This window comes from Nesterenkonia rhizosphaerae (assembly GCF_039544555.1).
GTDB lineage: Bacteria > Actinomycetota > Actinomycetes > Actinomycetales > Micrococcaceae > Nesterenkonia > Nesterenkonia rhizosphaerae.
Genome location: NZ_BAABLW010000007.1, coordinates 1,342,193 through 1,399,107, shown reverse-complemented (window position 1 = coordinate 1,399,107; position 56,915 = coordinate 1,342,193). Strand labels below are relative to the sequence as shown.

55 protein-coding genes (1 of these 55 cut by a window edge) are annotated in these 56,915 nt (G+C 63.4%); 16 read left to right on the top strand and 39 right to left on the bottom strand.

Annotated elements, in window-relative coordinates; all coding sequences use genetic code 11:
- A protein-coding gene (locus tag ABEA23_RS12295) for an NAD(P)-dependent alcohol dehydrogenase (protein WP_345478301.1) crosses the window boundary here: on the bottom strand, nt 1–379 show its 5' end (the start). 674 nt of this gene lie to the left of the window's left edge; the window shows 379 of its 1,053 coding nt (coding positions 1–379); its start codon is at nt 377–379; its stop codon lies off the left edge, out of view.
- A gap of 377 nt (nt 380–756) precedes the next feature.
- On the opposite strand from ABEA23_RS12295, the gene ABEA23_RS12290 reads away from it, so the two are divergent.
- The 4 genes from ABEA23_RS12290 to ABEA23_RS12275 all read left to right on the top strand — a co-directional run bounded on the left by ABEA23_RS12290 (nt 757) and on the right by ABEA23_RS12275 (nt 5,445).
- Complete coding sequence (locus tag ABEA23_RS12290) at nt 757–2,190, top strand: DEAD/DEAH box helicase (protein ID WP_345478299.1); 1,434 nt, start codon at nt 757–759, stop codon at nt 2,188–2,190.
- 99 nt (nt 2,191–2,289) lie between these two features.
- Nucleotides 2,290–2,955, top strand: a complete 666-nt coding sequence (locus tag ABEA23_RS12285; RefSeq protein WP_345478298.1) for a pentapeptide repeat-containing protein — start codon at nt 2,290–2,292, stop codon at nt 2,953–2,955.
- A 139-nt stretch (nt 2,956–3,094) separates the two neighbouring features.
- Entirely contained in the window at nt 3,095–4,462 is a 1,368-nt protein-coding gene (locus ABEA23_RS12280; protein WP_345478297.1) for a sodium/glutamate symporter, read from the top strand.
- Nucleotides 4,463–4,470: 8 nt separating this feature from the next.
- Complete coding sequence (locus tag ABEA23_RS12275; RefSeq protein WP_345478296.1) at nt 4,471–5,445, top strand: MsnO8 family LLM class oxidoreductase; 975 nt, start codon at nt 4,471–4,473, stop codon at nt 5,443–5,445.
- A gap of 38 nt (nt 5,446–5,483) precedes the next feature.
- On the opposite strand, the gene ulaA is transcribed toward ABEA23_RS12275, so the two are convergent.
- The 3 genes from ulaA to ABEA23_RS12260 form a co-directional block, all read right to left on the bottom strand.
- Nucleotides 5,484–7,043: a PTS ascorbate transporter subunit IIC gene (ulaA, locus tag ABEA23_RS12270; protein ID WP_044492678.1), complete on the bottom strand. Its 1,560-nt coding sequence runs from the start codon at nt 7,041–7,043 to the stop codon at nt 5,484–5,486.
- An 8-nt stretch (nt 7,044–7,051) separates the two neighbouring features.
- Nucleotides 7,052–7,849, bottom strand: coding sequence for a PTS sugar transporter subunit IIAB (locus ABEA23_RS12265; protein ID WP_345478295.1), 798 nt, complete (start codon nt 7,847–7,849; stop codon nt 7,052–7,054).
- A 150-nt stretch (nt 7,850–7,999) separates the two neighbouring features.
- Nucleotides 8,000–8,467, bottom strand: coding sequence for a GNAT family N-acetyltransferase (locus ABEA23_RS12260; protein ID WP_345478294.1), 468 nt, complete (start codon nt 8,465–8,467; stop codon nt 8,000–8,002).
- A 54-nt stretch (nt 8,468–8,521) separates the two neighbouring features.
- Between ABEA23_RS12260 and ABEA23_RS12255 the strand changes: the two genes are divergently transcribed.
- Genes ABEA23_RS12255 through ABEA23_RS12245 form a run of 3 tightly spaced genes read left to right on the top strand, consistent with a single transcriptional unit; the run spans nt 8,522 to nt 10,111 of the window.
- Nucleotides 8,522–8,893, top strand: a complete 372-nt coding sequence (locus ABEA23_RS12255) for a DUF2200 domain-containing protein (protein ID WP_345478292.1) — start codon at nt 8,522–8,524, stop codon at nt 8,891–8,893.
- A gap of 2 nt (nt 8,894–8,895) precedes the next feature.
- Entirely contained in the window at nt 8,896–9,471 is a 576-nt protein-coding gene (locus ABEA23_RS12250) for a YdeI/OmpD-associated family protein (RefSeq protein WP_425577217.1), read from the top strand.
- Nucleotides 9,446–10,111 carry a DsbA family oxidoreductase gene (locus ABEA23_RS12245; protein WP_345478289.1) on the top strand — a complete coding sequence of 222 codons (666 nt, stop codon included), beginning with the start codon at nt 9,446–9,448 and terminating at the stop codon, nt 10,109–10,111. Before ABEA23_RS12250 ends, ABEA23_RS12245 begins: the two co-directional genes overlap by 26 nt.
- A 10-nt stretch (nt 10,112–10,121) precedes the next feature.
- Here ABEA23_RS12245 and ABEA23_RS12240 read toward each other — a convergent pair whose 3' ends face one another.
- Nucleotides 10,122–11,105, bottom strand: a complete 984-nt coding sequence (locus ABEA23_RS12240; RefSeq protein WP_345478288.1) for a cation diffusion facilitator family transporter — start codon at nt 11,103–11,105, stop codon at nt 10,122–10,124.
- Nucleotides 11,102–11,602, bottom strand: a complete 501-nt coding sequence (locus tag ABEA23_RS12235; protein ID WP_345478287.1) for a transporter substrate-binding domain-containing protein — start codon at nt 11,600–11,602, stop codon at nt 11,102–11,104. The genes ABEA23_RS12240 and ABEA23_RS12235 overlap by 4 nt, the downstream gene beginning before the upstream one ends.
- Nucleotides 11,603–11,692: 90 nt before the next feature.
- On the opposite strand from ABEA23_RS12235, the gene ABEA23_RS12230 reads away from it, so the two are divergent.
- Complete coding sequence (locus ABEA23_RS12230; RefSeq protein ID WP_345478286.1) at nt 11,693–12,823, top strand: NAD(P)-binding domain-containing protein; 1,131 nt, start codon at nt 11,693–11,695, stop codon at nt 12,821–12,823.
- On the opposite strand, the gene ABEA23_RS12225 is transcribed toward ABEA23_RS12230, so the two are convergent.
- Genes ABEA23_RS12225 through ABEA23_RS12205 form a run of 5 tightly spaced genes read right to left on the bottom strand, consistent with a single transcriptional unit; the run spans nt 12,799 to nt 17,494 of the window.
- Nucleotides 12,799–13,605: a DNA-formamidopyrimidine glycosylase family protein gene (locus tag ABEA23_RS12225; protein ID WP_345478285.1), complete on the bottom strand. Its 807-nt coding sequence runs from the start codon at nt 13,603–13,605 to the stop codon at nt 12,799–12,801. The genes ABEA23_RS12230 and ABEA23_RS12225 overlap by 25 nt on opposite strands.
- 12 nt (nt 13,606–13,617) lie before the next feature.
- On the bottom strand, nt 13,618–14,058 hold the full coding sequence (locus ABEA23_RS12220) for an ATP-binding protein (RefSeq protein ID WP_345478284.1): 441 nt from the start codon (nt 14,056–14,058) through the stop codon (nt 13,618–13,620).
- A complete protein-coding gene (locus ABEA23_RS12215; protein ID WP_345478283.1) occupies nt 14,051–14,383 on the bottom strand; it encodes an STAS domain-containing protein in 333 nt (110 codons plus the stop codon). Before ABEA23_RS12215 ends, ABEA23_RS12220 begins: the two co-directional genes overlap by 8 nt.
- Nucleotides 14,361–16,349, bottom strand: a complete 1,989-nt coding sequence (locus ABEA23_RS12210; protein ID WP_345478282.1) for a glycosyltransferase family 2 protein — start codon at nt 16,347–16,349, stop codon at nt 14,361–14,363. The genes ABEA23_RS12215 and ABEA23_RS12210 overlap by 23 nt, the downstream gene beginning before the upstream one ends.
- Nucleotides 16,346–17,494, bottom strand: a complete 1,149-nt coding sequence (locus ABEA23_RS12205) for a PP2C family protein-serine/threonine phosphatase (RefSeq protein WP_345478281.1) — start codon at nt 17,492–17,494, stop codon at nt 16,346–16,348. The genes ABEA23_RS12210 and ABEA23_RS12205 overlap by 4 nt, the downstream gene beginning before the upstream one ends.
- 176 nt (nt 17,495–17,670) lie before the next feature.
- Here ABEA23_RS12205 and ABEA23_RS12200 point away from each other — a divergent pair, with 176 nt between their 5' ends.
- The gene (locus ABEA23_RS12200) at nt 17,671–18,411 is read left to right on the top strand and encodes an MBL fold metallo-hydrolase (RefSeq protein WP_345478280.1); all 741 of its coding nucleotides are present in this window, start codon (nt 17,671–17,673) and stop codon (nt 18,409–18,411) included.
- An 8-nt stretch (nt 18,412–18,419) separates the two neighbouring features.
- Here the strand turns inward: ABEA23_RS12200 and ABEA23_RS12195 are convergent, their stop codons facing one another.
- Both ABEA23_RS12195 and ABEA23_RS12190 read right to left on the bottom strand, forming a co-directional pair.
- Nucleotides 18,420–18,686 (bottom strand): hypothetical protein, encoded by a 267-nt coding sequence (locus tag ABEA23_RS12195; protein WP_345478279.1) that lies wholly within the window; start codon nt 18,684–18,686, stop codon nt 18,420–18,422.
- A complete protein-coding gene (locus tag ABEA23_RS12190; RefSeq protein ID WP_345478278.1) occupies nt 18,683–19,180 on the bottom strand; it encodes a DUF2269 family protein in 498 nt (165 codons plus the stop codon). Before ABEA23_RS12190 ends, ABEA23_RS12195 begins: the two co-directional genes overlap by 4 nt.
- 134 nt (nt 19,181–19,314) lie before the next feature.
- On the opposite strand from ABEA23_RS12190, the gene ABEA23_RS12185 reads away from it, so the two are divergent.
- Nucleotides 19,315–20,295, top strand: coding sequence for a GlxA family transcriptional regulator (locus ABEA23_RS12185; protein WP_345478277.1), 981 nt, complete (start codon nt 19,315–19,317; stop codon nt 20,293–20,295).
- 21 nt (nt 20,296–20,316) lie between these two features.
- Here ABEA23_RS12185 and ABEA23_RS12180 read toward each other — a convergent pair whose 3' ends face one another.
- Nucleotides 20,317–21,027, bottom strand: coding sequence for a type 1 glutamine amidotransferase (locus ABEA23_RS12180; protein ID WP_345478276.1), 711 nt, complete (start codon nt 21,025–21,027; stop codon nt 20,317–20,319).
- A 158-nt stretch (nt 21,028–21,185) separates the two neighbouring features.
- Here ABEA23_RS12180 and ABEA23_RS12175 point away from each other — a divergent pair, with 158 nt between their 5' ends.
- A complete protein-coding gene (locus ABEA23_RS12175) occupies nt 21,186–21,482 on the top strand; it encodes a DUF6504 family protein (RefSeq protein ID WP_044492695.1) in 297 nt (98 codons plus the stop codon).
- 15 nt (nt 21,483–21,497) lie between these two features.
- Nucleotides 21,498–24,986, top strand: a complete 3,489-nt coding sequence (locus ABEA23_RS12170) for a DNA polymerase III subunit alpha (protein WP_345478275.1) — start codon at nt 21,498–21,500, stop codon at nt 24,984–24,986.
- Here the strand turns inward: ABEA23_RS12170 and ABEA23_RS12165 are convergent.
- Entirely contained in the window at nt 24,966–26,495 is a 1,530-nt protein-coding gene (locus ABEA23_RS12165; protein WP_345478273.1) for a nitronate monooxygenase, read from the bottom strand. The two genes, ABEA23_RS12170 and ABEA23_RS12165, sit on opposite strands and share 21 nt — an antisense overlap.
- An 83-nt stretch (nt 26,496–26,578) precedes the next feature.
- Between ABEA23_RS12165 and ABEA23_RS12160 the strand changes: the two genes are divergently transcribed.
- A complete protein-coding gene (locus ABEA23_RS12160; protein ID WP_345478272.1) occupies nt 26,579–27,481 on the top strand; it encodes an ATP-grasp domain-containing protein in 903 nt (300 codons plus the stop codon).
- Here ABEA23_RS12160 and ABEA23_RS12155 read toward each other — a convergent pair.
- From ABEA23_RS12155 to ABEA23_RS12145, 3 genes are read right to left on the bottom strand one after another with little or no spacing between them, the layout of a single operon-like run.
- Nucleotides 27,466–27,840 (bottom strand): hypothetical protein, encoded by a 375-nt coding sequence (locus tag ABEA23_RS12155; protein WP_345478271.1) that lies wholly within the window; start codon nt 27,838–27,840, stop codon nt 27,466–27,468. The genes ABEA23_RS12160 and ABEA23_RS12155 overlap by 16 nt on opposite strands.
- A gap of 41 nt (nt 27,841–27,881) precedes the next feature.
- Nucleotides 27,882–28,493, bottom strand: coding sequence for a hypothetical protein (locus tag ABEA23_RS12150; protein ID WP_345478270.1), 612 nt, complete (start codon nt 28,491–28,493; stop codon nt 27,882–27,884).
- Between the two features lie 49 nt (nt 28,494–28,542).
- Nucleotides 28,543–29,412: an EamA family transporter gene (locus tag ABEA23_RS12145; RefSeq protein ID WP_345478269.1), complete on the bottom strand. Its 870-nt coding sequence runs from the start codon at nt 29,410–29,412 to the stop codon at nt 28,543–28,545.
- A gap of 87 nt (nt 29,413–29,499) precedes the next feature.
- On the opposite strand from ABEA23_RS12145, the gene ABEA23_RS12140 reads away from it, so the two are divergent.
- Nucleotides 29,500–30,804 carry an MFS transporter gene (locus ABEA23_RS12140; protein WP_345478268.1) on the top strand — a complete coding sequence of 435 codons (1,305 nt, stop codon included), beginning with the start codon at nt 29,500–29,502 and terminating at the stop codon, nt 30,802–30,804.
- A gap of 390 nt (nt 30,805–31,194) precedes the next feature.
- Complete coding sequence (gene rpf, locus ABEA23_RS12135; RefSeq protein ID WP_345478267.1) at nt 31,195–31,896, top strand: resuscitation-promoting factor Rpf; 702 nt, start codon at nt 31,195–31,197, stop codon at nt 31,894–31,896.
- Here rpf and ABEA23_RS12130 read toward each other — a convergent pair.
- The 4 genes from ABEA23_RS12130 to leuS all read right to left on the bottom strand — a co-directional run bounded on the left by ABEA23_RS12130 (nt 31,889) and on the right by leuS (nt 38,717).
- Entirely contained in the window at nt 31,889–34,261 is a 2,373-nt protein-coding gene (locus ABEA23_RS12130) for a ComEC/Rec2 family competence protein (RefSeq protein WP_345478266.1), read from the bottom strand. The two genes, rpf and ABEA23_RS12130, sit on opposite strands and share 8 nt — an antisense overlap.
- A gap of 83 nt (nt 34,262–34,344) precedes the next feature.
- Nucleotides 34,345–35,103, bottom strand: a complete 759-nt coding sequence (locus tag ABEA23_RS12125; protein ID WP_345478265.1) for a helix-hairpin-helix domain-containing protein — start codon at nt 35,101–35,103, stop codon at nt 34,345–34,347.
- Between the two features lie 117 nt (nt 35,104–35,220).
- Nucleotides 35,221–36,168, bottom strand: a complete 948-nt coding sequence (locus tag ABEA23_RS12120; RefSeq protein ID WP_345478264.1) for a DegV family protein — start codon at nt 36,166–36,168, stop codon at nt 35,221–35,223.
- A gap of 71 nt (nt 36,169–36,239) precedes the next feature.
- A complete protein-coding gene (gene leuS, locus ABEA23_RS12115) occupies nt 36,240–38,717 on the bottom strand; it encodes a leucine--tRNA ligase (RefSeq protein ID WP_345478263.1) in 2,478 nt (825 codons plus the stop codon).
- 106 nt (nt 38,718–38,823) lie between these two features.
- Here leuS and ABEA23_RS12110 point away from each other — a divergent pair, with 106 nt between their 5' ends.
- Entirely contained in the window at nt 38,824–39,789 is a 966-nt protein-coding gene (locus ABEA23_RS12110; protein ID WP_345478262.1) for an alpha/beta fold hydrolase, read from the top strand.
- 12 nt (nt 39,790–39,801) lie between these two features.
- On the opposite strand, the gene ABEA23_RS12105 is transcribed toward ABEA23_RS12110, so the two are convergent.
- The 17 genes from ABEA23_RS12105 to nusB form a co-directional block, all read right to left on the bottom strand.
- Nucleotides 39,802–41,838, bottom strand: a complete 2,037-nt coding sequence (locus tag ABEA23_RS12105) for a primosomal protein N' family DNA-binding protein (protein WP_345478261.1) — start codon at nt 41,836–41,838, stop codon at nt 39,802–39,804.
- A gap of 10 nt (nt 41,839–41,848) precedes the next feature.
- Nucleotides 41,849–42,349 carry an SgcJ/EcaC family oxidoreductase gene (locus tag ABEA23_RS12100; protein ID WP_345478260.1) on the bottom strand — a complete coding sequence of 167 codons (501 nt, stop codon included), beginning with the start codon at nt 42,347–42,349 and terminating at the stop codon, nt 41,849–41,851.
- Nucleotides 42,350–42,400: 51 nt separating this feature from the next.
- Entirely contained in the window at nt 42,401–42,658 is a 258-nt protein-coding gene (locus tag ABEA23_RS12095; RefSeq protein ID WP_345478259.1) for a hypothetical protein, read from the bottom strand.
- 135 nt (nt 42,659–42,793) lie between these two features.
- Nucleotides 42,794–43,153, bottom strand: coding sequence for a DoxX family protein (locus tag ABEA23_RS12090; RefSeq protein ID WP_345478258.1), 360 nt, complete (start codon nt 43,151–43,153; stop codon nt 42,794–42,796).
- 149 nt (nt 43,154–43,302) lie between these two features.
- Nucleotides 43,303–44,496, bottom strand: a complete 1,194-nt coding sequence (gene metK, locus ABEA23_RS12085) for a methionine adenosyltransferase (RefSeq protein WP_425577177.1) — start codon at nt 44,494–44,496, stop codon at nt 43,303–43,305.
- Nucleotides 44,497–44,576: 80 nt separating this feature from the next.
- Nucleotides 44,577–45,842: a bifunctional phosphopantothenoylcysteine decarboxylase/phosphopantothenate--cysteine ligase CoaBC gene (gene coaBC, locus ABEA23_RS12080; RefSeq protein ID WP_345478256.1), complete on the bottom strand. Its 1,266-nt coding sequence runs from the start codon at nt 45,840–45,842 to the stop codon at nt 44,577–44,579.
- 54 nt (nt 45,843–45,896) lie between these two features.
- Nucleotides 45,897–46,175 carry a DNA-directed RNA polymerase subunit omega gene (gene rpoZ, locus ABEA23_RS12075; RefSeq protein ID WP_345478255.1) on the bottom strand — a complete coding sequence of 93 codons (279 nt, stop codon included), beginning with the start codon at nt 46,173–46,175 and terminating at the stop codon, nt 45,897–45,899.
- Between the two features lie 90 nt (nt 46,176–46,265).
- Nucleotides 46,266–46,844 (bottom strand): guanylate kinase, encoded by a 579-nt coding sequence (gene gmk, locus ABEA23_RS12070; protein WP_345478254.1) that lies wholly within the window; start codon nt 46,842–46,844, stop codon nt 46,266–46,268.
- Nucleotides 46,844–47,164 carry an integration host factor, actinobacterial type gene (gene mihF, locus ABEA23_RS12065; RefSeq protein WP_345478253.1) on the bottom strand — a complete coding sequence of 107 codons (321 nt, stop codon included), beginning with the start codon at nt 47,162–47,164 and terminating at the stop codon, nt 46,844–46,846. The genes gmk and mihF overlap by 1 nt, the downstream gene beginning before the upstream one ends.
- Nucleotides 47,165–47,264: 100 nt before the next feature.
- Nucleotides 47,265–48,137, bottom strand: coding sequence for an orotidine-5'-phosphate decarboxylase (pyrF, locus tag ABEA23_RS12060; protein WP_345478252.1), 873 nt, complete (start codon nt 48,135–48,137; stop codon nt 47,265–47,267).
- Nucleotides 48,138–48,151: 14 nt separating this feature from the next.
- Complete coding sequence (gene carB, locus ABEA23_RS12055; protein WP_345478251.1) at nt 48,152–51,475, bottom strand: carbamoyl-phosphate synthase large subunit; 3,324 nt, start codon at nt 51,473–51,475, stop codon at nt 48,152–48,154.
- Nucleotides 51,468–52,742, bottom strand: coding sequence for a glutamine-hydrolyzing carbamoyl-phosphate synthase small subunit (carA, locus tag ABEA23_RS12050; protein WP_425577216.1), 1,275 nt, complete (start codon nt 52,740–52,742; stop codon nt 51,468–51,470). The genes carB and carA overlap by 8 nt, the downstream gene beginning before the upstream one ends.
- Complete coding sequence (locus ABEA23_RS12045; protein ID WP_345478249.1) at nt 52,742–53,329, bottom strand: PH-like domain-containing protein; 588 nt, start codon at nt 53,327–53,329, stop codon at nt 52,742–52,744. Before ABEA23_RS12045 ends, carA begins: the two co-directional genes overlap by 1 nt.
- The gene (locus ABEA23_RS12040; RefSeq protein ID WP_345478248.1) at nt 53,326–54,696 is read right to left on the bottom strand and encodes a dihydroorotase; all 1,371 of its coding nucleotides are present in this window, start codon (nt 54,694–54,696) and stop codon (nt 53,326–53,328) included. Before ABEA23_RS12040 ends, ABEA23_RS12045 begins: the two co-directional genes overlap by 4 nt.
- Nucleotides 54,693–55,670: an aspartate carbamoyltransferase catalytic subunit gene (locus tag ABEA23_RS12035; RefSeq protein ID WP_345478673.1), complete on the bottom strand. Its 978-nt coding sequence runs from the start codon at nt 55,668–55,670 to the stop codon at nt 54,693–54,695. Before ABEA23_RS12035 ends, ABEA23_RS12040 begins: the two co-directional genes overlap by 4 nt.
- A gap of 2 nt (nt 55,671–55,672) precedes the next feature.
- Entirely contained in the window at nt 55,673–56,260 is a 588-nt protein-coding gene (pyrR, locus tag ABEA23_RS12030) for a bifunctional pyr operon transcriptional regulator/uracil phosphoribosyltransferase PyrR (protein WP_345478247.1), read from the bottom strand.
- Nucleotides 56,261–56,479: 219 nt separating this feature from the next.
- Complete coding sequence (gene nusB / locus ABEA23_RS12025; protein ID WP_044492728.1) at nt 56,480–56,911, bottom strand: transcription antitermination factor NusB; 432 nt, start codon at nt 56,909–56,911, stop codon at nt 56,480–56,482.
- Nucleotides 56,912–56,915 lie beyond the last annotated feature (4 nt).

The window sequence follows — 56,915 nt, the reverse complement described above, 5'->3', positions numbered from 1 at the left end:
CACCGTCCTTGCCCAAACCGGGAGGGACGATACCGAGATCGGCAGCGTAGGGGCAGTAATTCTCGCTGCCCTGCGCGCAGGCCCGGCAACGCCCGCAGCCCTGAGGCCCGTACACTGCAACGGGCTCGCCCAGGGTTACGTTGTGGACCCCCTCGCCTACGGCATCGACAACGCCGACTCCCTCATGGCCTAGAGTCATCGGCAGCGGATATCCGAAGGCACTATATTCTTCCTCCGACAGGCTCATGACGAAACTATCCGAGTGGCAGGCACCGGCGGCAGTGATCTTCAGGCGCACTTCCCCTGGACCGGGCTCAGGCGTCGGAACTTCACGGATTTCAGGGGCCTTGCCGACCTCAACGTATTGAAGAGCTTTCATCTGATACCACCCTTAATTCTCTAGCGCTGGCCAGTGCGGCACTGCGTTTTGATAGATCCTCGGTGTCAGGAGTTAGTCGCATCCTTTCACTGCACAGGCCGGGTCGCAATGGTCGAACAGGCTTACTCCCCATCGGCACACTGCAAAAGCCGCTACAATGAGTGGATTGGATCTTGTAACCAGGAGATCCTGCGTCGTAAGAACGCTTTCTTCAGCCCGTCGGCAAGAACCGGCCCGGGCTTCTGCATTGAACTTCTCGCGGCGACCGAGTGCACCGTCCGGTGCTTTCGCCATTGCCAGACCCTCGTCGCAGCCCTCAGTAGGCCGCCTTGCGCTCTGGCGCAGCTCGAAAGGCAAGACCCATTTCTGAATCCCCTATGACCTTTGTGGATCTCAACGTGCCCGCACCCCTGGTGCGAGCCCTGGCCGAGGACGGCAAGCTGGTGGCCTTCGCCATTCAGCGCCAGACCTTGGCCGATACACTCGCCGGCCGGGACGTGCTTGGCCGGGGCAAAACCGGCTCCGGCAAGACCCTGGCCTTCTCCATCCCTGTGGTGGCCAAGCTGGGAGAGCATCCGACGGCGCGCCGCAGCAAACAGCCGCGCGCTTTGATTCTGGCCCCTACCCGCGAGCTGGCCACCCAGATCAATGCCGTGGTGGAACCACTGGCAGCCGCCTATGGTTTGAGCACCACCACCATTTTTGGCGGCGTCAGCGCATCACGTCAGATCAGCGCACTGCGCGAAGGCGCTGACATTGTGGTGGCCTGCCCGGGACGCCTGGAGGATCTGCTCAGCCAGGGAGCCCTGACGCTGGACAGCATTGAGATCACTGTTCTGGATGAAGCAGACCATATGGCCGATCTGGGCTTCCTGCCCGGGGTGACACGCATCCTGAACAAGACGCCTGAGCGCAGCCAGCGACTGTTCTTCTCTGCGACCTTGGACAATGGCGTGGACAAACTGGTCAAGCGGTTCCTGCACAACGAGATCCTGCATTCAGTGGACGAGGCCACCTCCCCGGTGGCCGCGATGACCCACCATGTCTATGAGGTCGACGCTGAAGAGAAGAAGGAACTGGTGAAGACGTTGGCCTCCGGAACCGGACGGCGCATCCTCTTCACCCGAACCAAGCATCAGGCCAAGAAGCTGGCCAAGCAGCTCACCAGCCAGGGAATTCCCGCGGTGGACCTGCACGGCAACCTCTCGCAGAATGCGCGCGACCGGAACCTGGCGGCCTTCGGCGAAGGTGATGTGCGCGTCCTAGTGGCCACCGATGTGGCAGCACGCGGTGTCCATGTGGACAACGTCGAGCTGGTGGTACATGTGGATCCCCCGGCGGAGCACAAGGCCTACCTGCACCGCTCTGGACGCACTGCACGCGCCGGTAGCTCCGGAGACGTGGTGACGGTGATGCTGCCCGAGCAGCGTCGTGACACCCAGGGGCTGCTGCGCAAAGCCGCCATTGCAGTGACTCCGATCAGCGTGACCAGTGATTCCCCTGAAGTCACCGGCCTGGTCGGCGAGCAGGCCGCCTATGTGAAACCAGCACCTCAGCCGGTCCAGCAGAACTCCGGTGCCCGTTCCGGCGGTCGCGGTGCTGGCCGATCTGGCGGTCGTAGTGGTCGCCCAGCAACCGGTTCGGCCCGTCGCAGCGGTGGCTCGGGCGCGGCTTCACGCGGATCGTCATCCGAAGGCGGCTCTCGCGGCGGCAGCCAGTCCCGCACCCAGGGCGCATCCCGCGGCGAGAGCGGCCACCAGGGCGGTGGGCGTCGTCGTTCTGCCTCCCGTAGGCCCAGCAGCCACCGCTGATCAGCCTGCACAGGATCCCAGCTGAGGTCATATGGTCAGCGCGGTGGAGGTGTCTGCACTGTTCAGTAGAGTGTCTAGTCCACCACTTGAAAGGTTGTTATGCCTTCACCGCGCGGCCCGCACGGCCCACAAAACCCACGGATCGACCAGCCGCGTCCCCGTCACCTGACGCCGGCGCAGCTGCATGACCTGACCGACCTGGGATACGCCGAAGGGCGCAGCTTCTCCGCTGAAGTGTTCACCGGGGATCTCAGCGGCACCGGCCTGGTGGAGTGTTCATTACAGGAAGTTGTGGTGGATGAGGCGGATTTCAGCGGCTTCTCCTGTGCTGAAAGCCAGTTCAGCCGGCTGCACGCACCGCATCTGAAGGCACCGCGCTCCAGCTGGCGTGATGTCACCATCGCGGGAAGCAGGATCGGCGCGGCCGAGCTCTATGAATCCGGCTGGACTTCCGTCCACCTGCAAGATTCCAAACTCGACCTCCTGAATCTGCGCGGGGCCACGCTCACCGATGTGCTGGTGGAGAACTGCAGCATCACTGAGCTGGATCTCACTGGCGCGACGGCGATGCGGGTGCAGTTCATCGGCTGCACCATTGAGACTCTGGAGGTCTCGCAGAGCCGGTTGAGTCATACGGACCTCCGTGGCGCCGAGTTCCGGAGGGTAGTGGGACTGGAAGGCCTCCGAGGAGCCAGCATCAGCTCATCGCAGCTGACTGAGCTGGCCCCAGCCCTGGCAGCGCAGGCCGGGCTGCAGGTGCTCTGAAAGCTCCGCACAACGGTGGATGAAATCGCCGCCGTTACCCGCCGAAGACGACCACCCCGGCAAGGATCGTCTAGTATTCACCAGGCTCGTTCACACTGAGCCCACTCACTTCACCACCTCGATTTGAACAGGACTCTGCATGACCGCTTGGAACGTATTCACCGACCTGGGCTTTATCTGCCTGTTGCTTCTGATCGGGGCGTTCCTGCGGGCCAAAGTCACGTTCATCCAGTCCTTGTTCCTCCCCGCGAGCCTGATCGCCGGTGTGCTGGGGTTGCTGCTGGGACCTCAGATGCTCAATGTCATTCCCTTTTCTGAGGGCTTAAGCGACTATGCCGGGATCCTGATTGCGGTGGTCTTCGCAGCCCTGCCTTTCACCTCGCAACTGAGCTCTTTCAGCAAGGCCGCAAAGAACGTGGTGACCACATGGGCTGTTTCGCAGTCAGTGGTGGTACTCCAGTGGGGTGTGGGCCTGCTCTTCGGCCTGGGCATCATTGCCCTCATCTTTGCGAATATCCCCGACGGCTTCGGGCTGATGATGGCCGCAGGCTTCATGGGCGGACACGGCACAGCCGCGGCCATCGCCGATGTGTACGGGGATCAGTGGCCTGATGCGCAGAGTCTGGGCATGACTGCAGCCACTGTAGGAATCATCGTCTCCGTGGTCGGCGGCATCCTTATCATCAAATGGGAGTCCCAGAGGGGCAACACCGCCTACCTCAAGAACTTCAAGGACCTGCCCCAGGAGCTGCGCAGCGGATTGGTTCGTCCTGAACGTCGCGAGAGCATTGCACACAGCCCTGTCTCGACCATGTCCATCGACCCGCTGATCTACCATGCCGGACTGGTGCTGGGCATCGCCGGTGTCTCGTACCTGGCTGCCAGTTGGCTCAGCGGCCTGGGACAGGGCTTGAGCATTCCCACCTTCTCAGTGGCCTTCCTGGCGGGCTTCGCGGTGCTCTTCCTGCTGAAGCGCCTGGGCGCAATGGACCACTTTGATCGGCGACTCTTTGAACGCACCTCAAGCTCCTCCACGGACCTGCTGGTGGCGTTCGGTGTAGCCTCCATCAACCCCGCGGTGGTTCTGGCCTACGCCGGTCCGCTAGCTATGCTGCTGATCTTCGGCGTCGTTTTTATTGCCTTCTTCTACTTTGTCATTGCCAAGCGGCTGTTCACCGATCACCCGGTGGAACAGTCCATCTTCCTGTGGGGATGGAATACCGGGACGGTGGCCATGGGCATCGCATTGCTTCGGGTGGTTGATCCTGAAATGCGCTCTAAGACACTGGACTACTACGGCATCGCGTATGTGCCCATCGGATTCGCAGATATCGCGATCATCGCGCTGTTGCCCGTATTCGTGATGAGCGGCTTGGCCTGGCCAGCTGCCCTGCTGCTGACATTCGCTGGGATCGCGCTGCTGGGACTGGCACGGTTCACCGTGTCCAAGCCTCAAGTCGTAACCGCAGCACCGACGGGGGAAGCAATTGAGCCCACTCGCGGTTGAGCGCTGATGTGAGGCTTTCTCTGCTCGACCGTTCCCGTACCCGCAGCGGATATCCAGAAGCTGCTGCGTTGCAGCATTCAGTGGAGCGCGCTCAGTGGGCCGAGAGCTTGGGCTATCACCGCTTCTGGGGAGCGGAGCATCACGCGGTGCCCGGTATCGCTTCTGGTGCCCCTGCGGTGTTACTGGCCGCAGTAGGGGCGCAGACGAACCGGATCCGACTGGGCTCCGGTGGGGTCATGCTCCCCCACCATCAGCCGCTGGTCGTGGCCGAACAGTTCCTGATGCTCCAAGCACTCTACCCAGCACGAATCGATCTGGGGCTGGGCCGGACACTGGGGTTTACCGAACCGGTCCGGCGCGCTCTGCGCCAAGAGTCCGACGACGTGGAGAACTTCGCGAACGACGTCGAGGAACTTCGCGACTATCTGCAGCGCAATGCTGGGGTGACAGCCAGGCCCGCCGCTGAGCAGCCACTGCCCATCTTCCTGCTGGCCACTGGCCGCGGTATCAGCACCGCCGCCAGGCTAGGACTGCCGGTCGTCATCGGTGGCCCTATCCTGCGCTCCGCTGACCTGCCCCATATGCTGCAGAGCTACCGCCGAGAGTTTCGGCCCTCACCAGCTGTCCCGGAACCTGAAGTGCTGATCTCTGCCGATGTGTACATTGCCGACACCACTGAGGAAGCCCATCAACTCGCACTGCCGGAAGCTTGGGCTATGGCCAGGTCACGAGAGACCGGCGAATTCGGCCCGCTAGAACCGGTGAAGGATATCCGCGCCCAGCGCTGGAGCAGACGCACCGAGGAACGCATCCAGCAGAGCCTGGAACAGGCCATTGCCGGTGATGAGCATCAGGTGGCGAACCGGTTGGATGAGCTGTTCACGCGTACCGGTGCCAGTGAGCTGCTGGTCTCTACCAGCACTTATGATCGTCAGGCTCTGCGCGAGCTGGATACACGAATGGCGGGGCTGGCCGCCGGATAATCCGGCACCCAGCCCCGCCATCAACTGACTGTGATGAGCTAAGGACGCGCCGGAGGCGTGGGCGCACCCTTGGGCGGGGTGATCTTCGGGTACTGACCCGCTGTCCCCGCTGCGGTACCCGCCGAAGCCGAGCTTGGACCAGCTGCGGTGTCATCAGCGGTGCCCACCGCAGGACGGTGCGGTGAGGGATCCCAGCCGCCGTCGACGACCTTGCGCTGCACCAGGATGGCTGCGCCGAGAATCAACAGACCAAGTGCGGCAATCACGATGAGTCCGCCCCATGATCCCAGGGCCGCACCGTAGCCGATCAGGATCCCGAACCACCCGAAGTCAGTATCGCCGAAGGTGGTGTTGGCTGTGCCGAAGTCACCAAGCACCAGCAGCAGCACCGCCGGTAAGAAGGTGATCAGCAGGCCGTTGACGAAGCCGCCGGCCACCGCGCCGCGACGACCACCTGTGGCATTGCCGTAGACGCCTGCGGCACCGCCGGTGAAGAAATGCGGCACCAGGCCGGGCAGGATCAGTGCCAACCCCAGCGCCGGATTCAGCCACAGCGAAAGCACAGCCAGCCCGATCAGACCGCCGCTGAAGCTGGAGATGAAGCCGATCAGCACTGCGTTCTGGGCGTAAGGGAACACGATGGGCGCATCCAGTGCCGGAATAGCGCCGGGCACGATCTTGGCGGCAATGCCCTGGAAAGCCGGCACAATCTCACCGAGGATGGTACGGACGCCAAAGAGGATCACCGCCACGGCAATGCCGAACTGCAGGCCCTGGGTCAGCGACTGCATGACGAAGTTCCCGGGGCTGGTCGCTCCGCCTTCGAAAGCCTCATAGGCCGCCTCGCCTTCGCGGGCGAAGAAGATCAGCGCGACCACCACGTACATCATGACCATCGACAATGCGGTGGCCACCATCGAATCGCGCAGAAAGCGCAGCCCCTCAGGGAGCTTCAGCTCCTCGGTGGAGCGGCTGGTCTTACCGCCCACCACACGGCCCACGGCGCCTGCTGCCACGTAGCCAGCGGTGCCGAAGTGCCCCATCGCGATGCTGTTATCCCCAGTGATACGCCGGGTGAAGGGCTGAGAGAACGCTGGCAGGGCCACCATCAGAATGCCCAACAGCGCAGCGCCCAGCAGTACGGTGACCGTCCCGGAGTATCCGGCTGAGGCCAGAACGATGGTCAGCAGGGTGGCCATGAAGAGGATGTGATGTCCGGTCAGGAACACATAGCTCAGGGGTGTGAACCGGGCCAGCACCAGGCTGATGGCGAAGCCGAGAATCATCAGCCAGGCGACCTGCGCGCCGTAGGTCTCCTGGGCGATGCCCACAATGGCTTCATTGGTAGGGATTACTCCCTGGGCGCCGGTAGCGCCCTGGATCATGATTCCCAGCGGATCCAGGGACGCGACCACCAGGCCGGCACCTGCGCCGATGAGCAGGAAGCCCAGGGTTGCCTTCACCGCTCCACCGATCACCTGACCGGTTGATTTGCGCAGGGCGATGAGCCCCACTGCCACGATGATGCCGATCAAAAAGGCAGGAACAGACAGGATCTCGTTGACGAGAAACTCAGGGATTGCGACAAGCCAGTCCATAGTGGTCCTTAGACGTCGTAGAGCTCGCGCAGGGCACGGTCGAGCTCATCTTTGCTGGTGAAGTTCTCTACAACCCGTACCGGGACGCCCACATCCCCGAGGGTCTTGGCGATCTCACCTGAAGTCAGAATCGCCTTGGACTCTTTAGCCCGGCCGCGCGCGGAGATGGTGTCCGTAGCCTCCACGCTGACGTGGCGGTCCCAACCCCAGGTGCTGAGCACGCCCTCCAGAGTGTTCTTCAGGAACAGGGAGGTGCCCAGCCCGTTGCCGCAGACGGTGAGGATCAGGTGCCGGTCCTCGGCTGGTGAAGACGCGGAGGACGACGGCGCGGCCGCCGGTTCAGCAGCGGCGGCGGTATCCCCGCCGAGCACTGCGCGCAGCTGTCCGGGGCTGGAGACCGTCTCCAGTGCCGCACGGGCGTCGTCGTCGCCGATCACCTCGGCCAAGTTGGCCATCGCCTGTACGTGCTGCCGGGAATCGGTGGCAGCTAGCGCCACCACCAGGCTCACCGGATCGTGCTCGGTATGGCCAAAGCTCACCGGCTCTTTCAGTCGCACCCAGGACATGCCGGTGCGCAGCACGGCTTCCGAGGGGCGCGCGTGCGCGAAGGCGAAGCCCGGGGCGATCACAATGTAGGGCCCGTGGTCAACAACATTGTCAACCATTGCCTGGGTGTAGTCGGCGGTGGTGACGCCGGTGCTTTCCAGCAGCTGGCCCGCAATCTTGACCGCGGCTGCCCAGTCGGCGGCCTCGGCGTCCAGGAGTATCGCATCCTCCGGGATCAAGTCGGATAGGGGTGAGGACATCAGGGGAACCGTCCTGCTCTGTTTCGGCTGTGAACGCTGTCTTGTTTTCGAGCACTTTGGCGAGTGCTCCTACCCTGGATGGACGTGCCATAGGGCGCAGATGACATTACTCTGTGATCTGCGTTTTCACATCCCTGACCGGCTGCTTTCTCAGATCTCACGTGTCATGAAGACACTGTTGGGATCCTCGCGGTACGTGCCAAAGGGCGGGCATTGACTAAACCCTGCACGTCGATAGAGCCGGCGGGCAGCCGCGAAGTAGTCCTCCACTCCGGTCTCCAGGCTGAGCCGGCGTGCCCCTCGTGCGCGGGCCTGCTCCAGCAGATGCTCCAGCAGCTTCATGCCCACGCCGCGGCCTCGCGCCGCAGCAGTCACGCGCATGGTCTTGATCTCCAGCTCAGCGGGGCTCAGGATTTTCAGCGCCGCACACCCTAGAAGCACCGCATCTTCACCATCGTCTTCCCAGGCCGTCCACAACGTGATGTCATCGGCGCGCAGGGCGTCGACTTCCAGAGCATGGATGCTCTCAGGCGGAGAGGTGGCATGCATATCGGCTAAGTGTTCAGCGATCAGTGCAAGCACGGCGGGATGCCTCAGGTGGTCTTCGATAATGCGCACGCTGACACCTTAGACTGCGCTGACCCCGGGGACTATCGACAGTAAGATATGACAATGGCGAAGCCCACTGAAGGTAAGCACCGTATCTACTCGATGCCTGTGGCCAGTGTGTATCCGCACTACATCACCAAGGCCGAGCGGAAGGGCCGCAGCAAGGATGAGGTCGATCAGATCATTCGCTGGCACACCGGGTACTCGCAGCAGGCGCTGGAAGAGCACCTAGCACGCGAGACCGATTTTGAGACGTTCTTTGCTGAGGCTCCTGCACTGAACCCGAACCGTTCGCTGATCACGGGTGTGATCTGCGGGGTCAAAGTCCAGGAGATCCAGGAAGACACCATGCGCGAGATCCGCTATCTGGACAAGATGGTGGACGAACTGGCCAAGGGCAAGGCCATGGAAAAGATCCTGCGCCAACTGGCATGAGCATGGGGACCGAGCCTGAAGTCCTGGTGCTAAAGGATGCCGCTGCTTGGCGGATCTGGCTGGATGAACACGAGGATTCCCACGACGGTGTCTGGCTGATCCTGGCCAAGAAGGGCACCACCTCCCCTACCTCGCTGAGCTATGCCCAGGCACTGGATGAGGCGCTGTGCAGCGGCTGGATTGACGGTCAGAGGCGAAGTTACGACGAGGTGTCCTACCTTCAGCGATTCACGCCCCGTCGTGCCCGCTCCATCTGGTCCAAGCGGAACGTGGAGTATATCCAACGGCTGCGAGAAGCGGGCCGGATGCGTCCACGCGGTGAGCATGAAGTGTCTCGGGCACAGGCCGACGGCCGATGGGACCGCGCCTATGAGGGGCCCGCAACGGCTGTAGTACCTGAGGATCTTCGTACTGCCCTGGATTCATACGGGCTGGTTGCCTATTTCGAGTCATTGAACAGTCAGGAGCGCTATTCGCTGCTGCACCCGCTGATGACAGCCACCAGTGACAAGACCCGCGCGGCCAGGCTTCAGCGCATAGTGGACAGGCTGCGTGAGGCCTCAGCCTCAGGTGGATGATGAAGCCATGAAGATTGATGTGTGGAGCGACTTCGTCTGCCCCTTCTGCTACATGGGTGAGGCACTGCTGCAGCAGGCCCTGAAGACTTACGACGGCGAGGTCAGCATCACCTATCACAGCTACCAGTTGATGCCTGAGCTCGCTGAAGACACCGCCATCAATCCCACGGATCTGTTGGTGCAGGAACGCGGCATGGACCCCGAGCAGGCAGCCGCAGCCAATGCGCAGGTCACCCAGCGCGCTGCCACCCTGGGACTTCAGTACCGGTTGGATCAGGCGCTGGCAGTCAATACCCGCACTGCGCATCGGCTTTCGCATTTCGCAGCCGAACACGGTAGACAGCATCAGCTGGTTCGCGCGCTCTTCGATGCTTACTTCACACAGGGACTGAATCTGCGCGAGACTGACACGCTGGCCGATATAGCAGCCCAAGTTGGTTTGGACCGCGAGCGTGCCCGCGCCGTCGTCGTCGGTCATGACTACAGCCAGCAGGTGGAGGCAGATATCCAGCAGGCTCAGCGGCTGCAGATCAGCGGCGTGCCGTTCTTTGTGTTCAACGAACGGCTTGCGGTCTCTGGAGCCCAGCCCGTGGAGGTCTTCCAGCAGGCTCTGCAGCAGGCCAGCCACCCTGCCAGCTGAGCAGCGGTGACTACTCCTGCCGCTCCTTAAGGGCGGGATCAGCTTCACCGTGCTGTTCCTGGGTGACTGTCAGCACCAGATCCTGGATGCGCCAGTCCAGCTCCGCACAGCTGCGCCGCAGATCTTCCAGCCAGGCGATGTCCACAGTGGCCTGATTCAGCTGCATGAAGACCTCGGCGTGGAGCACGTGTCCCTCATCCCGAGCCCTGGTCTGCACCGCAACCACCTGAGGCTCCTGAAGGACCCTGGCATTGATCTGCGCGATGATCGGATGCGGTGCGGAGTTATCGACGGTGGTGGCTCGGGCATCGGTGAGATCGCTGATGGCGTCGCGGATGTTCTCCCAGCCGTCTTTAGTGATGGAGACCGACACCACTAGCGCCGCTACCGCATCAGCCCACCAGAAGCCCAGCCCGATGCCGGCAACTCCAGCGGCAGTTGCCACCCCGGTCAGCCAGTCCGCCCGGTTCATATCCGCATCGGCGCGCAGGACCTTGTCATGCAGCTGCTCAGCCAACCTCCGCTTGATCCGGCCCAAGATCACCGGAGCAATGCAACTGGCCAGCGCCACGATAATCATCAGCCAACCCAGCCATACCGGGGTACCGAAGATATTGACTGCCCCGATGGGCGGGCGCTCCCCCATCAGCAGACCGCTGCCGCCGTCGGCAATGAGCAGCAGTCCGACCCCGGCCAGCGCCACTCCGGAGACTAGGTGACCAACACCTACGGCCCGGTGATATCCGAACGGGAAACGCTCATTGGGTGCCTTACGCGCTACTCTGGCCCCGATCAGAAAGGCCAGCGGGGGCAGGAAGGACAGCATGTCCTCGATCCAGGCGGTCTTCATCGCCTGGGAATTACCCATCACCGCCGCCATAGCCGCCACTGTGGCGGCTAGGATGACCATCCACAGCCACTGGATGCGCCGGGCGTTGCGCAGGGCCTGCTGCTGCTCATCGGGCAGTTCGGTATGGCCGAAGGTGATAGTCACTGCTGCTCCTGCCCGCTGTGTTCGAGCTCAATGAAGTAGCTCTCCAGATCCATCAGCAGCGCGTTCTCGCCCTGTTCCACCAGAACTACTCGCTGCGAGCCATCCGGGTCTTTGCGATAGGGCCGGGTAATGGCGCCTTCCTTCTGCCAGTGGGTATTGCTGTCGAAGCCGCCAATGACGACGTCCAGCTCGTGTTCGGCCAGCTGTCCCAGCAGCTCTGATTCGCTGCCGGGCACCCAGATGATCTCCGCTCCGAGCCGTTCGGCGTAGCCGTTGAGCAGATCTACTTCGGTACCGCCCGGGGCGGACGCGGTGGAGTCACCGATCTCAGTCCATGGCGGATGTTCGGTGATGCCTATATGCAGCTCGCCCTCGCGGGCTGCTTCGAGGCTTCCCTCCGGGTCAGCGGGAATGGACGAGCATCCCGCTGCCGCTCCAGCACACAGAAGAACTCCAGCCGCCAGAACTGGCCGATTCCACCATCGCACCAACGCCACTTGCCGCTCCTCTTTCGGACCAGACGCCTCGTCCTGCGGTAGTGCCGCAGTCAAACAAAACTGTACTCCTGTCATGGCAGACTGAGGCAGGTGAATAAGCAGGCACACCGTGTAGGCGTCGTCGTCATCGGAGCCGGCCAGGCTGGGCTATCTGCCGGATATCACCTGCAGCGCAGCGGGTTTCGCCCGGCAACTCAGCACGCGGAAACTGATCACCCTGCACCTCAGGACCGTGCAGAACAGCGGACATTTGTCATGCTCGATGCTGATGCTGCCCCGGGCGGGGCCTGGCAGCACCGCTGGAAGTCACTGCGCATGGACACCGTCAATGGGATCTTCGACCTCCCTGGTATGCCCAAGCCTCCGCTTGATCCGCAGGAGCCCAGCCGGACCGCCGTTCCCGGCTATTTCGCGGCTTTTGAGGCACGCATGAAGCTGCCTATTCGGCGTCCGGTCCGGGTGAGCTCTGTCTCTAGGGCCGACGACGACCCTGCCGGTGAACTGCTGGTAGTGACCGACCAGGGCAGCTGGCACGCCCGTGCCGTCATCAATGCCACCGGTACCTGGAATAATCCGTTGCTGCCTTCCTATCCGGGCCAGGAGTCCTTCACCGGCACACAGTTGCACACCCGGGACTATAACCGGGCCGAAGACTTCAGCGGCAAGAGGGTTGCTGTGGTGGGAGGTGGTATCTCCGCGGTGCAGCATCTTGAGGAGATCTCGCTGCATGCCAAGACGTTCTGGTACACGCGTCGGGAACCGGTCTTCAACGATGCTGATTTCCGTCCCGAGATCGAAGGCCGACGCACTATCGAGAGGGTCACGGCCAATGCCGAGGCCGGAAATCCTCCCGGGAGCATCGTCTCCTATACGGGCCTAATCTGGACCCCTGGAGCCAGGGCCGCCCACGCCCGCGGGGCCCTTGACCGACGCCCCATGTTCACCCGCATTGAGCCCTATGGTGTCCGCGAAGCTGATGGTTCCTTCACCTCAGTCGATGTGATCCTCTGGGCCACCGGATTCCGCCCGGCTCTGAAGCACTTAGCGCCGCTGCAGCTGGTGAACTCCCGCGGTGGTGTTCAGGTGCGCGGCACCCAGGTGGTGGCCGAACCGCGGGTGCATCTGATCGGTTTCGGGCCCTCGCAGTCCACCGTGGGGGCCAACCGGGCCGGCCGGGAAGCAGTGCGCGTGCTCACTCACACCCTGGCGGGCTGGCAGTAAGGGCAGACATAGACACTGCGGTCCTCTATGGCTGCCTGTCGCAGCTGCTCTTCACCCAGGTAGTACCGGATGATCGGCGTCTGGCAACGCAGGCATAACTTTCCGGCTCGCCCGTAGGTCCACAGCGATATCGCCGTGGATGCTGATCCGGTGGTGGCACGTCGGCTGCGGTTCTTATTGACCTGCAGCAGCCGGTAGGACATCTCAAGAACCGAGTCGAGATCGGCCACCTCGCCCACCGGGGTTTCTGGGCGCAGCCGGCTCAGGAAACAGATCTCACTGCGGAAGACGTTTCCGATGCCGGCCAGATTCCGCTGGTCCAGTAGGGCCACACCGAGGGAACGTTCGGGCTGAGCCTGCAGCCGCCGTCGTGCCTCATCCTGATCCCAGTCCGGACCCAGCAGGTCAGGTCCAAGGTCAGCAAAGAAGCTGTCTTCTGACGTGCGAGGCATCAGGTGCAGCTCGCCGAGCGAAAACCCGACCGCTTGATGCTCAGCGGTGTTCAGCACACAGCGGGCAGTGTGCCCAGGACGCTTCCAGCGCGCGCCGTTGCGCGGATACACATGCCAGATGCCTTCCATCTTCAGGTGGGACTGGATGGTGGTCTCCCCTGCCCGGATCAACAGGTGCTTGCCACGGGAGAGCACCTCTTCCACCAGCTCACCACTGAGGTCCGCAGTGGCATACTGCGGGACGCGGAACTGCGTGGACTCGAGGAATTTGCCAGCCAGCACTGCGCGCAGCGCGGAGGCCTGGTGGTAGACGGTATCTCCCTCAGGCATACCAGTTCCCGGTCATGTCCGCTCCCGCCAGAGCGTCCATACGTTGCCGTCCTGCACATGATGCTGCACCCCGTGAAGAACCATGGAGGCGATCGCTAAACCGCGGCCTGACTCAGCCAGCTCGCCCGGCAGAGCTGCCTGGTCCAGGATGTGCGGGCCTGTGAGAGGTTCGGCGTCATCGCGCAACTGAGCAAAAAGCCGATGGCGGTCAACCACCAGCTCCACCCACAGCGTCATAGAGTCACGGCCACCGCCGGGGATCCCGTGTTTGACCATATTGGTCAGCACCTCAGACACCCCAAGGGAGAACTGGAGCCGTTCCTCATCCTCAACATCTCCCACTTGAGCGCACAGTCGAGCCACTTCATCCAGAGTCTGATCCACAAGATGCAGATCAGCTGCTCCGTTGAAGGTAGATCTGTGCGGCTCAGCTGCCGGTGGATTCTCAGTCACCGGCGAAGGCCGACTCCACCGACGAATGATTCCGCAACACCCGATCAAGGTTCGTCAGGCGCAGCACCGAACCAACAGCTTCGCTGGACGCAGCAACCCGCAGGTCCCCTCCGGCTACGCGTGCTGCCTTGAGCCCTCCGATGAGTGCGCCCAGCCCGGATGAATCAATGAAATCGACCCCAGAGAGATCGACAACGATCCTGTTCTGGCCAGACTCGAGCAGGTCGCTCACCTGGCGTTTGACTCTAGGAGCTCCCACGGCTGTAAATCGTCCCTGCGGGGCGATGACCGAATATCCCTGTTCATTCCTGACGGTGATCTCCATGCTTCTCCTGTTGTTGTCCTGCCGCGAGCGCCTCTGCCTCAGCTGCGGGCCCGCGGTACCTGATTGCTTGAATAATGATGCTCAGCGCGGCGAGGTCATAAGCTATCCAAATGGTGTTCACCAGGGTGCCAGTACCGTCCGCGGTGCCCATACCGACTCTGATGACGCCGACGACCAGTGCGATGACCAGCAGCACCATAGCCGTTAGCTGAGGCCAGATTTCCCGCCAGGGAATCCCGCCTTCCCGCCCATCCTTGCGAGTCACCACGAAGCCCAGGGGACGTTTGAGGAAAACGTTGGCGACAGTGGTGGAGCACGCTCGGATCCAGACTGGGAAAAGCGCCAGCGAATATTGCTGTCCACGCCAGGTCCTGATTCCACGTGCCACTACCAGGAAGAGCAGCTGGTTGATGAAGAAGTACGGCAAGAACCGTGCGAAGAAGTCAACGCTCCAGGCGGTGACGGGCATGACACCCATGAGCAGATAGATGATCGGCGCTGCGAGATAGACTACCGCGGCATATCCGGAGAGATAGGTCCACATCGTGGAGAAGTACATCAGCTTCTGACCCAGAGTCAGCCCCCGCTTGACCAGTGGGTTGTCCCTGAACATCACTTGCAGCGTGCCTTGTGCCCAGCGCAGCCGCTGCTTCAGCATGGTGGCGAGGTCTTCGGGGGCCAGCCCGTGCGCCAGCACTTCGTGGTGGTAGACACTGCGCCACCCCAGAGAATGCAGCTGCATGGCCGTAGCCATATCTTCGGTCACCGAGATCGTGGCCATCGGCTGGATGGGCTGGGCCTCGTCTGCTCTGTCAACGCGCAGCTGATCCAGCAGTGCGGTCACCGACTCAACGGCCTGAAGCGGTGAATGCTCAGCTTTGCTCAGGTGATCCAGAGCATTCTCATCAATCACTAATGCGTTGAGCTCAGTGTCGCGCTGAACTGGGATGCTCTCCAGGAACGCGAGATCTTCCCGGATAGAGGAGATGTCCGCGCTTGTGAGTCGGTGTGAGGCTGCTTCTGCTTCGGCATGGACCCGGTAGACGACCTCCGCGATCGGCTCACCGCGCGAGATGTCCTGGCGTGCCCGCACAACCTCGCCCCCCAGCTGTTTGAGCTCCTGGCTGAGCTCTGGGGCGCCTCGATGCCGCTTGGCTTCACGCGCAAGCAGGGATTCTGCAGCCCTCAACGTGCGAGCTACAGACTGTTCAAGATTCCTGACGTATCCCACAATGCCAAGCCGCATCAGCGCCTCACGCCGCAGAACAGCGTTGGAGCCGCAGAAGAACGCCGCGTTCCAGCCGTCCTTGCCCTGCTGAATAGGGCCGTAGAACAGCGGAGCCTGGCTGCCTAGTGGATCAGCCTCATCCACGTTGATGAACCACTGCGGTGTCTGCACCAGGGCCACGTCAGGGTCATCGGCGAAATAACCCAGCGTCCGGTGAAGAATCAGGGGATCCGGGACCTGGTCAGCATCCAGGATGAGCATGAACTCGCCGTCGGTGCTGAAGAGTGCATTGTTGAGGTTGCCGGCCTTGGCATGGCGAGGTTTGCCAGTCCAGTCCTCAGATCTGGTGATGTATCCGATGCCGAGTTCCCGTGCTGCCGCGCGCATCTCAGCCCGGTCGCCGTCGTCGAGAATCCACGTTTCGTGGGGATACGTGATCGCTTTGGCGGCCTGCGCTGTTTTGCGGACCAACTCAACAGGCTCGTTGTATGTGGTGATGAAGACGTCAACAGACCCACTGGGCGGTGACTGCGGCCCCTGCCGCTCGCGGGCCCGCCACATGGTGGTTGCGAAGAAAATGGTGTCAATCAAGCTGTAGGTTTCGGCGAGCACCAGTGGTACCGCTATCCACCAGGCTTCCCAGTTCACCGATTCCAACCAGCGCCAGACGACATAATTGAGGCCAAGAATGACTGCCAGAACAGCAAGTACTCGGATCAGGATGAGTCGGCGGCTCATGCGTCCCTCCTGATGATGATGATGGTGGCGTCATCCGGTGCATGCATTCTCACAGCGCGTGTCAGCACTTCTTGGACTACTTCGGCTGGGCTCAGCTCGGCGAGCAGCTTCGCAATCTCAGTGAAGAGGTCGCCGGAGGCCAGTACATCCAGCACGCCGTCGCTGCAGCACAGGAGCATGTCACCGGGAGCCAGGACCGTGGCAGCGGCGACATAATCAGCATCCAGGCCCATACCCATGGGAAGACTTGAAGAATCCAGACGCTCGAGCTCTCCCCCGCTTCGGATGATGAACCCCAGGTTGTGCCCGGCGTCAACAAATTTCAGCTCACCGCTCTGGCAGGAGAGTTCAGCGTGAAATGCTGTCACGAAGATGTTCATATCCGTGAGGCCCTCGCTGAGAAGATCGTCGACCCGGCTCAGAGCCGAAACCAGTTCCCGATCTGCTTGAGTCCGTAATGCCCCGCGAACACCGGAGGCGATGATTCCTGCGCCAACCCCTTTGCCCATCACATCGGCCAGAGTGAATCGTAGTCCATCGTCTGTGCGGTAGAGATCGTAGAAGTCACCCGAGATATCGCCTGCCGGTTGAGTTCCGGTGGCGATGGTGTAACCGGTAATGTCCGGCACGGTTCGTGGCGTCAGTGCTCGTTGCACTAGAGCCGCATGGTCGATCTCCTGCTGGCGGGCAAGCTCAACCTGAACCCAAAGCGCGAGGTCTTTGAGCAGTTCCCGACGCCTAGCATCCATCGAGCGCGGCCTGGTGTCCAGGACGCAGAGCGTACCCACTTGCTCACCACCCGGAGCCTGAAGCGGATGGCCGGCATAGAACCGCAGATTCGGGTCACCTACAACAAAAGGGTTCTTCGCGAAGATGGGGTCCTGTGCGGCATCTTCGATCACCAGAGTCCCGCTTTGCCGGATGGTGACGTCACAGAAGGCGTCATCACGAGGGGCCTCTGGACCCCCGAGCCCGATCTCTGACTTGCGCCACTGCCGGTCCCTGTCCAGAAGTGTCACACTCACCATCGGTACGTCGAAGAGCTCCTGAGCCAGCCTGGTGATTCTGTCCACACGTTCATCCGGGGGCGTGTCCAGTATTTCCATCGCGTCAAGGGCCTGCTGCCGCTGCTGCTCAGAAATCACGTTCTTGCTCCTTGACCCTCATGCGGTACTTTGGCCAACCATATCCCGCGAACCCGCAACCGGCCAGGAAGGCAGCAAATTCAGGAGAAAGCCCTTGACCTGGGGATTCATCGCCCCCAGGATGGTGCTACGAGGTCTAAGAGCAGTGCTGCCGAGACGAATCCGCGAGGCCCAGCATGATCACCCATGACGTAGCACCCGGTATCCATCTGATCACCCGAGCCCATGTGAACTGCTACGTGGTGGAGGACGACGACGGCGTCCTGCTGGTGGACGCCGGGCTGCCGAAGATGTGGCATGAGGTTCTTGAGGCCCTGGACTACCGAGGACGGCGCCCGGATGAGATCCGTGGCATCGCGCTGACCCACGGCCACTTCGACCATGTGGGCTTCGCCCGGGGTGCTCAGCATGAACTTGGCATCCCGGTATGGGTTCATGCCAAGGACATGCCGCTGGCAGCTCACCCCTACCGCTACGCCACCGAGCGCAACCGTCTCCTCTACCCCTTCACGCACCCAAAGTCCTTGCCGGTGCTGGGGCGCATGGTCACCGCTGGCGCGCTGCGCATCAAGGGTGTAGAGCAGACCACCGCATTGGACGTCACGGCATTAGATCTACCCGGTCTGCCCGTGGCGTTCCACACTCCCGGACATACGGACGGACACTGCATTCTGCACTTCCCTGACCGCGATGCGGTGATCAGCGGCGACGCACTGGTGACGCTGGATCCCTATACCGGCAACCGAGGTCCCCAGATTGTAGCCAGTGCTGCGACCAAGGACACCGCACAGGCGCTCCAGTCACTGCAGGCCGTTGCTGCTACTGGTGCCACCATGGTGCTTCCCGGCCACGGTGAGCCCTTCAGCGGTGGAGCAGACGCTGCGGTTCAGCAAGCCCTGCACGTGGGCGCCCACTGAATTGCACTTTACTGTCCTGGCACCGGTACTCGGGCCGCCGCACGGTAGGCCAGCCATCCTCCGATTCCCGGCAGCAGGCTTAAGCCCCACACCCTGTGCTGCCCGGACGCGCATAACACTGCGGTGATCACCGTGCAGGTATAGGCCAGCCCGTGCAGTGGTCCCAGCACTGAGCTGATCCCTGGTTGGTGCACAGTGGCCAGGTTCAGCAGCATCAGCGCCAGGGTGACCATCTCGACCACACCCAGCCATTTCAGAATGCTCAGCGGACTCATACGTACCCATCCTGTCCGGGGCGGTAGATCATCATCACCACAACAACTGCCCACAGCAGGTTGAATATGCCGGTAGTCATCCCCAGCCGCCGGGCGATGGACAGATCCGGCATCACTGCGGCGGCGTCGTCGTCCTTGGCTGCCGGGGTGTGCTGTTCAAGCCCGGCCAGCACACGTTTCTGGGTGGGGATCACCTGGGTGATGAGCACGACGGCGGCCAGCCCGGTCAGACTCATCGACACCAGCAGCCACGGCTGGGTCAGAATCCCCATGGAAAGAGCTGTGGCCACACCAAAAACCGGCACCAGGACGCCGATCACTGCGTAGACAGCGGTGATGCGATGCAGGATCCGCACAGCGGCAGCAGCGCGGGCATCTGCGGGATCGCTCAGCGCCCGGCGGGCAGCGGGAGGGAACATACTGGCGGCCACGGCCACCGGCCCGATGGCGAGAATAGCGCCCAGCACGTGGACGGAGAGAAGGAAATTGCTCACGCACCCTATCTTCTACGTCGTGTAGAAGATTCAGCTAGTGACCTGGTTGCCATGTCCCGCCTGAATCCGGCCACCGGGTCCTGCTTCGGCTTATACCCCTGTTCGGCCCCGACATCACTGAGTAATGTGCAACTATGCACACTGTTGCCGTCCTGGCACTTGAAGACACCATCGGCTTCGATCTGGCCACCGCGGTGGAGACTTTCAGCCAGGCCAGGCTTCCCGATGGCCGCACCGCCTACCGAGTCCTGGTCTGCGGGGAAGACGACGAGGTCAGTGCGGGTGCCTTCACTATGCGCACCCACCACGGAGTAGAGGCCCTCCAACTGGCCGATACCGTCATCGTTCCAGGCCGAAACAATCCGTTGATCCCCACCTCTGCTATCACTCTGGAGGCACTGCAGGACGTGGCAGCCGCCGGGACCCGGATCGCCTCGATCTGCGTGGGCGCCTTCAGTCTGGCCGAAGCCGGGCTGCTGGATGGGCGACGCGCCACCACCCATTGGCGGGCTGCTCAGGCCTTTCGACAGAAGTTCCCCGCCGTGGATTTAGACCCTGATGTGCTCTACGTGGATTCCGGGGCAATCCTCACCTCCGCCGGTGCGTCAGCGGGACTGGACCTATGCCTCTATATGATCCAGCAGGACCATGGAGCCGCCGTCGCCGCTGATGCTTCACGCCTTGCGGTGGCGCCGCTGCACCGCGGGGGCGGGCAGGCGCAGTTCATTCTGCGCAATCAGCCCACCCTGCAGACCGCCAGCCTGGAGCCTGTGCTGCATTGGATTGAGCACAACGCCCACCGGCCCATCACCTTGGAGCAGTTGGCAGAGGCTGCGCATATGAGCGTGCGCACTCTGAACCGGCGCTTCCACACGGAAACCGGGCAGTCACCGATGACCTGGCTGAGCGGTGTGCGGATTCGCCACGCCCAGGAGCTGCTGGAGACCACTGACTACGGCGTCGAGCGCATTGCCCGGCAGACCGGGTTCCCAAGCCCGAGCAACTTCCGCGCCCTCTTCCAGCGCACCCTCGGGGTCTCCCCCAGCGAATACCGCCGAACCTTCCGCGGCGAACGCACCGCTCAGCGGCACCGCCAGCCTGCCGGGCAGGGCTGAGACCAGCGCCGGGAGCCGGACCTAGCGACTGGAAGCGTAGTTCACAAAAGCTGCCGCCAGTGGGCGGAAGGTCGCTTCAATCCCGGAGGCCTCGGCCTCGTATTCCCTGACCACATCCGCTGGGGTTCTGCCGGCCTTCTTCACCAGCTCAGCAGTGCCCTCGGCCCAGCGCTGCACTGTATGGGCATCGGGCTCGGGGTGAAACTGCACCGACCAGAACGAGCTGCCCACTCGGAAAGCCTGCACCGGCGCATCGGTGCCTTCCACCAGATGCACCGCCCCTTCCGGGACTGCCGCGATCTGCTCCTGATGCCACAGCACAGCTTTAGGGCGCTGGGGCAGCACGGAGAACACCGGGTCATCAGCAGCTTCGGGGCGCCGGATAAGCTCCATCACCCCGATCTGCGGAATGCTGCGGCGGAAGACTTCGGTGTCATGGGCTACTGCTGAGAGCTGGGCGCCCAAGCAGATATTAAAGGCCGGGGATTCCTCAGCAGCGGCAGTGCGCTGCAGGGCACGTACAGCCGGAAGCCACTCCCACTGCTCATCATCCTCAGGGCCAGCAGTGCCGCCGAGCACCACCATCCCCTGGTATCCGGCCAGATTCTCCGGAATGGCATCACCACGGTCAGGACGCAGCATCACCAGCTCCGCCCCGGCCTCTTCCAGCCAGCGCCCGAATTTATCGATGCCCACGCTGTCCTCATGCTGAATGACCAGAATTCTCACCATTGATCCGAGTTTACGCGGGCCAAGAGGGGCTCCAGAGCTGCTGCCGGAACTCTTGTCAGGAAACACCCCTACACTCGATAATCGAAGATATGTTCGAATAGCGGGAGTGTTCTGCAGGAGTGTTCTGTAATGAGAGTTCCGCCGATAGGAGTTCTGCGATGAGCGCTGAAGCAGCGGTGCTGCCTGATTCAGCCACGGTGTGGACCACACCTGAAGGTGCCCCGGCACGGCTGGTATGGGGTCACCGCCGGTTTATTGTCACCGATCGGCCTATTCCGTGGATTGACCGTACCCCCTGGTGGGAGTCGCTGAGCCGGATGCCAGCGGGCAAGGCTGACATGCAAGAGCAGCAGATGTGGCAGGTCCAGGCCACCGCGGAAGATGGTCAGATCCTCATTTTTGACCTGGCGGTGATGCCTGGTCAGCAGTGGCCAGTAACCGGAATCTATGACTAAAGCGAGCGAGTTCCTGTGACTGATTTCACTCACCTGACCGTGGCCAGCGCCTTCTCCGCCCATCATGGCACCAGCAGCCCGGAGGCACTGGTGGAGGCTGCTGCCGCCGACGGCGCCCAGATCGCTGCCATTACTGATCGCGACGGGCTCTACGGTGCGGTGCGCCATATACGCGCTTGCATCGCCCATGGGCTTGATCCGGTGGTGGGCGTAAACCTGCAGCTCAAAGACCGCCGGTCTTCGCAGATCACTGCGGCAGCGGAAGCCACTGCGCCTGCAAAAATCACTGCGCCGGCAAAAAATACTGCGCCGGCCGAGATCACCGTGCTGGCTCATGGCCACAATCATGGTGCTGGCTGGGCAGGGCTGGTGCGGCTGATCTCCTCAGCCCATGCGCCCAAGCGCGGGGCCAGACGGATCCCGCATGGGACTGCACACCGACCGGCGTGGATCACGCGGAGCCAACCGGCGGCGTTCATCCAGGACGACGACGGCGCCCCCACTGCCACAGTGCTGTTGGGAGCGCACTCTGATGTGGGCCGGGCGGTGCTGTCCGGGCAGCGCGAGCAGGCGCTGGGACTGCTTCAGGACTGGTGCCAGCGGCTGCCCGGCGGCGTCGTGGTCGATATTGTCTGCCACCACACCAAACCGGGACTGCCTGGCAGTCTGCGTCATGCCGCCCAGATGCTGCAGTTGGCAGTAGCAGCGGAAGTCCCTGCCGTGCTCAGCAATGCAGTGCGCTATAAAACTCAGGACGAGGCTGCCACCGGTGATGTGCTCGATGCGGCTGCTCATCTGTTACCGCTGGGGAAGTTCGCTGCCCAGCCCAATGCGCAGGCCTGGCTGAAGCCCGCTGAGCTGATGCACCGCCTGGCTCAGCAGATCGTGGAGGCTGCCGGGCTGCGTCCGACTGCTGCTCATGATCTGCTGGATCAGACCCAGCGGTTAGCACAGCGGTGCCGGCTGGATCCGCAGACTGATCTGCGCTGGCGGCAGCCGAAAGTCCCAGAGCTGGATGTGCTCGGACTGCACAACGGTACTGGGCTGGCCCCTGATGAGATCCTCACCCAGCGCTGCCAGACTGCGCTGGATCAGCGCTACCCCCATGCCTCGGGTCAGGAGCTCAGCGAGCTGGAACAGCGGCTCTCCGATGAGCTGGGCACTATCCGCCAGTTCGGATTCAGTACGTATTTCCTGACCGTGGCAGATGTGGTGGATATGATCCGGCAGCGGCGCATCCGTGTGCAGGCCCGTGGCTCAGGCGCCGGAAGCCTGGTCAATTATCTGCTGCAGATCTCCACCGTGGACCCCATGGAACACGGCCTGCTCTTTGAGCGCTTCCTGGGCAAGAAGCGCAGCGCCCTTCCTGATATTGATGTGGACATCGAATCGGCCCGTCGCCATGAGGTCTACGAGGCGATCTTTGAACGCTACGGCCACCACCGGGTGACCCTGTTGTCCATGCAGAACCGGTACCGGGCTCGGGGTGCGGCTCGTGATGCCGGGCTCGCCCTGGGCCTGACCGAGGAGCGGATCGATCAGATCGCGCAGAATCTGTGGCGCTTCAACGCTAGGGAGTTTCGGCAGGTGCTCTCTTCCAAGCCGGAACTGCGGGAAGTGGCTGAGCTGGTGCGCGCCGAGCCGGAAGTCGATCTGCTGGTAGATCTGACCGAACGGCTGGACCGGCTTCCCCGGCATATCTCCATGCACCCCTGCGGGGTGATCCTCGGGGATGCCGATCTGCTCTCTCTGACTCCCACACAGCCTTCGGGGATCGGGTTGCCGATGTCGCAGTTCGATAAAGACGATATTGACGATATGGGTCTGCTGAAGCTGGATGTGCTGGGAGTCCGGATGCAGTCCACCATGGCCTATGCGGTCAAGGAGATCCAGCGGGTCAACGGTGCTCAGGCTGCGGAAGAGGGCGGCCTGCCGTCTGATGCCCCTTATATCTCTGCCGAAGGTGAGGTGGACCTTGATGCCTTGCCTAAAGATGATGAGACCACCTTCGCTGCCATCCGCACCACCCACACTCTGGGGATGTTCCAGATTGAATCCCCCGGTCAGCGGGAGCTGGTTGGGAAGCTGCAGCCAGATGCCTATTCAGATCTCATCGCGGATATCTCACTCTTCAGACCCGGACCGATGAAGGGCAATATGGTAACCCCCTTTGTGGAGCGCAAGCACGGCTTTGAGGACATCCGCTATCTGCATCCCCGGTTTGCGCCTTTCCTGCAGGACTCCTATGGGGTGGTGATCTATCACGAACATGTGCTGCGGATCCTCAGCGATGTCATGGGGATCTCGCTGGCGGAAGCAGATGAGTTGCGCCGTCGCCTGGAGAAGGACGCCGAACAGATCGAAGAACAGTTCCGGCGCCGGGCGGCAGAGAATAAGGACGCCGGAGTCCCACGCTTCAGCTCCGCAGAGATCGACCGTATCTGGGAGGCCCTGAAAGGGTTCGGCAGCTTCGGCTTCTGCAAGGCCCACGGTGCCGCTTTTGCGTTACCCACCTATCAGTCGGCATGGCTGAAGGCCCATTACCCGGTGGAGTTCCTGGCCGGGATCTTTGAGCATGACCCCGGAATGTATCCGCGCCGGCTGCTGATGGCTGAAGCCCGGCGCATCGGCATCCCGCTGCTGCCCGTGGACGTCAATGTCTCCAGTGCGCAGTACCGGGTGGAGCGCGTCAACGCTGAGGAGAAAGGCATCCGGCTCTCGCTGCGTGATATTCGAGGTATCACCGAGGCTGAATGTGAGCGCATTGTGCAGGGCCAGCCGTATCATTCCATTGCTGATTTCTGGCGCCGGGCGGCCCCTTCCCGGCCATTGATGGTGCGCCTGGCCAGTATCGGTGCCCTGGATTCTCTGGCAGCAGATCATGAGCAGCGCACCTCCCGTGGTGGGCTCATCGCCTATGTTCGCCAGCTCACTGCAGCTCCGAAGAAACCCCGGTCGGCGCGAGTCGATGGGCCGGTGGACAGCGCGGAATCTCAGCCTGCGCTTTTTGCTGAGCATGCCTTGTTCAGCACCAAGGAACCAGAGCCCTCAGCCGAGGAGCGCATCAGCGCTGAGCTGGATGTGCTCTCCAGCGAGGTCAGCGGGCATGTCATGCAGACCTATCAGCCGCTGCTGGACGAGCTGGGAGTGACTCCAGCATCCCAGCTGCTGGATCTGCGCAACCATTCCCAGGTACTGGTGGCCGGCATTCGGGTAGCCACTCAGACCCCGCCGATGCGCTCAGGCAAACGTACCGTGTTCATCAGTCTCGACGACGGCACTGGCTGCGCTGATACAGCGTTCTTTGAGGAAGCTCAGCAGCAGGCTGGACCGCTGCTCTTCGGCACTAAGCTGATGGTCATCCGCGGGAAAACCCGACGTACCGGGGACCGTGGAGTCTCTATCCTGGCCGACGGAGCTTGGGACCTGAAACAGCTGTGGGCCCAGTGGCAGCAGACTCATCAGGTGGATCTGTTCCAGGAATCAGAGACTCAGCTGGTCTGAAAGATCCCGCAGGATCTCTGCAGCAGGGCCCGGGCGGGCGTGCCGCCAGCCGGTGCCCGCCCAGAGGTTCAGGCCCTCAGGGTCACCCGCAGCGGCGGCAGCCTGACGCAGCGGTGAGGTCAGATAGTGCACCGCCGGGAACCCCAGCGGTGCGGAGGCCGTGAAGCGTTCAGTGAAGTCATTGACCAGTGCACGTGCCGGTCGTCCGGAGAAGGCTGTGGTCACCACGGTTTCCCGGTGCAGCTGGGTCAGGGCCTGCTGATGTGCTGGCTGGGTGCCGCTTTCATCGCTGCGCAGCAGCACTGTGCCCACCACCGCGGCCTCGGCTCCCGTGTGAAGCAGGTCTTTCACCTGCTCGGCAGTGCCGATTCCACCGGCGCCCCACAGTGGAAGATCGGTGGCGGCACGTACCTGAGAGAGAAGCTGAAGCAAGCCCGGCTGCGCTGGAGGTATCCGCGCTGGCCAATCCTGCGGTGACCATTCCTGTGGTGACCACGTCCCAGAATGACCTCCGGCTTCGTGGGACTGCACAATGAGACCATCCACTCCAGCCTCTGTAGCCGCCAGTGCTTCGTCCACCGAAGTGACGGTCTGCACAGTCAGCGCACCGGCCTGCTGCAGCCCGCGGATATCCTGCGCAGGTGCCAGTCCGAAGGTGAAGCTGACCACCGGTGGAGGGTTCTCTACCAGCAGCTGCACTTTAGCGGCCCACGCGTCATCGTCTTCCCGGGGTTCAGGCAGCTTCACCTGATCATCTTCGTCAGTACCGCTCAGCGATTCATAGCGCTGCGCCCAGTCGGTCAGCTGCTCCGCGTAGCTGGTGAACTTCTCCCGGTCCACCGGCACCGGGTGAGGAGCGAAGAGATTAACACCAAAAAGCGAAGTCTGCTGCCGGACTGCCTGGATCTGCTGCGCCAGCTGCTCCGGGCTGCGGTAACCGGCGGCCAAGAACCCCAGAGCCCCAGCCTGGGCAGCGGCGATCACCAGCTCCGGGGTGCTGGGGCCGCCTGCCATAGGGGCTGCCACCACCGGCAGCTGTGCGCCGAGCTGCTCCAGAAGCTGCTGGCGCGCAGCGCGGCTCCGTTCAGCGCGCAGCCATGGAGCCACCTGTTCGCTCAGCAGCGGCGCCACGTCCTCGGCAGGCTTCAACTGTTCCAGCGGGATCCAGCGGATCTCTGCGATTTCTGCGGCAGGTCTCAGCTGGTCCAGAAGATCATCAGCCACGGCGTCGAAAGTCACCCGGAAGTTGTGGCAGACCACAGTGTGATCGGGTTCGTTAGCTGCCGGGGCGGAGAACTCGCCCATGGGGATCAGTTGCTCAGGCTGCAGCTGAAGGCCCACCTCCTCGCGGACTTCGCGCAGCGCAGTTTCCGCCGGGTTCTCCCCCGGCTCAGGCTTGCCGCCCGGCTGCATGAACCGGCTGGTGCCCTGCTTGCGGACGGTCAGGACTCGACCTTCGCTATCGCTGAGGACCAGGGCTGCCACACGGATGATCTTTGATTCGCTCACCCGCTTGAGTCTACGTAAGCAGTCGCGAAGGGTTTAGGCTATCGGCGGTAATACGCCTGACCAGCAGAAAGCAGGGGCCGAGGATGGCACGCGTTGGAGTAGTTGTCACAGATACTTATTGGGTTCCTGCAGGAGACCAGGACACCGGGCCGTTGATCGCGGCCCTGGAACGGCTGGGCATTGCGGCAGAGCCGGTGGTGTGGCATCAGTGGCAGGCTCAGGACGCTGAGCGGTTTGATCTGCTGGTGATTCGCAGCCCCTGGGACTACACCGAACGTGAAGCCGAGTTCCGTGCCTGGCTGCAGACCACCGGTGCGCAGCTTCCGGTGCTGAACTCACCGGAGCTGATCGAGTGGAATCTGGACAAGGTGTATCTGCAGCAGCTGCAGCACAAGGGCATCAGCATCGTGCCCACTACCTGGGTGCAGGATGCTGCAGAGCTTGAACAGGCGCTGGCCAGTTATGGCCAGCAGTGGACGGTGCTGAAGCCCAGTGTTTCTGCCGGCTCGCTGAACACGGAACTGCTGCGGGCCGACTCCGCTGAGGCCTTTGCGCTTGGTGCCCGGATTATCAATTCGGGCCGGACCCTGCTGATTCAGCCAGAAGTTCCAGAACTCACCGCCGGGGATGAACGGGCACTGTATTTTATTGGCGGGGAGCACACCCACACCATCGCCAAAGGCGCATTGCTGGAACGCGGCGGCGGTCTGCTCGGCGGGAACTATCAGGAGCGCCCGCAGCTGGTGTCCGCCAGTGAGGAGGAGCAAGCCTTCGGAGCTGCCGTGCTTTCAGCTGTGCAGGAGGTCACCGGAACCGGTATGCCGCTCTACGGACGCATCGATATTGTGACCACTGCGCAGTGGGGAACAGTGCTGCTGGAGGCAGAGCTGTTCGAGCCTGCGCTGAATCTGCAGCGAGCGCCGGAGGCCGCCGATGTGCTCGCGGCAGCAATCGCCGCTCGGCTGCCCGTTCAGGCCCAGGCCTGAATAGCCAAGCTGCCCAGGATTCCCAGCAGTCCGGCCCAGATGTAGCTGGCCAGAGTGCCAATGATGAAACGCTCAGTGGCCTTGGCGCGGTGTTCAGACTTTGCTGAGCGCAGTTCCGGGTAGCGTCCGAGCCCTTTCACCGCCAGCACTACCGCGATGGCTTCTGGGTATCCGGCCAGCACTGTGCCGGTGATGGCCAGCCGCTCCAGGACACCGATCCAGGTGCCGCCACGCAGTACACCTGGAGCGGAGCCTTCTGGTTCCACCCAGCGCAGGATTCCGGCCACCACAAAGAGCCCTGCGCCCATGGAGAGCAGCAGGGCGCTGGTCACAATCAACACGGTGATCAATACAGCCATCTCCTCAAGTATCGGCAGCGGGCCTGACATCCTCGCCGGTTCTATAGGTGCCCTTCAGCGGTGCTGATCAGGGCGGCCACCACAGGACGCGCCCTGCGCTCCTCCTCCACCATGGCGGTTCGGGCCCGTTTGCTCACTGCCTGCGGCGAGATGCCCAGGTCAGCGGCTATCCGGGCCTGGTTCATTCCTTGTGCCTGACGGTCAGCTACGGCCCACCCTTCGGCAGAACGACGCCGCACCACCGCTGCCAGCAGCTGCAGCACCGCAGTAGCTTGACCTGCGGCGTCGTTATTGGCTCCCTCCACCACCACCGGCACCGGCTCTGCTTTGCCGCGGGCCCGCTCCACCGCGTTGCGGGCGTGGATGAACACCTCTCCCGAGCTTTGCCGCGGACTGCTGCCCAACGGAAGGTCTGCCGGGCCAGCACCCACACCGATAGCCCAGTCGCCTGCACGTACCAGCTGCAGCGTGAAATCCAGCGCCGTCTCGGCGTCGCTGAGCACTATCTGGACTTCATCTCCTACGGTGCGTTCCAGCGGCAGCAGGATGTGCTCTGCCCGCTCGTCCGCCCAGGGGCTGAGATCCTCGAGCAGGCGGCGCACCCTATCGCCGGTTTCCCGGCTGCGATGCTGATCAGCTGTCACCACGAACATAAATCAACCCTACAAGGTTGATACCCGCTAATCAACCCCTGAAGGTTGATCACCGAGGCGCACCTCGCAGGGTCAGTGCATTGGCGCTGATCACCAGCCCGATCCCCACCCAGCCAAGTACCGGCAGCACCTGTCCCAGAAAAGCCGCCCCCACCAGCGCAGCAAAGAACGGATGAAGGGACATCCCGAGCCCGAAGATCAGCGGAGGGATTCGTCGCAGCACCATCAGGTCAAGGGCATATGGGACCGCAGAAGACAGCAGCCCTGAGACAACGGCGAAGACATAGGCCTCCCAAGGTGGTTGTACGTGAAGAACGATGACCACCCCCAACGGCACCATCACGCAGGCTGAGAGCGCCGTGGAGACTGCCGCGCCCTGAATGCCGGCTACCCGGCGTCCCACGGTTCGATTGGTCAGGATATACCCGGCCCAGCACAGCCCTGCCAGCAGCCCGAAACCCAAGCCCAGCAGGTCACTTGATGGACCAGGACGCGCCAACAGAACGACGCCGCCGAGTGCAAGCGCCGCGCACAGCCCGTCGCGCAGTCGGCGAGACGCAGCCAGAGCCACTCCCAGCGGCCCCAGGAACTCCAAGGTGACCGCGGTACCTAATCCCACACGATCCACCGCCGCATACAGTGTGGTGTTCATCCCTGCGAAGAAGAGCGCCAACAGCACCAGTGGCCCCCACTGGCTGCGGGTATAGCGCCAAAAACGCGGCCGGGCGAGGGCAGAGAGCACGACGGCGGCTACTAACTGTCGCGCAGCAACCACGGCTACCGGACCCATAGTGCTGAAGGCCAGGGAACCCACCGCGGCACCGAACTGGGTACTCAGTGCCGAAGTGGCCATCATGGCAAATCCTCCGGTGGTGCCAGGTTTCGGCGGGCCCGAAGGCGGCTGTGGCTCAGGGGACATGAGCTGATTCTGCACCGGGACCGGCCAGTGGCCCAAGAACTGCTTCGAAGGCCAACGACCTGCTACCCGGATGCATACAATCACCAAGTGTCTCGCTTCTTCGCCGACCTGACTCCGCTGCGGGTGTCCCAGGCCTACCGCCGACTGTGGCTGGGCAATGCCCTGGCCGCCGTCGGCGCCCAGTTGACCCTGGTGGCGGTGAGCCTTGAGGTCTACGCGCTTACCCAGTCCAGCTTGTACGTGGGCTTGGTGGGGCTTTTCGCCCTGGTGCCGCTGGTGGTGGCCGGGCTCTACGGGGGCGCGGTGGCTGATGTCTATGACCGGCGGAAGGTTGCCCTGGTCTCTGGGTTCTTCCTCTGGCTATCCATCTGCGGAATCACCGCCCATGCATGGATGGGCGTGGAGAACGTTTGGCTGCTCTATGGACTGGTGGCTCTCCACTCGGCTGCGCAGGGAGTCAACCAGCCCACTCGCAGCGCCATCATCCCGGCCCTGGTGGGGCACAAGTTGCTGCCAGCTGCGAATGCGCTGAATATGATGACATTCAACTTCGCAATGATGGGCGGCCCCCTGCTGGCAGGCGTGCTGGTGGCCACTGTGGGCTACGCCTGGACGTATTCGATCGACGTCGTCGCTTATCTTGCTGCACTGTGGGCACTGTTCAGACTGCCCCCACTCCCACCGCAGAAAGATGAGACCGACGGCGCTGACCCCCAGCCGCGCCGAGTGGGAGTTCGCTCCGTGGTGGAGGGACTGGTGTTTTTGAGGACCCGCAAGAACGTGCGCATGACGTTCCTCATGGACTTCGCCGCGATGATCCTTGCAATGCCGCGCGCCCTCCTGCCGGCCATCGGCGCGCTGCTGGTCGGCGGCGGCGAGCTGACAGTCGGCATCTTCCTCGGAGCATTGGCAGCAGGTTCATTCCTCACCGGCGTGTTCTCGGGACCGTTGATGCGGATACATCGCCACGGTGCTGCTGTGACCTGGGCTGTGGCCGCATGGGGCGGGTGCATTGCCGGCTTCGGTGCGGTGGTGTGGCTCGCCTCCGGCGAACCTGTGCCCCCTGATGGGTCGTTGACGTGGTGGGTGTGGCCGGCTGCGCTGCTTTTGCTGCTGGCCGGCGTCAGTGATGCGGTGGCCATGATCTTCCGGCAGACCATCCTCCAGTCAGCTACACCTGATCACTTAAGGGGCCGCCTGCAGGGCGTCTTCATCGTGGTGGTGGCCGGTGGCCCGCGCTTGGGGGAACTCGTCTCCGGAAGCGTTGCTACCGTTGTTGGCGAGTCCCTCACGGCCGTGGCCGGAGGAATCCTGTGCATCCTCACAGTGTTTGTCCTGGCCCGCAGATTCCCCGGATTTCTGCGGTACGACTCCCGTAATCCCACACCCTGAGCCCGATTCACAAGAAACTCACAGAAAGAAAGATCACAGGACGATAACGGGCCGGTATCCGCGGAATTCTGCGGTTCTTGGGCATTCTAGGGGCTCTCCCGCTTAGTTGACGCAATACTTTTGAGACCTTTTACTTGATGGCGGACATCTTCTGTGATGTGGATGTGACTCTTGGGCTCCCTCTTCCCCGGCCCATCGCATCGGTCCGCACCAGTGCGGGCGAACATCTCAGGAGTGCTTCGGCTGGCAATCCCGACGCCGTCCATCCGCCAGCTGGAGTGACACGTAACCGTGACCAAGTGAGGAAAGGAGTGCAGGGCGGCGGCGCAGGACCCGGGAGGGTCCCCAAGCGCTAGGGAACTTCGCATACGCAGAACAATGAAGACTTCCATGGCTTTCAAGAAGATCCTCGGCGGCTCTATGGCTGCTGCCACCCTGGCCGGTGCCGCTGTTGTGGCGCAGGCTCCTGCAGCTAGCGCCGCCAGCGACTGGGACCGCCTTGCTGAGTGCGAGTCCGGCGGCAACTGGTCCATCAACACTGGCAACGGCTACTACGGCGGTCTGCAGTTCTCTAAGCAGTCCTGGGAGGCTGTAGGCGGCAGCGGCTTGCCGCACCAGGCTTCCAAGGAAGAGCAGATCAACCGCGCAGCAAAGCTGCAGGCTATTCAGGGCTGGGGCGCATGGCCCGCATGCTCGGCTCGCCTGGGCCTCTCCGGTACTCCTAGCGCCGCTCCTGCTCAGAACCAGCAGCAGTCCGCTCCGGCGCCTGCAGCTCCGGCCCCGCAGCCGGCTCCCCAGGCTGCACCTGCCCCCCAGCAGTCCGCACCTGCTCCGGCTCCGCAGCAGTCGGCGCCTGCACCGCAGCCCCAGACTGAGCAGCCCCGCAACCTGGCACCGGCTTACAGTGCCGAGCCGAACACCTCGGTGGAGGTCTCCGAGGAGACTTACACCGTTCAGTCCGGTGATTCACTGAGCTCTATCGCCGCTGAGCTGGGTGTCGAGTGGACCGATCTGTGGGGTGCCAACCAGGACCTGGTAGAGGATCCCAACCTCATCTACGTCGGTGACGAGCTGAAGCTGCCCGTTATCTGATTCCTGAGGTCTCAAGCTGGCCCTGGGCATAGCTGAAGACCACAGTGCCGTGCTGATCGGTGCGGTAGACGGCTGACTCCAGCCTCTGGAGCATCCCGGTGATCTCTGGTGCAGGATGGCCGTAGCTATTGTCCTCACCCACACCGATCAGCGCGACAGAAGGTCTGGTGAACTCCAGAATCTCGGTGCCGCCATTAGCTGCACCGTGGTGAGGTACCTTCAGCACATCAACATGCTGAGGCAGAGCCTCTCGAGCCAGCAGAAGATCAGTGACCTCCTGTTCGAGGTCTCCGGTACTCAGCAGGCGCAGCGGATCGTTCGCGGGTCCGTCTGCGCCTGCTGAGTACTCGTGTATCTCAAAGAGCACAGCCAATGAATTGTCGTTGGGATTGCGGTGATAATCCGCCGCTGCCCACACCGTCCAAGTCACCGGAAAAGCTCCTTCATGGATACCGCTGTCCCCCGGGTGGGCTCGCTCAGCTGAGACCTGAACTGACTCTGCCTCCGGGGCCTCAGCAAGCTGCCAACCGGCGCTGGCGGAGTACAGCAGACGGTGGATATCTGCGGCTTGCTTCACCCCGGGCATTCCGCCGTAGTGATCACGATGTTCGTGGGTGATCATCAGTACTTCCACCTGCTCAATCTCCAGATGGTTCAGGCATTCCTCGGCCGCTGCGGGCTCCTCCCCGGTATCTACAACAATCCCAGCCTGCGCCCCAGTCCGGATGACCAGCATGTCCCCCTGGCCCACATCGCACAGCGCGAAGCGCCAGTCCCCCGGCAGCTTCTGCTCCCCCAGCCCGGTCAGCGGAACAATCAGCGCCAACACTGACGCTGCTGCGCTGACCAACACCCCCATTTCAGCGCGACCAGGACGCTGCAAGGCAATCAGCAGCCGGCACAGAATCAGTGCTGCAGCCACGTAGAGCAGAACTAACACCGCCCCGAGCCAACCAGCAGGCCACGGCGCCAGTGCCTGCGGCAGGCTGCTGGCGCCACGCCCGATGAGCCCAATACCGGCTGCTGGAACACCGGCTGCCCAGAGCAGCACCTGACTCACTCCCGGCAGGGTAGTAGAGAGCACCGCTGCCAGCGTCCCGGGGACAGTCACCAGCGGCAGCAGCGGGCCGGCCAGAATATTTGCCGGCACACTGTAGGTCGTCACTCCGGCGGCCAATGGCAGCAGCACGGGGGTCACCAGCAGCTGCGCTGAACAGGCCAAGGCCAGCGGACCGGCGATCAGGGCGGGCATTCGCTGCTCAAAGAGCTCTTTGAGCCTGTGCCCGATCAGAACGATCCCTGCCGTGGCAGCCACGGAGAGCTGGAAAGCGGGCTCCGTGCTGAACCAAGGGTCATACAGCAGCAGAATCAGCACACAGAGACATAGCAGAGCTGAGGACGCTCTCCCCCGGCCGGCGAAGACTGCCAGTGCCCCAATGGAGCCCATGAGCGCCGCCCGAATCACACTGGGCGCAGGCTGTACCAGCATCACGAACAGCAGCAATCCCAGCAGCGTGATCACCACGGTGCTCCAGCGTGGCATGCGCAGCAGTCTCATCAACCCCATCAGCGCACCCATGACCAGCGTGCAATGAGTTCCGCTCACCACTGTCATATGGGTGAGGCCAGAGACCCGCATCGCTTCGGTGAGCGCCGCGTCCTGTCCAGAGCGATCCCCCAGAATGATGCCCGGCAGCAGCGCCGGCGCGTCCCCTAGCGCCCTAGCTGAAGCATCAGCAGTCGCCTGTCGCAGCGCGGAGAAGGCATCTGTGACCGTGGTCCACTGGTCTTCAGGCAGGATGCTCAGCGCCTGGTCACCAAAGGGAAAGAGCATGGCGCTGGCCCTTTCGCCCTGCTCCAGCTGGGAGGTCCGGACCAGACCCTGGTAGCGGTGGCCGGCGCGGACCACATCAGCTGGATCCTCACCTTCACTGAGCGGATGCATAAGCAGCACTGCGGCCCCCACTGGCACCTGGTGCTCGCCGGGGGTTGTCTGGGCGTGAGTGACCGTGGCTCGTACCAGCAGCCGCGGCTCTCCGGATCGATCCGGTGTGGCAAGGACTTCGGCATCCTCCAGGACCCGGAGGGTCACCCGCAGCGGAGCCTCCTGGTCCACAGCTGCGGTCCATCCACTCAGCTCCTGGCTTCGAAGGTCCTGTCCTGCCACACCTAGTACAGCCGCAGCTGCCACGATGCACAGCAGAAGGTGCAGGCCGATGATCCGGCTCAGTTCTAGGACGCGCCCGGGCTCAGCTGCGCTGGATCGCCGTGGCGGAATGAGCAGACAGAGCAGTATCAGCAGAGCCAGCAGGCCAAGACCAGCTGCAGCGCTCAGGGATGCTCTCCAGGGTGTATGGACCGCCACGAGAGCCGCGCACCATACGCATAGGGCCGCAGGCAGCAGCCGGAGATCCAGCGGAGAGCGTCGACTGGTCAGTCCTGCCCCGGTCACCACGTCACGAGCTCAGCAATATTGCCCAGTATGGCCGGGCCGATCCCGCTGACGGCGGCGAGTTCTTCTAAGGAGCTGAAGTCCCCGTGACTCTCGCGATAGGTGATGATACGTCCTGCCAGCGCCGGGCCGATCCCTGGCAGCTGCTCCAAGGTGGCGCTGTCGGCAGTGTTGATGTTGATCAGTGCTGGGGCCTCAACCCCTGCTTCTGCCACCGCCGCGGGCGAACCAGTTTGCGGTAGGTCAGTGTGGCCAAGATGGTGCCCCGCGGCCTCGAGCTCATCGGCGGTGGGCACATAGATCAGGCCGCCGTCGGCCACCGGTGCCGCCAGGTTAATGCCGTGGGCGGCAGCTTCATCGCCGAGGCCTCCTGCAGCATCAACGGCATCAACAACCCTGGCTCCGGCGTCGAGCTCCACCACCTGAGGATCCCGGACCGCACCGGCTATATGAACCGTCACAGTCTCTGATTCCAGCGTCTCCGCAGCCTCGGAAACGCCGTCGGACGCCGGGGGCTGTTCCAGAGGCCGGGGCTCATGGGGATCTTCAGCAAGCTCTGGGGGTTCCGGCAGGTCTTGTGCTTCGGGATTGTCACGGGCAAGCCATGAGACCCCCAGCCAACACAGCACGCCGAGCACCACCAGCAGGATGGCGGGCAGGCGTACTCCGATTCGCGCTGGTGCGTTGTGCTGGGCCTGCCGCTGAGCCCGAAGCCGCTCGCCGCGGGTGAGCAGTTCATCCTCATAGCTCTCCATAGCCTCAGGCTAGGAAGCGCAGCTCTGGAATATCCGCAGCTCTGCCCGCGCTGTGGACGCCATCGGCACGGCGCTGAACAGCCAAGGGATTGGGGAAAACCTCACCTCTGGGGAGGATTAAGTCCCTGCTGTCACCGTGACAGCCACCGCGCCCAGACCAAGATGCGCAGCGACCCCGGGTGGCAGTTCCAGAACTGGCACAGGTTCGGCGGAGACGCCTTCCATCGCTTTGGCCAAGCGCAGCGCCGTGGGATAGTCACCAAAGGTATGCACACCGATCAGCGGCGACGTGCGTTCTTCTGCTGCTGCCAGGGACACCGCTTCTAGCCGCTCCAGGGCGCGCGGCCAGGTGCGTGGTGTCTCCAGCAACGCCACTTCTCCATTGCGCAGTCCCAGAAGCGGCTTGATCCACAGCAGCGAACCAAGGATGGAGGCCAGCGTGTTGATGCGTCCACCGCGGCGCAGCTGTTCCAGGCTCGGTACGGCAAAGGAGGTGAAGGTCGCAGCGGCGGCACGTTCGGCAGCAGCGGCGGTCTCGTGCAGAGTCCCACCAAGCCGCCCGGTGATGGCGGCCTCCAGCACCGCTTGGCCCTGAGCAAGGCCAGCCTGGCGGGTGTCCACCACCACCACCGGGATATCCACCTCCGCGGCAGCCAGCCGGGCGGCGTCGTAAGTTCCGGAGAGCTTCGCGGAGAGATGCACCGAGACAATCCCGGCATAGCCCTGCTTCTGCAGTCGCCGGTACGCTGCGGCTAGCCGGCCCGGGGAGGGCCGGGAGGTGCGCACCGGTGTTCCCGCGGCCACAGCGAGCGGCAGATCCCGATCCAGCTCCGGGCTGGCCTCGGGGTAAATCAGCGCAGCATGATGCGGATGATCGATCATCACCGGGATCGGAACGCACTCGATGCTGCTGCCTAAAACTCCCAGTTCGAGCTCACCGGTGGCACGATTAACCGGCAGCGCGCAGGCAGAATCAGTGACGACGGCGATGCGTCCGCGGCGTCGTCGTAGATTCGGCTTCAGCCCGGGATGCTGAGCCCGCCGGGCAAAGAGCCGGTCCTCCACTGCCTGCGCCCAGCGCCGACTGAGGTCCTGACTTTCTGCTCTGGCGAGCTCAGCTTCTGCAGGCAGGGCGATCAGCCTGTCACAACGTTGACCAGCTTCGGTGCGCGCACAATCACCTTGCGCACCCCGCCGTCTTCCTCGACGTACTTCTGGATCTTCGGCAGCGCCAGCGCCTGAGCCTCCAGCTCCTCGGCACTAATATCAGCGGGAACCTCGAGCTTATCCCGCAACTTACCCTTGACCTGGACCACTGCGGTGATGGTGTCCTGCACCAGCAGGGCCTCGTCGTAGGCCGGCCAGCTGCTGTTGGCCACCGATGCCTGATGACCCAACATCGCCCACATATCCTCAGCAGTGTATGGAGCCACCAGGGAGAGAATCTGCGCGGCAACTTCAGCGGCCTCGCGCACTGCAGGGTCAGCGGCGCCGGCTCCGGAGTCGATTTCCTTACGCGCAGCGTTGACCAGCTCCATGATGCGGGCCACCAGCACGTTGAACTTCTGGTCCTCCAGGAGGTTCTCGACATCGGCAATGGTCCGGTGCGTGACCGCGCGCAGCGCCTGGGAACCAGCGGCCGGATCCGTTCCAGGGGCTGATTCTACGTCCTGGGCCAGCCGCCACGCCCGCGCCAGGAACTTCGCTGAGCCTGAGGGGGAGACATCAGCCCAGTCCACGTCATCCTCCGGTGGGGAGGCGAAAACCATGGTCAGGCGCACCGCGTCCACACCGTAGAGATCCAGCTGCTCGCCCAGGTTCACGCCGTTGCCCAGGGACTTGGACATCGCCTTACCGCCGTTGAGCACCTGGCCCTGGTTCATCAGTGCCTTAAACGGCTCGGTGAAGTTCACCAGTCCCAGGTCGTAGAGCACCTTGGTGAAGAACCGGGAGTACAGCAGGTGCAGGATGGCGTGCTCGACGCCGCCGACGTACTGGTCCACCGGAAGCCACTGGTTGACCTGCTCCGAGGGGAAGACCTCTGACTCGTTGGTGGGGTCCACATAGCGCAGGTAGTACCAGGAGGAGTCCACGAAGGTGTCCATCGTGTCGGTGTCGCGGGTGGCTTCCCCTCCGCAGGACGGGCAGGTCACATTGACCCACCCTTCCGCACCTGCCAGCGGTGACTTGCCCTTCGGGGACAGCTGCTCTCCGCGCAGGTCAGTGGGCAGCTCGACCGGCAGCTGATCCTCGGGTACGGGCACTTCGCCACAGTCAGCACAGTGGACGATGGGAATGGGAGCTCCCCAGAATCGCTGGCGGGAGAGCAGCCAGTCACGCAGCCGGTAGTTGACCTTGGCCGCACCGAGGCCTTCGGCTTCAAGCACCTCAATGGACTTCGCGATCGCCTCGGCCTTGGGCAGACCATCCCATTTCGGGGAGTTGATAGCCACACCCTCGCCGGCAGTGGCGGTACCGGTCTCAGCAGGATCCTCCTCACCGGTGTCCACCACCACCTTGACCGAGATGCCCATGGCGCGGGCGAATTCAAGATCACGCTGGTCGTGGGCGGGAACACCCATCACCGCACCGGTGCCGTAATCGGCCAGCACATAGTCGGAGGCCCAGATCGGCAGTTTCTCGCCGGTCAGCGGGTGGATGGCATAGCGTCCCAGGAATACTCCGGTGCGCTCACGGTCGGCGGACTGCCGCTCGATCTCCGAGACGCTGCCGAGCTTGTCGCGGTAGGCCTCCAGCTCGGCCCGCTGAGCATCGGTGACCAGCTCCAGGGCAAGATCCGCGTCCGCGGCCACCACCATGAACGTCACACCGTAGAGCGTGTCGGGACGGGTGGTGAAGACACTGATCGGCTCACCGCCTTCAATCTGGTAGGTCACCTCCGCGCCGGTGGAGCGGCCGATCCAGTTGCGCTGCATGGCCAGCACACGTTCGGGCCAGGTGCCCTCCAGCTGCTCCATATCCTCCAGCAGCCGGTCAGCGTATTCGGTGATCTTGAAGTACCACTGGTTCAGGGCCTTCTTGGTGACGGCGGTGCCGCAACGTTCGCAGACGCCGTCGCCCACTACCTGCTCATTGGCCAGCACCGTCTGATCCTTCGGGCACCAGTTGACCGGCGAGTTCTTCCGGTAGGCCAGGCCGCGGTTGTAGAACTGCAGGAACAGCCACTGGGTCCAGCGGTAGTAGAGCGAGTCGGAGGTGTGCAGCCGGCGGGTCCAGTCCATGGAGAGGCCGTAGCGTTTGAAGCTGGCGGCCTGGGTCTCGATGTTGTTGTAGGTCCATTCGGCCGGGTGCGCGTTGTTCTTGATCGCGGCGTTCTCTGCGGGCAAGCCGAAGGAGTCCCAGCCGATCGGGTGCAGCACGTTATAGCCGCGCAGCCGGGCGTAGCGGGCGGGCACATCTCCGATGGCGAAGGCCTCGGCGTGGCCCATGTGGAGGTCCCCCGAGGGGTAGGGGAACATATCGCAGACGTACTTTTTAGGCCGCTCGTCGGCGGGGTCGACCACAAACGTGCCGTCCTCTTCCCAGAACGGAAGCCAGCGGGCTTCGATCTCACGGAAGTCGTAGGCCTTCTTCTCAGCGTGGGTCTCGCTCACCTGTGGGGCACCTCGAGGTCGTAGTCTTGCGGCGCGGCATGCGCCTTCACGGAAAATTCAACTCGCCTTAGTCTAGTTGGTTTTATCTCGCCGATAGGCTGATCCCGTGGAGACAGCACAGACCGCAGATATGACCCGGCATTGGGTGGGCTACCCCCACCGACCAGGCAACCAGCAGACACTGAACCTGAAGTTCAACGACGACGCCGGGCCCGGCGGCCTGACCTCCCGGGTTGCGCTATGGCAGTACTCTCCGCGTGCTGGCACAGCAGGTCCGCAGAAACGTCCGCGCATTCTGCTGATTCATGGTTTCCGCGGTGATCACCACGGAATGCAGCTCATCGTTGATGCTTTGCCAGAGTTCGAGGTGTTTGTCCCGGACCTGCCAGGATTCGGGAAGACATCCCCGCTGGTGGACGCCCAGGGCTCTCGCGTGGAGCATACGGTAGCTCGCTATGCCGGATTTGTGGGGGCTCTTGCGCAGCAGCTGGATTTGAACGAGCACGATGTACTGATGGGGCATTCCTTCGGGACCATCGTCACTGCTGCTCATACCGCGCAGAACCCTCAAGCCTGGGCCAAGCTGGTCCTGACGGCACCAATCAGCAATCACATCTTCCGTGGAAGGCTGCTGGCCGGAGCTGCCGTGGTAGAGCTCTACTACGCGATCAGCCGGCTATTGCCGGAGTCAGCTGGCAATGCATTCCTGCGCTCACGCACCGTGCTGAAGATCACTAACCTGACAATGCGCGCTGAGCGGGATCCGCGTGTCACTGAGTATGTGCGCGACCAGCATGCGCAGCACTTTGGCGGCTACTCCGACCGGCAGACTCTGCTAGAGGCCTACGCTGCTTCGAGCCGTCATACGGTGCTCGATTATGCCGCTGATCTTCAGCTTCCGGTCTTATTGCTCCCGGGTTCCGGGGATCAGCTGAGCACTGAGGCCGGGCGTCGTGCGCTGCGTGATGCGCTGCCGCAGGGGAAGCTCGAGGTGATCCGTGGGGCGGGACATCTGGTGCATTATGAGAAGCCTGCCCAGATTGCCCGCGCTATCCGCCGATGGGTCTCCTAGAACTGCAGCGGGTCAGAACTGCAGCGAGATGACGTCGTCCACCGCGATCCGCAGGCCGCGGTGTTCGGTGCCGCGGGAGCCGGGGGCTGCGCTGCTGCTGCGCCGGACCCGGCGCACCTCGGCGATGATCTCTGCAGCTTGGGCATAGGAGAAGAACAGCAGCCAGCGCTGCCTCTCGTCATCAACCGGAGCCGGTCCGATCCATTCCAGCCCCGCTGGCAGGGCTGCTTCGGCCATGAAGGCCTGCGCTTCGGCGGGTTCTCCGCTGAGGCTCAGCATCCGGGTGGCAGGCGGCAGCCCCAGCTCGAGCCGGCGGTATAGCTCCCTGCGGGCGTAGCCCACCGGGTCCCAACGCACCAGTGCCGCGGTGAGTTCTTCGTCGCTGGCGGTGACCACCACCGTGCCGGACTGGGCGGGGTCCGCAGAGCGGGGACGCACCAAGGAGGCTGCCCGGAACCAGCGAGCCAGTACTTGCCGGGGCACATCGAGGCCTTCTCGGTTCAGCTGCGCATCTCCATCCAGCAACAGCGCGGCGCTATAGCCCTGGGCTGCTGCCGGCTCTACACCAGGGGTGCTGACTACCAAAGCGGGTTTTTCCCCTACTTCGGCCACAGGGTGATCTCCGGTGGAGGAGACCACTGTGGTGTTGGGGAAGGCTCTGCCTAGTTCCTGGGCGGTGCGATCCGCGCCACGGGCGCCGGCGCGGAAGGTCCCGTTGCCGCATTCATGACAGCGGTGCCGCCGGTGGTGCAGTCCGCACCAGCGGCAGCGCAGCGTCTGGGACTGGCCGTGGTGGGCCGGCAGGGTCAGCGGTCCGTGGCATTCGGGGCATTCTTGTCGGCTTCGGCAGCGTTCGCACAGTACGGCGGGGATGAATCCGGTGCGTCCTACCTGTACCAGCACCGGCCCATGGGCGAGTGCTTCACGGGCAGCCCGGTAGGCAGCAGCTGGCAGGCGAGCCTGCTGGAAAGTGGGATCGCGCTCCTGCTGGTAGGAATCCGCCGTGGAGATCATCAGCGGCGAGGCGGTCCGGCGCTCTTCTCGACCTGGCGCTATATCCTCCAGCCAGCCGCGTTCCACCAGTCGCTGAACTTCCAGACTGCGGTGGGCAGAGAGGAACAGCATTGCAGCACCGGTCTGCACGGTCCGAAGCAGTGCTACTTCGCGCACATGCTGATAGGGGGCGCGCGGTTCCGTGTGGCTGGGGTCATCATCATCGAGCACCACCAGCAGTCGAAGCTTGGACACTGGCGCATACACGGCAGAACGAGTGCCCACAGCTACTCGAGCCTGGCCGTAGCGCAGTCGCAGATACGAGCGATACCGCGGTGTGGGTCCCATCTCTGCGGTCAGCCGGGCGACTGTGTCCTCCCCCAGGGCATTCTCAAGCACCTCGGCTGCACGGTCCACATCACGCTGATCGGGGACGACGACGATCGCATCTCCCCCGTCGGCGAGGCAGTCCTGTACCGCCTGCAGAATCTTCTTTTCCCAACTGTGCGGCCCGAAAGATGTCAGAGCCAAGTCGGCCTGGCGCGGGCCCGGGGGCTGCGTTGGTTCCTCCTGCTCCGGGGCAGCAAGCCCGGCGAACTCCTTCTCCACGCGTGCTGCCCGCGCTGGAACTGCAGCGCGCAGCACATCTGAGGTTGTACCCGCGTAGCGCTGTGCGACTTGCTCGGCCAGCTGCAGGACCTGGCTGCTGAGCAGCGGTAGTGCCGAGACGACTTTGGAGATCAGACTCAGCCGCGCCGCCGTCGTCGGCGTCTCACTGCGGGAGATCACCCAGCCGGCCATGTCCCGTCCGGAGAACTTCACTTTCACCCGGCAGCCGGGGACGATCACGTCTTCGAAGTCGGTAGGCACCGCATAGTCAAAGGGGCGATCCAGGTGGGGCACAGGCGTTTCCAGCAGCACCTGGGCTACGGGAAGGCGCTGCGCGGATCCCGCCGGAAGTTTTGGCGCAGCAGGTGGTGCCAGTGAGTCCAGCAGGGCAGGTTGGGAGGCGGTGGGTGAGGCTGTCCGCTCCCTGCTGTGCTGCTGTCCGGTCATGTCATTGATGCTACTTGGCACCCCGGACATTGTGGGCTCCAAGGGTCTGATAGGCCGCTGGCTGCATGCCATGTTCCCCAGCTATAAGTGTCTCAGCGCCGGACACCCGGTCAGTGTTCTGAGCTGCGACCGCCAGCCATTCTCCGTTCTGCTGGTGGACGACGAAGCTGATGACACCGCTGCGCGGAGCGGTGACTGTTTCCCCCAGCGGTGTCTGACCGGTGAGGTTCCAGGCAGCGTGCACCACGGCGATCTGCTCGCTCAGGCGGCGCACGGTTGTCCGGGTCAGCGTCATCTCTGAGTCTCCGAAGATCCGGCGGAAGCCGTATTCGTGGGCGCTGCGGATACGATCGCGGGAGCTCCACCAGAGGCCGACGACGTTGACGAAGTCGGCGTCCTCGGTGAAGAGGCTGGCCAGTGCATCCGCGTCTGCGCTGTTCCAGGCGGTGACAAAGCGCTGGGCGATGTCCTCTGCGGCATGTGTCGGTTCTGGTTGGTGTACGTGGCCCATGTACGGCAAGCATGGCACGCTGCCCGCGCGATCGCCATGGCTCGCGTCAGCTCACAGGGGGTGTTTTTGGTGTGGGTGGGCTGAGGTGGCCGTGGGATTTCTGCCGGTGGTGCCTGCGGCAGAGGTGCTGAAGAAATCGACCGGCCCCCACTTCTGACGCGCATGCTCTGCAGCAGCTGGTGTTGAGCTCCGCGGGGTTCTCGCAGCAGAGCTGAAGAAGAACTCCGCAGCGGCACCCAGCACTGACTCTGCCAGACTTCCCCCGGCACGAGCCCGCCCTATAGCGCGTGCTGCTGCGTTGATGTCCATACTTCAACCCTAAAGACAGGGCCTGACACAAAACTCAGTCAACCGCCGCCGACAGCAGTCTCGGGCAGCGAAGGGTCAGAGGCTCCTTGAATCGCCGTGAGGAGAAGTCCCACCAGACGGCTAGATCCGCACTTTCTAGAGCGCGAGTGAAAGCACCAGGACTGCGGTGGAGAAAGCCAGCATACCGAGGCAGTTGATCCAGAAAGTCTGTCCGACGAAGTCGGCTCGAATGTGAGCGGCAGCGGCGCAGATGAAATAGACGATCACGCCAACATTTGCTGCAAGGCCGACGCCCGGAACCCACATTCCAACGATGAGCCCACACGCGGCGAGGATCTTGATGACGATGAGAGTCCACCACCAGTCCCGGGGGAAGCCAACACCGTCCAAGCAGTCACGAATGAACCGTGGCGGACGTATAGACATTGCAGCATCAACACATAAAACGAGGGCGAGAAGAGCCTGGGGCCACCACAGATCCGGAACGAGAGACAATGGGGCGCCTTTCAGATGCGATACGCCGCGAACGCTGTTCGGAGCTATTCCTGAGGCCAGATGGAACGACCGGGCTTAGCGCCAGCCAAATCAACCGACCGCCAACATAGGCAGGATACATCGCATGGCACTTAAGCGCCGCGCTGAGCTCAGGCGTCGAAGAAACTCTTCAGCGCAGCAACGCGGTTCAGCTGCTCCCATGGGAACTCCTCACGCCCGAAGTGGCCGTTCTTGGCCGTCTCGCGGTAGATCGGACGCTTCAGATCCAGGTCCTCGATGATGCCCAGCGGTCGCAGGTCAAAGACCTCTCCGATCGCCTCGGAGATCTTGGCAGGATCAACCTTCTCGGTGCCGAAAGTCTCCACGTAGATACCCACCGGGTGCGCCCGGCCGATGGCGTAGGCGATCTGGATCTCTGCCCGGTCAGCCAGACCCGCAGCCACCACATTCTTCGCCACCCAGCGCATAGCGTAGGCCGCGGAGCGATCCACCTTGGACGGATCCTTGCCGGAGAAGGCACCACCGCCGTGGCGGGCGAAGCCACCGTAAGTATCCACAATGATCTTGCGACCGGTCAGCCCCGCATCCCCCACAGGTCCGCCAATCACGAACGGGCCGGAGGGGTTGATAATCTCAGCCACACTGCTGATATCCAGTCCGATGTCAGCAATCACCGGCGCGATCACCGCTTCGGAGATGTCAGCCTGCAGCTGCCGCTGCTCGGTCTCTGCAGTGTGCTGAGCGGAGACCACTACGGTCTCCAGTGCCACCGGCTTCTCGCCGTCGTATCCGATGGTCACCTGAGTCTTGCCGTCGGGGCGCAGGTACTCCAGCTCACCGGACTGCCGTGCCTGGGTCAGCCGAGCGGAGAGCCTGTGCGCCAGCGCAATGGGAGTGGGCATATAGCTGGAGGTCTCATTCGTGGCGTAGCCGAACATAATGCCCTGATCACCCGCGCCCTGTGCGTCACGGGGATCCTCCGCGCCGGAACGCGCCTCCAGAGAGTTGAACACTCCCCCGGCAATATCTGGCGATTGCTGGCCGATGCTGACAGAGACGCCGCAGCGCGCGCCGTCGAATCCATTGGCCGATGAGTCATAGCCGATGCCCAGCAGCGTCTCGCGCACGATCTGCGGAATCTCCACATAACCTTCGGTGGTGACCTCACCAGCCACATGCACCAAGCCAGTGGTGGTCAGCGCCTCCACGGCAACGCGTGAATTGGGATCAACGCTCAGCAGGGCGTCGAGAATGGCGTCGGAAACCTGATCGCAGATCTTATCGGGGTGACCGATGGTCACTGACTCCGAGGAGAAAAGTCGCAGCGGGGATGAATTACTCACCGGCATATCCTACCGCCGCGTATGGACTCAGCTCCCGGCCCACGTCATACTGCGACTCACGGCTGAAACCGCAGCGGACTTCAGCTTCTCAGCAGCTGAGCAGCACGGGCGACGACGGCAGCCGCCGCCTCCTGCTTGCTTCCTGCCACATGCTCAGCCTGGGTCTCCCCCAGCTTCTGCTGCACGTGGTCTGCGGCGAGGATGTAAATCTCAGTGGTGTCCTGTCCGAAGACAAGGTTCTCCCCGACTTTGTTGAGTACCAGCAGTTCGCACCCTTTGCGGGCCAGTTTCTGCTGCGCAAGCTCCAGGGGGTCAGTGCTGGCGTCGCCGGTCTCTGCAGCGAATCCCACAATCACCTTCGGTCCGCGGTGCTGCTGCGCTCGGCGCTGCACGGTGTCAGCGAGGATGTCCGGATTCCGTTGCAGAGTGATCACCGGCGACGCGCCGTCGTCGGTTTTCTTGATCTTCGCCGCCGCATAGTCAGCGGGCTTGAAGTCCGCCACTGCAGCTGCCATCAGCAGCACATCGGCATCCTCAGCGGCGGTGAGCACTGCGGCCTGCAACTGATCTGCCGTTTCAATGCGCTCAACACTCAGGTTCGGCTGCTCAACGGGGGCCTGGATGTCCATCACCCCAGCGATGAGATGCACCTGCGCTCCGGCAGCGGCGGCCTCCAGTGCGAGCGCCACGCCCTGCTTGCCGGAGGATCGATTGCCCAGGTAGCGAACCGGATCCAGCGGCTCCCGGGTCCCGCCCGCAGTCACCACCACCGTACGGCCTGCCAGCGGCCCGGCGGCGACCGGGGCCAGGGATACGTCTGGAGCATTCAGCAGCTGGGTGATCTGCGCATAAATCTCTTCTGGCTCCGGCATACGCCCAGGGCCGGAGTCTTTTCCGGTAAGCCGGCCAACTGCGGGCTCCATGACCTGGATACCGCGGCCCCGCAGGACCTCCACGTTCTCCACAGTGGCGGGGTTCTGCCACATCTCGGTGTGCATGGCCGGCACCAACAGCTTCGGCGCCTCCGAGGCCAAGAGGGTAGTGGTCAGCAGGTCCGGTGCCATGCCGGCACGCACCCGGGCCAGCAGGTCAGCGGTGGCGGGCGCGACGACGATCAGGTCGGCTTCCTGCCCCAACCGCACGTGGCGGACCTCATCGATGCCTTCAAAAACAGAGGTGGTCACCGGGCGGCCGCTGATGGCTTCCCAGGTAGCTTTGCCCACGAACTCCAAGGATGAAGGCGTGGGAATGACATCGACCTGATGCCCGTCCTCCCGCAGCAGTCGCAGCAGGTGCACCACCTTATAGGCGGCGATACCTGCACTGACTCCAAGAACGATCTTCATGAGGGGAGAATGCGCATCAGGTCGATGATCTTCGGCTGAAAAAGCCCTTCAGGCTCAGGCAGCCTCAGCCTCGGCGGAGGCCTGTGCCTTGGGCTTCTGCACCAGCAGGTCCTCGTGGATCTCACGCAGTGCGATGGAGAGCGGCTTCTCGTTGAGCTTGGTCTCCACCAGCGGGCCGATGTGCTCGAAGAGGCCCTCGTGCAGCTGCGCGTAGTAGTTGTTGATCTGACGGGCGCGCTTGGAGCCGAAGAGCACAAGTGCGTACTTCGAGTCGGCCTTGGCCACCAGGGCGTCGATCGGCGGATCGATGATGCCTTCGAGCTGCTCAGTCACGTGGATACACGTCCTTATGTGTTGTTTCTTCTTCGGTCTTACCGGTCAGTCAGCCGACTGCCTCATATGATGCGCAGAGGCCGCGGGCGCTTAGGCCGCCGGAGTGTCGTTACAGCCCATTCGGGCGACGAGTTCAGCTGCGGCGCGGTCGACGTCGTCATTAATGATGGTGACGTCGAATTCTGGCTCCGCAGCAAGTTCTATCTTAGCGGTTTCTAATCGACGCTGCTGTTCTTCCTCGGACTCTGTGCCGCGTCCGATCAACCGCTTGACCAGATCCTCCCAGCTCGGCGGGGCCAGGAACACGAACTGTGCCTCCGGCATCCGGCTGCGAACCTGACGCGCGCCCTGGAGGTCAATCTCCAGAAGCACCCGCTTGCCTTCGGCAAGTGCCTCTTCAACGGTGGAGCGCAGCGTCCCGTAGCGGTGCTTCTTATGCACAGTGGCCCACTCCAGGAAGGCATCTTCATCCACGAGCTGGTCAAAGCGGTCAGCATCGATGAAGAGGTAGTCCTCGCCGTCGATCTCTCCCGGTCGCGGCGGCCGGGTAGTAGCAGAGACGGAGAAATGGACCTGCGGGTAGGTGGCGCGGATATACCGGCTCAGCGTTGATTTACCCACAGAGGTGGGTCCCGCCAGAACGGTGACAGGGGGAATATGGTCAGGCATCAGCCCAATTGTGCCAGATGCTTGGCCAAAGCTCCTCGCTGCTTGCTGCCGAGTCCGCCAAGACGACGGTTGATGGACACACCATGATCCTCCAGGATCTTGGTGGCTGTGACACGGCCTACTCCGGGCAGTGCTTCCAGCAGCTCGATAGTCTTCAGCCGCGCCACAGCCTCAGAGGAATCAGCCTGTGCCAGGACCTGCTCGAAGCTCAAACGGCCATTTCCGAAGTCGCGTTTAACCTCGGCGCGTTCGGTGCGAGCCGCCAGGGCCTTCTTACGCGCAGTATCGCGTTCTTCCTGAGTCAGTTCTCGCAGTGCCACAGTACTTCTCCTTGCCGCGCCCGATCGGGTCAATGTCTGAGCCAGAATCTATCCGCAATTCTCGTCAGGGGCAATAGGATGTGACGCCTATTAAGCGAGTTCAGGGGTTTTTCCCAGTATTTAACCCCAGGTCAGCTACGGATTCTTCAATAGCCGCGATGAGCTCGGCCACGTGTGGGCCGCGCTGCAGAATACCGCGGGATGAGTTCACCAGCACCTGATCCCAAGCACCACCAAAGCTGCGCCGCATCTGCTCTGCTGTAGCGCCCTGGGCCCCGTATCCCGGCGCGAGCAGCGGCGGGCGGCTGAACTCCAGGTCAATAGCGTGGGACTGCGCGAGATGTGCAGTGGTGGCGCCGACGACGAGGCCGATACTGCCCAGCGGAGCATCCGGGTCATGTGCCTGGTTAGCTGCCGCGGTCTGAGCGACGATGTCGCCTGCCACGGTCTGACCTCCCGCGCCAGCCAGCTGCACCTGCTGGCCTTCTGGATTCGAGGTCAGTGCAAGGACGAAGAGACCGGCCCCGAAGCGCTGAGCGGTCTCCACCGCTGGTTGCAGCGACCCGAAGCCCAGGAAGGGACTGACGGTGAGCGCATCAGCGGCAAACTCGCTCTGCGGGTTCAGCCAGGCCTGGGCGTAGGCTGCCATAGTGGAGCCGATGTCACCGCGTTTGGCATCTGCAATGATCAGCAGCCCTGCCGCCCGAGCCTCGGCAGTCAGTTCGGCCAGCACCTGCATACCTGCCGGGCCATAGGCCTCAAAGAATGCCACCTGCGGTTTCACTACGGCGACACGGCCGGCACAGGCCGCAATAACCCGACTGCCGAATTCCCGCAGACCAGCGGCATCGTCGCTGAGTCCCCAACTGGTCAGCATTCCTGGGTGCGGGTCGATCCCCACACACAGCTGACCCTTCTCTGCGATGGCCTGCTGAAGGCGCCGGCCGAAGGACGGGCGTTCTGGCTCGCTCACGGCCGACGCCCCGCTCACTTCTGGCCTGCTACGGCGAGGCCTGCCTCGTGGAGGCGGGCGGCATGCTCCTGCAGGGACGAGACCGACCATTCAAACTGCCCCAGAGCCTCGATCGCCTGAACAGCAGCGCCGAACTCAGCGACAGTGGTGATCACCGGAATGCCGAGGCTGGTAGCTGCCGCGCGGATCTCATACCCGTCGCTGCGAGCATCACCACCGGAGGGAGTGTTGATGATTAGCGAGATCTCCCCGGCCTCAACAAGCTCCAAGATGGTGCCCTTCTCCTGGGGCGTTTCACCGATCTTCTTGACCTGCTCACAAGCCACGCCATTGCGGCGCAGAACATCGGCGGTACCGCCGGTGGAGACCACAGAGAAGCCCAGGTCCGCCAGACGCTTGACCGGCATGATCACCGCGCGCTTATCCCGGTTCGCCACCGAGACAAAAACCTTCCCAGCGGTGGGCAGCGGGTTATTCGCGGCCAGCTGTGACTTGGCGAAAGCCGTGTCGAAGTGCTTGTCGATACCCATGACTTCACCGGTGGAGCGCATCTCGGGGCCCAGCAGGGAGTCCACTACACGGCCCTCGGGCGTGCGGAAGCGGGCGAAGGGAAGCACAGCCTCCTTCACCGCCACCGGGGCGCCCGGGGGAAGCAGCGAACCGTCTCCGGTGGCTGGCAGGAGTCCGGCCTGGGTGTGGCCGGAACCTGCTCGAAGCTCAGCGATGCTGACGCCGGTGCCGATCAGCGCGGCGGCCTTGGCCAGCTGGACGCCGGTGGCCTTGGAGACGAACGGCACGGTGCGCGAGGCCCTGGGATTCGCCTCAATGACGTACAGCACATCGGAGGCCACCGCGAACTGGATATTGATCAGCCCCCGCACCCCTACACCGGAGGCGATGGCGGCGGTGGCCTCACGGACCCGGGCCAGCACATCCGGGCCTAGGGTGATAGGCGGCAGCACACAGGCGGAGTCGCCGGAGTGGATACCGGCTTCCTCGATGTGTTCCATGATGCCGCCGAGGTAGAGATCTTCGCCGTCGTAGAGGGCATCGACGTCGACCTCAATGGCGTCTTCCAGGAACCGATCCACCAGCACCGGATGCTCGGGGGTGACTTCTGTGGCGTTCTCGATATAACGAGCCAGGCCGGCCTCGTCGTAGACGATCTCCATACCGCGTCCGCCCAGCACGTAGCTGGGGCGCACCAGCACCGGGTAGCCGATGGAATCAGCCACTCGCTTCGCGTCCTCGAAGCTGACTGCTGTGCCGTTCTTCGGCGCAATCAGTCCCCCAGCTTTCAGCACCTGATCAAAGGCTCCGCGGTGTTCAGCAAGGTCGATGGCTTCCGGGCTGGTACCCAGAATCGGCACTCCGGCATCAGCGAGCTGCTGGGCCAGCTTCAACGGGGTCTGCCCGCCCAACTGCACGAAGACACCGGCCACTCCCCCGGTGCGCTCCTCGGCGGCGATGACCTCCAGAACGTCTTCCAGCGTCAGTGGCTCGAAGTAGAGCCGGGTCGAGACGTCATAGTCAGTGGAGACGGTTTCCGGGTTGCAGTTGACCATGACGGTCTCGTATCCGGCCTCACGCAGCGCCATGGTGGCGTGCACGCAGGAGTAGTCGAATTCGATTCCCTGTCCGATCCGGTTCGGGCCCGATCCCAGAATGATCACCGAGGGCTTTTCGTGCTCGGCGATCTCATCTTCGAGGTCATAGCTGGAGTAGTGGTACGGGGTGAAGGCGGGGAACTCCGCCGCACAGGTGTCCACGGTCTTGTACACCGGACGGATGCCCAGTGCATGGCGCAGGCCCCGCACCACTGCCGGATCCATGGAGCGCAGCTGGCCGATCTGCACATCGGAGAAACCGTGCCGCTTGGCAGTGCGCAAGGTGGCGACGTCGAGCTCTTTAGCCTGCGTCACCTCCTGGGCGGTCTCATTGATCAGCTGCAGCTGGTCCAGGAACCACGGGTCGATGGCGGTGATCTGGTGGATTTCCTCCGGGCTGACGCCGGCCAGCAATGCGCGCTGGACCTGGTAGAGCCGGTCGGTGGTGGCTGTGGCCATACCCTGTTTGAGCTGCTCCAGCTCGTCTTCGGTCACAGCGGCGAAGCTGAATTCGCTGCCGCGCTGTTCCAGGGAGCGCAGAGCCTTCTGCAGCGCCTCGGTGAAGTTGCGGCCGATCGCCATCGCCTCGCCCACCGATTTCATAGTGGTGGTCAGTGTGGGGTCAGCTGCCGGGAACTTCTCGAAGGCGAAGCGCGGGACCTTCACCACCACGTAGTCCAGGGTGGGCTCGAAGCTGGCCGGGGTCTTCTGGGTGATGTCATTGGGGATCTCATCCAGGGTGTAGCCGACCGCCAGCTTGGTGGCGATCTTGGCGATCGCGAAGCCGGTGGCTTTGGAGGCCAGCGCCGAGGAGCGGGAAACCCGGGGGTTCATCTCGATGACGACCACGCGGCCGGTCTTGGGGTCCACCGCGAACTGGATATTGCAGCCACCAGTGTCCACGCCGACTTCACGGATCACGTTGATCGCGATATCGCGCAGCTTCTGGTACTCACGGTCGGTCAGGGTCATGGCTGGAGCCACGGTGATCGAGTCACCGGTGTGCACGCCCACCGGGTCGAAGTTCTCAATGGAGCAGACGACGACGACGTTGTCATTGGCATCGCGCATCATCTCCAGCTCATACTCCTTCCAACCGAGGATGGACTCCTCCAGGAGCACCTCCGTGGTGGGCGAGTACTGCAGGCCAGCACCGGCGATCCGGCGCAGGTCATCCTCGTTGTAGGCCATGCCGGAGCCCAGGCCGCCCATGGTGAAGGAGGGACGGACCACCATCGGGTAGCCCAGCTCCTCTGCAGCGGCGAAGGCCTCCTCCATGGAGTGGACGATGACGGAGCGGGCGGACTCGCCGCCGGAGCGCTCCACCACGCCCTTGAACTTCTGCCGGTCCTCACCCAGCTCGATGGCGGCAATATTGGCCCCGATGAGCTCGACGTCGTACTTTTCGAGAACTCCGGACTTATCCAGTGCGATAGCCGTGTTCAGCGCAGTCTGCCCGCCAAGGGTGGGAAGCAGCGCGTCGGGGCGTTCCTTTTCGATGATCTTGGCGACCACCTCGGGGCTGATCGGCTCCACATAGGTGGCGTCTGCGAACTCCGGGTCCGTCATGATGGTGGCGGGATTGGAGTTGACCAGGATGACCCGGATGCCCTCTTCTTTGAGCACGCGCAGTGCCTGGGTGCCGGAGTAGTCGAACTCTGCGGCCTGGCCGATGACGATCGGGCCGGAGCCGATCACCATCACGGAGTTGAGATCGGTGCGCTTAGGCATTCTGGTCGTGTCCTCCTGTAGCGGGGGCGAGTGAGTCTGCTGAAGGGCGCCGGTCGGCCGGCGGAAGGGTGTCGGCGCCGGTGGCGGTCTGACCGTCACGCTGGGCCTGGATGAGTTCTACGAAACGGTCGAAGAGGTATACCGAGTCATGGGGACCAGCGGCAGCTTCGGGGTGGTACTGGACGCTGAAGGCAGGGATGTCCAGGCAGCGCAGACCCTCCACCACGCCGTCGTTGAGGCTGGAGTGGCTGACCTGCACACGGCCGAACTGGCTCTGCGGTGCGGTCACCACCTCACCGATGGGTGCATCGACGGCGAAGCCGTGATTCTGGCTGGTGATCTCCACCTTGCCAGTGGCGTGATCGATGACCGGCTGATTGATGCCGCGGTGGCCGAAGGGCAGCTTATACGTGCCGAAGCCCAGGGCGCGCCCGAGGATTTGGTTGCCGAAGCAGATGCCGAAGAAGGGCTTCTTCGCCTCCAGCACCTCGCGCAGCAGTCCGATCTGGGTGCTGGCGGTAGCCGGGTCGCCCGGGCCGTTGGAGAGGAAAACGCCGTCGGGGTTGAGCTCTTCGATCTGCGCGTACGTGGTAGTCGCTGGCAGCACATGAACGCGCAGACCTCGTTCGGCCATGCGCACCGGGGTCATCGTCTTGATCCCCAGATCAATGGCGGCCACGGTGGCGATAGGCTCCGCAGTCCAGCCGTGATCAGCCGGTTCGATGACGTAGGCCTCGGTGGCGGTGACTTCCTCGGCCAGCCGGGCGCCGAGCATATCGGGCTGGTTGATGACCTCGTCCAGCAGTTCCGGGCGCGGGCGGTTGGCGGCCTCGCCGGAGAAGATGCCCGCTTTCATCGCGCCCTTATCGCGCAGCCGGCGGGTGATGGCTCGGGTGTCCAGGCCCTTGATGCCCACAATCCCCTGCGCGGCGAGCTCGTCATCGAGGCTGCGGGCTGAGCGCCAGTTGGAGGGTCGGCGGGCGGCATCGCGCACCACGTAGCCGGCAACCCAAATCTTGCGGGACTCCGGGTCCTCATCATTGATGCCGGTATTGCCGATATGCGGAGCGGTCTGCACCACAATCTGCCGGGCGTAGGACGGATCAGTCAGCGTCTCCTGGTAACCGGTCATGGCGGTGGAGAACACGGCCTCGCCCAGGGTGATGCCTACTGCGCCATAGCTGGTGCCCTCGTAGATGCTGCCGTCTTCCAGGACCAGCAGGGCACCGGTGGCGGCGGCCCCGGTGCGGGGGGCTTCATTGGTCATCATGCGGTCGTCTCTCCTTCGACAGTGCTAATCCCGGTGGCCTGCAGAGCCTGCAGCAGTGCCCGTCCTTCTTCGGCGCGGCGCGGTCTGAATCCTGTTTCCACGGCGGCCTCACCCAGGGTCCAGCCCAGCAGAATGACTCCGTCGCGTTCGACGAACTTGCCCACCATGCCGCGACCGGTGCGCGCGGTCGTCAGATCCGCCGCAGGGATGAAGACGTTGCCGGCTCCGGCGCGGAAGATCGCCACCCCAGGGGTTGTCGCCTCGGTATGCAGTTCGATGCGGCCGTGAGTCCGCAGTCCCAGCTGGTGGACTGCCACCCGGTCGAGGTAATCCCCGGCTTTCACGGTACCGATGATCATGCCCTCGGCGGCCGCTTCCGGTTCGGCTTCCAGCAGCGTGGCCGGAATCTCGGCCGGTGCAGGAATCTGCTGCTGGCGGCGCTTGCGGTTGCGCCAGCCCAGCCAGATCAGCGCGCAGAAGACGACGACGACGGCTAAGGAGATCCACAGATAGTTCAGGTAGGTGCCTGTCATATCCGGGCGGGTGGTGGCCTCAGCGATACCAGTGATGAGGGTGCCGTTCATGGGCGGCTGTCTCCTGTTCTGCCGGGTAGTCCAGCCTGGGAAGAAATCGGGGTGGCCAGGGCGCCGTCGAGCACAACGGGGTGTCCGGACAAGAACGTGGCGCGCACTTGTCCTGGCAGCTGGAGACCGCGGAAGGGAGAGTTGCGTCCCTTGCTGGCATGGGCATCAGGGCGGACTTCTCGCACCGCTGCCGGATCCACCAGAATCAGGTTGGCGGGCTCACCGGCGGCGATCGGACGGCCCTGGTGGGCATGACCATAAATCTGCGCTGGGCGCTGCGAGGTCACTTCGGCAAAGCGCCGCCAGCCGATCAGGCCGGTGTCCACCATGGCGTGCTGGACCACGGAGAGCGCAGTCTCCAGGCCGGTCATTCCCATGGCCGCCTGCACCCATTCGCATTCTTTGTCCTGGGTGGGGTGCGGAGCGTGGTCGGTGCCGATGACATCAATAGTGCCGTCAGCCAGACCCGCGCGCAGCGCCTCGACGTCTTTCTGGGTACGCAGCGGCGGATTGACCTTGTACACCGGGTCATAGCTGCGCACCAGCTCGTCGGTGAGCAGCAGGTGGTGCGGTGTCACCTCGGCGGTGACGCTGATGCCGCGTTCCTTGGCCCAGCGGATGATCTCCACGCTTCCAGCGGTGGAGACATGGCAGATATGCAGGCGGGCCCCCACATGCTGGGCCAACAGCACATCGCGGGCGATGATCGCCTCCTCTGCCACAGCGGGCCAGCCGGGCAGGCCCAGCACTGCGGAGACTTCGCCTTCGTTCATCTGCGCGGCATTGGCGGTGCCCCATGCCGTGAGGCTGGGATCCTGGGCGTGCTGGGCGACGAAACCGTCGATGGACTTCACATACTCCAGGGCGCGGCGCATCAGCTGCGGGTCTGCCACGCAGTGACCGTCATCGGAGAACATCCGGACTTGCGCGGAGGATTCAGCCATGGCGCCCAGTTCAGCCAGTTTCTCGCCCTTGAGGCCAACGGTGACCGCTCCTACCGGGTAGACCTCGCTCCAGCCGGCCTGCAGACCCAGTCGGTGCACCTGCTCGACGACGCCGGCGGTATCTGCCACCGGCGAAGAGTTGGCCATGGCGTGGACCGCAGTGAAACCGCCCAGGGCAGCCGCCCGGGTGCCGGTCTCCACGGTCTCAGCGTCCTCGCGCCCGGGTTCGCGCAGGTGGGTGTGCAGATCCACCATTCCGGGCAGGACGATGAGGCCCTCGCCGTCGAGCGTGGTCAGATCAGTCTCCTCGGCACTGCGCTGCACCGCCTCTGCCCCCACGGCGAGAATCATCCCGTCGCGGAGCAGCAGGTCAGTGGCGTCCTCACCGTAGGGCTTAGCATCGGTGATCAGGTAGGAGGTCATGCTTTAGCTCCAGTCAGCAGTAGGTGCAGGACCGCCATGCGTACGGATACTCCGTGGGAGACCTGCTCGGTGATACGAGAGAGCGCCGAATCAGCGGCGGCGGCAGAGATCTCCACCCCGCGGTTCATCGGACCAGGGTGCAGGATGAGCACCTGGGAGTCGGTGTTGCCCAGCCGCAGCTGCTCAACGACGGCGAGACGCTCATCGGTCAGCCCCCAACGGCGGGTGTATTCAGCACTGTTGGGGAAATACGCCCCGCCCATGCGCTCGGCCTGAATGCGCAGCATCATGACCGCATCCGGTGCTGCGGCCAGCGCCTCATCCAGGCTGTAGTAGACGGTCACCGGCCAGGAGTCGATACCCACTGGCAGCAGAGTGGCGGGAGCGACAAGGCTCACCTGTGCGCCGAGGGTGTTCAGCAGCCAGATATTGGACCGGGCTACTCGGGAATGCAGGATGTCCCCCACGATGAGCACCTTCATGCCGGTCAGGTCTGCACCCCGGGGGCTGCTGCCGTGAGCTGCACTCCAGCCACGGCGCAGGGTGAGAGCGTCCAGAAGTGCCTGAGTGGGGTGTTCGTGGGTGCCGTCGCCGGCGTTGACCACCGCTGCTTCGGTCCAGTCTGAGGCGGCAAGCTGCGCCGCGGCACCGGAGGCACTGTGCCGGATAACGATGGCATCGGCCCCCATGGCGCCCAGGGTCTGCACCGTGTCCTTCAGCGACTCGCCTTTGGAGACTGATGACCCCTTGGCCGAGAAGTTGACCACATCGGCCGAGAGCCGCTTGGCTGCCGCTTCAAAGGAGACCCGGGTGCGGGTGGAGTCCTCATAGAAGAGATTGACCACAGTGCGTCCCCGCAGCGTCGGGAGTTTCTTGACCTCACGCTGGGAGACGGCGTCCATCTCTTCCGCGGTGTCCAGAATGGCCAGCGCGTCGGCGTAGCTGAGGTCTGCGGTGGAGAGCAGGTGTTTCAGGCTCATGCGGTGCCTCCAGCGGGGCCGCGGGTGATGATCACAGACTCATCCTCGGCGGGTACCTCGTCGATTCCGTGCAGCCGTACGGAGACTCGTTCATCGCGCGAGGTGGGGATGTTCTTGCCCACATGGTCGGCCCGAATGGGCAGCTGACGGTGACCACGGTCCACCAGCACCGCCAACCGGACTGCTTCGGGGCGGCCGATGCCGGAGAGCGCATCCAGGGCTGCCCGCACGGTGCGCCCGGAGTAGAGCACGTCATCGACTAGAACCACCGTGGCGCCGTCGACCCCGCGGGCGGGAACTTCAGTGGGCTCAGGAGTGCGAGCAGAGTGAGCGCGCAGGTCATCCCGATACATAGTGATGTCCAGGGCGCCCAGCGCAGCGGCGGGATCAAAAGCGGAATCAATGCGCGCCAGCTTCTCGCCCAGGCGCTTGGCCAGCGGTACTCCACGGCGCGGGATTCCAAGAATGACGAGGTCCTCGACACCGCGATGGGTCTCGACGATCTCATGGGCAATGCGGGTCAGAGCGCGCTCAATATCTGCAGCACTCATCACCTGTGAGGTCTCAGGTGTGGTGTTCACCATATCGACTCCTTCCTCGCCTCACGGGACGATCCTTAAAGGAGCTGTATTGTCCTGTTCACTCTACCGCACACCGCCAGGCCCGATAACGGCTGTGACGGTGGCTCAATCGCCGTAGAACGCAGAAACTGCCGGAACTCCAGCGTCACGGGGCTGGAGTTCCGGCAGTTTCTTGAGATTTATGTCAGAGGCCCTCGCGGTGCCCCGAAGGTCGACAGAGCGCTATGCCTCGTCATCCTCTGTCACCTCGGTCAGTGTTGGCTTTAGCTTCTGGATCCGACCCAGCACTCCGTTGACGAAACGTGGGGACTCCTCTGTGGAGAGCTCGCGGGTCAACGCCACTGCTTCAGCCACGGCCACGCCGTCGGGGATATCCGGGTTATGCAGGATCTCCCAGGCGCCGATGCGCAGTGCCTGCAGGTCCACGCGAGGCATCCGCTCAATGGTCCAGCCGCGGGCGTAGGTGCTCAGCAGTTCGTCGATGGTCTCGCGATGCTCGACAACACCGTTGACGAGGACCGGCACGTACTCGTTAAGCACCTGGTCGGTGGTGCGGGCGCGTGAGGCCAGGACCTCGGCGGGGCTGAGCTCGCGCTGCTCTGCCTCGAAGAGAATCTCCAGTGCCCGGCGCCGGGCTTTGCTGCGTGCTGCCAAGGGA

What these genes read in the sequence shown, in the direction of transcription:
- coaBC (WP_345478256.1), bottom strand. Translation starts at nt 45,842, where the DNA reads ATGAAGATCGTTCTTGGAGTCAGTGCAGGTATCGCCGCCTATAAGGTG.
- carB (WP_345478251.1), bottom strand. Translation starts at nt 51,475, where the DNA reads ATGCCTAAGCGCACCGATCTCAACTCCGTGATGGTGATCGGCTCCGGC.
- ABEA23_RS12150 (WP_345478270.1), bottom strand. Translation starts at nt 28,493, where the DNA reads ATGTTCGTGGTGACAGCTGATCAGCATCGCAGCCGGGAAACCGGCGAT.
- ABEA23_RS12045 (WP_345478249.1), bottom strand. Translation starts at nt 53,329, where the DNA reads ATGAACGGCACCCTCATCACTGGTATCGCTGAGGCCACCACCCGCCCG.
- ABEA23_RS12195 (WP_345478279.1), bottom strand. Translation starts at nt 18,686, where the DNA reads ATGAGTCCGCTGAGCATTCTGAAATGGCTGGGTGTGGTCGAGATGGTC.
- ABEA23_RS12250 (WP_425577217.1), top strand. Translation starts at nt 8,896, where the DNA reads ATGGGGACCGAGCCTGAAGTCCTGGTGCTAAAGGATGCCGCTGCTTGG.
- ABEA23_RS12180 (WP_345478276.1), bottom strand. Translation starts at nt 21,027, where the DNA reads ATGGTGAGAATTCTGGTCATTCAGCATGAGGACAGCGTGGGCATCGAT.
- ABEA23_RS12185 (WP_345478277.1), top strand. Translation starts at nt 19,315, where the DNA reads ATGCACACTGTTGCCGTCCTGGCACTTGAAGACACCATCGGCTTCGAT.
- carA (WP_425577216.1), bottom strand. Translation starts at nt 52,742, where the DNA reads ATGACCAATGAAGCCCCCCGCACCGGGGCCGCCGCCACCGGTGCCCTG.
- ulaA (WP_044492678.1), bottom strand. Translation starts at nt 7,043, where the DNA reads ATGGACTGGCTTGTCGCAATCCCTGAGTTTCTCGTCAACGAGATCCTG.
- ABEA23_RS12125 (WP_345478265.1), bottom strand. Translation starts at nt 35,103, where the DNA reads ATGGAGAGCTATGAGGATGAACTGCTCACCCGCGGCGAGCGGCTTCGG.
- ABEA23_RS12175 (WP_044492695.1), top strand. Translation starts at nt 21,186, where the DNA reads ATGAGCGCTGAAGCAGCGGTGCTGCCTGATTCAGCCACGGTGTGGACC.
- ABEA23_RS12285 (WP_345478298.1), top strand. Translation starts at nt 2,290, where the DNA reads ATGCCTTCACCGCGCGGCCCGCACGGCCCACAAAACCCACGGATCGAC.
- ABEA23_RS12200 (WP_345478280.1), top strand. Translation starts at nt 17,671, where the DNA reads ATGATCACCCATGACGTAGCACCCGGTATCCATCTGATCACCCGAGCC.
- ABEA23_RS12255 (WP_345478292.1), top strand. Translation starts at nt 8,522, where the DNA reads ATGGCGAAGCCCACTGAAGGTAAGCACCGTATCTACTCGATGCCTGTG.
- ABEA23_RS12160 (WP_345478272.1), top strand. Translation starts at nt 26,579, where the DNA reads ATGGCACGCGTTGGAGTAGTTGTCACAGATACTTATTGGGTTCCTGCA.
- rpf (WP_345478267.1), top strand. Translation starts at nt 31,195, where the DNA reads ATGGCTTTCAAGAAGATCCTCGGCGGCTCTATGGCTGCTGCCACCCTG.
- gmk (WP_345478254.1), bottom strand. Translation starts at nt 46,844, where the DNA reads ATGCCTGACCATATTCCCCCTGTCACCGTTCTGGCGGGACCCACCTCT.
- ABEA23_RS12290 (WP_345478299.1), top strand. Translation starts at nt 757, where the DNA reads ATGACCTTTGTGGATCTCAACGTGCCCGCACCCCTGGTGCGAGCCCTG.
- ABEA23_RS12265 (WP_345478295.1), bottom strand. Translation starts at nt 7,849, where the DNA reads ATGTCCTCACCCCTATCCGACTTGATCCCGGAGGATGCGATACTCCTG.
- ABEA23_RS12210 (WP_345478282.1), bottom strand. Translation starts at nt 16,349, where the DNA reads ATGAGCCGCCGACTCATCCTGATCCGAGTACTTGCTGTTCTGGCAGTC.
- ABEA23_RS12225 (WP_345478285.1), bottom strand. Translation starts at nt 13,605, where the DNA reads ATGCCTGAGGGAGATACCGTCTACCACCAGGCCTCCGCGCTGCGCGCA.
- ABEA23_RS12215 (WP_345478283.1), bottom strand. Translation starts at nt 14,383, where the DNA reads ATGGAGATCACCGTCAGGAATGAACAGGGATATTCGGTCATCGCCCCG.
- ABEA23_RS12040 (WP_345478248.1), bottom strand. Translation starts at nt 54,696, where the DNA reads ATGACCTCCTACCTGATCACCGATGCTAAGCCCTACGGTGAGGACGCC.
- ABEA23_RS12095 (WP_345478259.1), bottom strand. Translation starts at nt 42,658, where the DNA reads ATGGACATCAACGCAGCAGCACGCGCTATAGGGCGGGCTCGTGCCGGG.
- ABEA23_RS12155 (WP_345478271.1), bottom strand. Translation starts at nt 27,840, where the DNA reads ATGGCTGTATTGATCACCGTGTTGATTGTGACCAGCGCCCTGCTGCTC.
- ABEA23_RS12145 (WP_345478269.1), bottom strand. Translation starts at nt 29,412, where the DNA reads ATGTCCCCTGAGCCACAGCCGCCTTCGGGCCCGCCGAAACCTGGCACC.
- pyrR (WP_345478247.1), bottom strand. Translation starts at nt 56,260, where the DNA reads ATGGTGAACACCACACCTGAGACCTCACAGGTGATGAGTGCTGCAGAT.
- ABEA23_RS12280 (WP_345478297.1), top strand. Translation starts at nt 3,095, where the DNA reads ATGACCGCTTGGAACGTATTCACCGACCTGGGCTTTATCTGCCTGTTG.
- ABEA23_RS12100 (WP_345478260.1), bottom strand. Translation starts at nt 42,349, where the DNA reads ATGGGCCACGTACACCAACCAGAACCGACACATGCCGCAGAGGACATC.
- ABEA23_RS12105 (WP_345478261.1), bottom strand. Translation starts at nt 41,838, where the DNA reads ATGACCGGACAGCAGCACAGCAGGGAGCGGACAGCCTCACCCACCGCC.